Origin of the sequence: Corallococcus sp. 4LFB (genome assembly GCF_046520365.1) — a bacterium.
GTDB classification, from domain to species: Bacteria; Myxococcota; Myxococcia; order Myxococcales; family Myxococcaceae; genus Corallococcus; species Corallococcus caeni.
The window spans coordinates 1-52,116 of sequence record NZ_JBKGHJ010000006.1 but is presented as its reverse complement, the minus strand read 5'-3'; the positions used below and the strand labels follow the sequence as shown (position 1 = coordinate 52,116).

Here is a 52,116-nt window from a genome sequence, read left to right as displayed (position 1 = left end):
CCTGCGGGCCGCGGTCGCACGCTCGGCGCGCTACGCCCGGCGCTCGCCGCCCATCCCGGCGGGCCCGGGCGGGCGCGAGTTCGTCTGGCAGGCCGAGGCCAGCGACGACAAGCTCAAGCTGATGATGCGGCGCCACAGGGACGCGCCGCTGGAGACGGTGCTCGACCCCAACACCTGGGCGAGCACCGAGGCGCTGGCCTTCGCGGTGCCGTCACCCGACGGGACGCGGGTCGCGTTTGGCAAGGCCGTGGGCAGCCTGCATGGCGCCATCATCCACGTGCTCGACGTGGAGACGGGGAGGCTGCTGCCCGACCGGCCGCGGGCACGAGCCACGCGTCGCTGGCGTGGCGGCCCGACGCGTCCGGGTTCTTCTACGCGGCGTGCCCGGACCCCGGCGAGGTGGCTCCGGGCGACGAGGACCACTGGAACGCCATCTACGAGCACCGGCTCGGGTCGGGCGTGCCGGCGCGCAAGGTGTTCGGCGACGACCAGATGAAGGAGTACTGGTGCAGCGTCAAGGTCAGCGAGTGCCGCCGCTTCGCCGTGCTCTACAAGTGGGACTACGTCCACGCCAACGTCGTCTGCCTGCTGCGCCTCGCGGATGACGTGCTCGTGCCGGTGGCGCCCCAGATGCGGTCGCTCAACCAGGTGCAGGTGATTGGCGACTCGCTGCTCATCCAGACCGACCTGGAGGCCCCGCGCGGCCGGCTCTGCGTCGCGTCCCTGGCGGCGCCGACGCAGTGGCGGACGCTCATCCCGGAGGGGGCGGATCCCCTGCAGACGGTGACGGGGGTCGGCGGCCGGCTCTACGCCGTCTACTCGCACGCGGCCTCGCATCGCGTGCGCATCCACGCCCGGGATGGCACGTGGCTGCGGGACCTCGCGCTGCCGGCCCTCGGCTCGGTGAACCGCAACGAAGGGGAGGGCCTCGTCAGCGGCATCAGCGGAGCCTGGGGCGGCGGCGAGGTGTGGGTGAGCTTCACGTCGTACGTGCAGGCCCCTTCCGTCTACCGCTACGACTACGCGACGGATGCCCTGACGCCGTACCACGTCCCGGACGTCGGCATCGACGCGTCCGGATACGTGACAAATCAGGTCTGGTACGAGTCACCCGACGGCACGCGGGTGTCCATGTTCCTCGTGCACCGCAAGGACCTGCCGCGCGACGGCCGGCAGCCCGTGCGCCTGAACGGCTATGGCGGCTTCAACATCTCGCTGGAGCCGCGCTTCTCCGCGCTCAACGCCGCCTGGCTGAAGCTGGGGGGCGTGCTCGCCTTCGCCAACGTGCGGGGCGGTGGGGAGTACGGCCGCGCCTGGCACGAAGCGGCCTGCAAGACGCGGCGCCAGAAGGCGTTCGACGACTACATCGCGGCGGCGCGGTGGCTCGTCTCGGCCGGCTACACGACGCCCGCCCGGCTGGCCTCGCGGGGCAACAGCAACGGCGGGCTGCTCGTCGCCGTCACGGCGCTCCAGGCGCCCGAGTCCTTCGGCGCCGTCTACTGCCGGGCGCCCATCCTCGACATGTTGCGCTTCCCGAGCTTCGGCCACCTGAGCTCGGCGACCGTCGAGTACGGCTCACCCGACGACGCCGTCGAAGGGCCGTACCTCGCGAGCTATTCGCCCTACCACAACGTCCGGGCGGATCGCGGCTATCCCGTGATGGCCTTCGTGTCCGCGTTGAACGACCGGATCGCGCCGCCGCATGACCCGCTCAAGATGGTCGCCCGGTTCCAGGCCGAGGACACGCGCGGCGGACCCTATTTCCTGCTGCCGCTCCGGGACTCCGGGCACGGCGGCGGCACCACGATGTCGGCGCTCGTTGAACAGGACGTGGACGAACTCGGCTTCTACTGCTGGGCGCTCGGCATCACGCCCCCTACGCCCGGCGCATCCCTGGAGACCCCACCATGAATCAGGAAGACCCGAAGACAGACCTCCGGAGCGTCGGTGTCATCGGCGCGGGAACGATGGGCATCGGGGTGGCGCATGATCTGGTGCTGCATGGCCTGTCGGCGGTACGGGTCGACGTCTCGGAGGCCGCGAAGGTGAAGGTGTCGGAGGTGCAGGAACGGCTGCGGTTCACGACCCGGCTCGCGGACGTCGCGGGCTGGGACTTCATCATCTAGAACGTCCCCGAGGTCTTCGCGACCAGGAGCGCCGTGCCCGGAGGGAGCGGAGGGAGCGAGCCCCGGGCTCCCGGAGGCCGTTGCAGGGGGCACGGGAAGGGCGTGGCGGCTGGCAGGGGGAAGGGCCGGATGCACGCGGCGCGCTCCGCCTCCCTCCTGCCATCCCGAGCACCCGTCCCCAGCGTGAGTGACGGAGGCAGAGACCGTCATGGCACAGGGATATTCCATCAACATCGGTTTGAACGCGGTGGATCCGAAGCACTACGCGGGCTGGGATGGCCAGCTGAAGGCGTGCGAAGCGGACGCCGAGGACATGATCAGCATCGCGAAGGCGCAGGAGTTCAGCCGCATCCGCCCCTTCCTCACGAAGGACGCCACGCGCGCCAGCGTGCTCGCGGAGCTGGGCGAGGCGGCGTCGGTCCTCCAGGCCGGAGACCTGTTGTTGTTCACCTACTCGGGGCACGGCGGCCAGCTCCCTGACATGAACGGGGATGAGGACGACGGCCTGGATGAGACGTGGTGTCTGTACGACGGGGAGCTCGTCGACGACGAGATCTACCACGCGATGTCGAAGCTCAAGGCAGGCGTGCGGGTCTTCATGCTCTCCGACAGCTGCCACAGCGGCTCGGTGAGCAGCGTGGCCTATGCGGCCCTGCGCTCCAGCGGCAGCCTGCAGCTGCTGGTGGACTCCATGCGGAGCACGGAGGCCACGGAGCGGCACTTCAAGGAGATGCCGCAGGGCATCGAGCAGCGCACCTATCGCGAGAACAAGGCGATGTACGACGCCATCCTGAAGGGGCTGCCCAAGGAGGACCCGAGGCTGACGCTCAAGGCCACGGTGCTGCTCATCTCCGGCTGCCAGGACAACCAGCTCTCCAGCGACGGCGTCTACAACGGCCTCTTCACGGCCAACCTGCTGCGCGTGTGGAACGGCGGGAAGTTCAAGGGCTCCTACCCGACGTTCCACCGCCGCATCCTGCGCACCATGCCGCCCATCCAGTCCCCCGCGTACTCCATCATCGGAGTGCCGAGCCGCGAGTTCGAGCGGCAGGTTCCGTTCCGCGTGGGCTGAGGCGTCAGTCGACGTACTGCTCGGTGTCGGCGCCGTCGAGGTGCCGCACGCGAACCTTCGAGCGCGGATGGTGGAAGGCGAGCTTCTCCTCTCCCCCTTGGTACGTGTCCCGGGCTGCCTCTCGCGAAAGGATACGGACCCGTCGGGGCTGGAGTTGTCCAATGGCCTGGACCGTTGAAGGACTCCCTGACCAGAGGAGTGGACGGTTTCGCGAGGGAGTCTGCTGGGACGGCCCGTGGCGCGCGAAATGCTTTGCCTTTCGCTGTCTCACAACCCAGGGGGTCTCATGGAGAATGCCGACAAGACCAGTAGGTTCATGGAGTCCACGCGCCTGCCCACCGCCAGCGCGGGTGAGCTGACCGCATGGTGGGACCGCAGTCTGCCAAATAACCTTGCGTACAGCGGGTACCTGCCGTTCAAGGTCAAGATCGCCGGCAATACGATCGAGGATGGGGTGCGGGTGCTGCGGTTCTTCGTGGTCGGCCATCCATCACCCGCCGACAAGCCTTTTGAGCTGAAGCTGCAACTCGAGCACAGCCATGTCTGGCCGGACCTGCCCTCGACGGCTCAGCTGGGGGGCAAGGACCAGTTTGGGTTCCTCTTCCTGACGCCGCTGTGGTTGTCGAACAACGCTGTTCCCGAGAGCCTCGCCGCGGGGGGCGGCAAATGGCCGATTGGTGCTGCCTTGGCTCCTGCGCTCGCCCTTCAGCTGCTTGAGGCGCTGCAGGACGAAGGGGTGCGCCAGCAGGTGCAGCAGTTGATGGCTGAGCACCTCCCGTCGGAGGGCTGAACGCACCATGGACTCCTACCTCACGGTGATCTCCTACCCGGGGAAGATGGAGACCGTCTTCGAGAACATTGCCTTCAACGTACAAAGGCAGGACTCGCAAGAGCGGCAGGGCGCGCAGTACCGCTTCTGCCGGTGCCAGGACCCGGCCCAGCTCTATGAACTCGTCATGAGCGCCGGGCGCTACCTCACACGTCTCGACCTCGTGGGGCATGGCTCTCCCACACGCTTCCGGCTCGGCGACGACAACCTGCTGGAGTTGGGGCGCGAGCCGCACCCGGTGCTCAAGCAGTTGGCGAGGGAGCTGCCCGAGGACGTCGAGGTCCGCATTCTGGGATGCCTGACCGGCATTGGCGAAGAGGGTCTTGCCACGATCCAGGCGGCCTCCGCGGCCTTGGGAGGCAAGACCGTGATTGGAACGACGGCCCGGGTTGAGCCGGAGCACTTCGGTCCCGAGGGGCTGCTGAAGAGCTTCACGGCGACTCACTCCTCGCGCAGGACCGACATCGCGAGACCCTTGCCGGTTCCCTTCGCGGTTCCGGCGATTAGAGCCGCGTCTGGGCGCACCCCGTACCTCACCCAGTTGCTCAATCTGGACGTGCGGGACGTGGAGGCCTTGCTTCACTGGAAGCAGTTCTTCCCCGCGGGCTTCCAGCCATGGGGCCGCGGTCAACCCCTGGCGCAGCCGGACTTCAGCCTCCGCCACGAGGGCATCCAGGTCACGTTCGCGTGCGACTGCCGGCTGGTCCTCATCCAGGACGACCCCGGGAAGTCCCCCCTGCTGATGGGATGGAGCAGCCCGGACCCGGTCCCGCTTCTGCCCGCGATGATGCAGGCGTTGGGGGCCGGTAGCCTTCCAGGGTTCCTGTTCGCCCCCACGGCCGCGCCTGCCCCGGCTCACACGGAGCCCCCCCGGGCGAAGCGCTCGCGGACTCGCTGAGCCCTTCGCTGTCCAGTTCATTGGACAGACGTCATCGCCGTTTGTCGTCCCGGCAGGACAGCGCGAGCGCGCCCGGAGCAGAGGGCCGCTCGTCGCTGGGCTTCACCCCAGGCGCTCCCCAGGTCGGCATGGTTTCCGCAATGGGAAGGCCGGGGTTCACACACAACGTCAGCCATGGAGTGACCAATGGATCGGCTCATGGAAGTCTTTTCAATCATCGCCGTCTTCTCGGGCATCCATGAGCGTGTGCTCGAGGCGATCCGGGCGCTCGAGGCCCGCTTGCCGGACAGGAAGGTGCTGCTGGACCGTCTCACCGTGGGAGGATGGAACTGGGCGCCCGCCGTCATCCTGGCGCTCGTGACTCGCGCCAATCTCCTGGCGCTCCTCTCAGATGGAACGCAGGGATTCTTCGCTTGCTACCTGCATTCTTGGTTCAAAGATGTCCCGGCGGATCCACTCAAGGAGGTCACCGGCTGTTTGCTGATGGGCCTGACGACGACCCTGGGTTCCCGTTTCTGGCATGACCTGGTGAAGGTGCTGGTGGACCTGCGCACCGGGCTCAAGTCACTGCCCGAGGCCGCGCGCAGGCTCGCTGCTCCGGATGTCTCCAGGGCCTTTTCTGTCGCGGCGGAGATGCTGGCACGTCACGAGACACCGGCGACCATGGCTGTTTCCGATGCGCTCCGTGCCGCGGCCGACGCCACGGTTCCGCTCCGCCCCGCCCATGAAGTGGTCACCACCCAGCTCATCTCCAAAAGTCACGGGTGATTTTCACGGATGTCTCAACGCAGCAGGTGATGTCGGGGAGGACATGTCATGGCAATGCGAACCAAGGGGCTCGAGCGGTTTCTGGCGAGGGCTGACTCACTGGAGGGGCTGCACGGACGGGAGGTTCCACACCTGGCGGAGTCAGGGGCCGGCGAGGAGGCCGCCGCGCCGGGCGAGCCGGGGTGCTCGGTCAAACAATTGCCCGAGCGCCTCCTGATGAAAGCGGCGGAGGTGGCCAGCAGGCTCAACCCCGTGAATGAGCCTGTTTTCGGAAGGATCGCCGCGGCGGCCGAGGGCGCCTTGCCCACTCCCATGGCGGCGGCGGTGATCACCTCCAAGTACTGGGGTCCCAGGCCTCGAAAGCTCACAGTGAGCTTCCTGGACAATGCGCCGGTGGACCTGCGGAGGCGTATCGTCACGCACCTGAACGCATGGGCCCGGTTCGGGTGCATTGAGTTCGTCGAGACCTCCGGTGTCGGGCAGATCCGGATCGCGCGCGAGCTGAAGGGATACTGGTCCTACCTGGGAACGGACGTCCTGCTCATCCCGCAACATCTGCCAACCCTGAACCTGCAGGGCTTCACCATGAGCACGGATGAGCGCGAGTTCAGGCGGGTGGTTCGCCACGAGGCGGGTCACACCCTGGGGATGCCTCACGAGCACATGCGCAGGGAGCTGGTGAACCGGATTGATCGCCAGAAGGCCTACGATTACTTCCTGCGCAACCAGGGCTGGAGTCGTGCGGCCGTGGACCAGCAGGTGCTCACGCCCCTGGAGGATGCGTCCATCATGGCCACTCCCGCGGATGAGGACTCCATCATGTGCTACCAGCTTCCGGGGGCCATCACTGTCGACGGCAAGCCCATCCGTGGCGGCGTGGACATCACCGCGTCCGATGCCGAGTTCGTCGCCAGGGTCTATCCCAGGGCCGGAGGGCTCCCCGGCATGGGGCGCGGCTCGACCGAGAGCGACTGGGCTGAGAGCGACGACGTCCGGGATGAAGACCTCCTGATCGACGCTGCCTGAGCCGTGCATGGCCCCGCCGCGAATCAACTCGCGGCGGGGGGTTCCTTCGCATGCAGGGGAGCTCACGGTGACTGCGGGTAACCCAGCCACTTCCGGAAGGAGGAGACCCGGGTGTAGACGGCAGGGAAGCCCGGGCGGGCGCAGCCAACCCCGAAGCTCGTGATGCCCACCTGAAGCACCTTGCCTTCGGCGGTGGTCATCAAGAGCGGCCCGCCACTGTCTCCCAGGCACGTGTTCTTCGTCCTGGGAGCGCCCGCGCAGAGCATCTTGGGCGTGATGGGATAGTCCCGCAGGTAGCGGGTGGCGCACTCCGCCGGCGAGGTTACCTGCACCTGCACTTCTCTCAGGACCGGTGCGCTCGAGCGCTGTTCGCGCGCGCGGCCCCAGCCGAGGGCGGTCAGCACCTGGCCCTCGTCCAGCACCAGGTCCGGCCCGGCGAGCTGCACGGGGGCGAACTCCACCACGGGGGCGGCCAGCCGGAGGAGGGCGACGTCGTTCTGGAGGCTCTGGTCGTCGAAACGCACGTGCGAGGTCACCGCGACGATCCGGAGCGCCCGGCCCCGGGTCGTGGACAGGTCATGCCTGCCAATGATGGCGTAGTGGCCGGTGGAGACCTCACAATGCGCGGCGGTCAGCACCGTGTCCGGTGTGATCAACGAGCCACCGCAATACTGTGTCAGCGTTCCCTGCTGGTTCCGGTAGGTGATGGCGACGCTGAAGGGCCACTTCCCAGGGGCGGCCTCGTTGCCTCCCGCGATGGCCTGGGTGGCGCGCACCCGTTCGGCGCGGGGGCTCACGGCCTTTGATGCCGCGTGTCCGTCCGCGGTGGGTCGCGGCACGCCCCGGGCCTTGAACATCACCCGGGTGCTGTCCTCGAACGACAAGGCCACGGGATGCGCGGCGCGGCGGGCGGGCGGCTCCACGGCGTGGGGTGGATTCACGACCAGGGTCATGCTCCAGAACAGACCGAAGGGCCCAAGCGTCATGAGACGGATGCTCCAGCTCTCGCGGCATGGGAGGAGGGCCGCTCGCACCCACGGGAGTGCGTGAAGCGTGCCGCCCCCTGGCCATGGCTCGCCCCGTGTCGCTCCCTGCCCGTGCCCTGCCTCGCCTGTCCACTCCGGGCGACTGCATGCCAGGGGCCTGTCGAACCGGATGGACGGCGCGGAGCTCCCGAGGTGGAGTCCGCCTCACTGGCCCGGTGTGCAGTTGCACACCCGGATGCCATTGGCGGACACTCGCGGTCCGATGCCAGGGGAACCTGCCGCGCCGTCCCTTTCGGGGCCTGGCGCCATCGAGGTGGGCAGCCAGGTGGATGGCTTCCGCATCGTGCGTTTCCTCGCGGAAGGAGCGATGGGCGAAGTCTTCCTCGCGCAGGACGAGGAGCTGGGTCGGCGGGTGGCGCTGAAGTTCCTCAAGGTGGAGCTGCTCGGGGAGGAGCACGCGGAGCGGCTCATGGACGAGGCGCGCACCACCGCGCGCTTCAGCCACCCCCACATCGTCACGGTGCACGCGGTGGGCCGGCATCACGGACGCCCGTACCTGGCGCTGGAGTACGTGGATGGCGAGTCGCTCCGGGAGCGGCTCGCCCGCGAGGCTCCCGGCCTCCATGAGTCGCTGCGCATCTGCCGCGCCATCGCGGAGGCCATCGCCGAGGCACACCAGCACGGCATCATCCACGCGGACCTCAAGCCGGAGAACATCCTCATCCCCAGGGACGGCCGGGTGCGGGTCGTGGACTTCGGACTGGCGCGCGACGCGGGCGGTGAGCAGGGCGCCGCGTCCGGCACGCCGGCGTACATGGCGCCAGAGCGCTGGCGGGGCGTCCCCCCTTCGCCCGCCATGGACCTCTGGTCCCTGGGCATCATCGCGTGCGAGCTGCTGGAGGGACGGCGCCCGCTCGACGACGTGCAGCTCGCCACCTTCGCCTTCACGCCGAAACCCCTGGCCCTTTCCCCCCGGCTGCGCGGATTGCCAGGGGGAGACGTGCTGGAGCGCTGCCTCGCGCTGGAGCCCGAGGCCCGCCCCACCGCGAGGGAAGTGGCCCAGGCGCTGTCGGAGGCCCTCAGCCCTGAATCACTCCGTCTGGCGGACCGGGCGCCCTTCCGCGGCCTGCGTCCGTTCACCGAGGCCGACGCAGGGGACTACTTCGGCCGGGAGCTGGAGCTCGATGGCTTCGTCGAGCGCCTGCGCCATGAACCCCTGGTGCCATTGATTGGCCCCTCGGGGATTGGCAAGAGCTCCTTCCTCCATGCGGGCGTGTTCGCGCGGTACCGGCAGATGGAGCGCTGGACGGTGCTGCACGCCCGGCCTGGTCCCACGCCGTTGACCCGGCTCGCCGCCCTGCTGGGGACGGGGCGGGAGGGAGAGCCCTCCGTCAGCGCCGTCGCGAAGGCGCTCGCGAACCGCCCCGGCGAGGTCGTGCGTCTGCTGCGGCGGCTCTGCCATGAGACGGGCGGCGGCGTGCTGCTGGCGCTGGATGCGTTCGAGGAGGTCTTCACGCTCGCCTCGCCCGACGAGGCCGCGCGGGTCGCCGCGTGCCTGAGGGCCGCTGCCTCCGTGGAGGAACCCTGGCGCATCGTCCTGGTGCTGCGGGATGACTACCTGGGACAGTACTCGCGGCTGGAGCCGCTGCGGCCCTCGCTGGGCGCCGCGTTCGCGCTCGCCAGGCTGACGCCCGCGGCCCTGAGGGAGGCCATCACGGGCCCCCTGCGGCGCGTGGGCTATTCGGTCGACTCGCCTTCGCTGGTACCGCGGCTGGTGGAAGAGGTGGAGGCCCAGCCCGCCGGGCTGCCCTTGCTCCAGTTCGTCTGCATGGCGCTGTGGGAGCGGCGGGACGTCGACTCGCGCCTGTTGCGCGCTTCCGACTACGAGGCCCTGGGCGGTGCGGGAGGCGCGCTGGCCTCGCATGCGCAGCAGTTCCTGCAACAGCTTCCCGCGGAGGAGGTTCGCGCGGCGCGCATCCTCCTGCTGCGCCTGGTTACCGCGGAGGGCACGCGCCGGCCCCGCCCCCTGGCCGAGCTGCTGGAGGGGCTTACGGACTCCGCGCCGGGCGTGCTGGAGAAGCTCCACGCCAACCGGCTGGTGGTGACGACCCGGGACCCCCAGACGGACGAGGCGCTGGTGGAACTGGCCCACGAATCGCTCGCGACCACCTGGCCCGCGTTGACGCGCTGGGTGGCGGAGACGCGCGAAGAACGGATGCTGGTGCAGCAGCTGGAAGAGGCGTCACGGCTCTGGGACCAGCGGGGCCGGCCGGATGGGGAGACCTGGGCGGACGAGCCCTTGCGGCAGGCCCTGCGCCGGGTGGAGGCCTGGAACATCGCCTTGCCCACGCGCTCGCGGACCTTCCTGGAGGAGGGCCAGCGGCGGGCCCGGGCCCTGGCTCGCCGCCGCCGGTGGTTGTGGAGTGGCTTCATCAGCCTGCTGGTCGGGGTCTCCATCGCCGCGGTGCTCGCGGCGCTGGCCTTCCGGAAGAACCAGCTCGAAGCGGTCCGCCAGCAGGCCACCATCCGCCTGGCCTCGGCGGACATCGGTGAGTTCGACCTCGTCCTGGAGTCCCATGACTTCGATCCAATGGAGCAGCGCTGGACGAAGGCCTCGCGGTCCGACGTGGCGGGCTGGCGTCTGGCGCCCGTCCAGGGAGACACGAAGGCCGAGGAGGCGGTGCCCTACCGGGCGCCGGACCTCCAGCGGCGGCAGCTTCGCCGCGAGCCGGACGGGACCCTGCGCGAGCGCGTGGAGGCTCCCTCCCGGCCGGCGTGGCTGGTGGTGGAGCGTGAGGGCTGCGGCCCGTCCATCCTCCGGTTGGAGCGGCTCCCCGGTCACCGGGAGCGCGTCCCCCTCCAGGAGATTCGCCTCCCCATTCCGACGTGCGAGGCCTCGCGTGTCGGATTGGTTCCCGTCGCGGCGGGGCCCTTCTGGTGCCCGGAGGACGACGACACGCGCGAGCCGGAGCGGCTCATCGATGTGGCGGGCTTCGCCATGGACCAGACCGAGGTCACCAACGGTCAGTTCCGCCTCTTCGAGGAGGGCGTGCTCCGGCGGACGCCGTATGTGCGGGAGCTTCCACCGCAGCATCCCATCTTCTCGCGCTCGCTGGAGCTGGCGAGTCCGGTGACCGGACTGGACGCGTACTCCGCGGAGGCGTTCTGCCGCTACCTGGGAAAGGCCCTGCCGACCGCGGACGAGTGGCGCAAGGGCTTCCGGGGCGGCTTGACGCTCGACGCGGAGGGCCGGCGCGTCAATCCGGCGCCGAAGCGGAAGACCGTCTGGCGGGTGGCCAGGAAGCATCCGCCCGCGAACCTCCTGGGGCAAGACCCGTACCCGGGGGTCGCGCCCGTGGGCTCCTTCCCTGAAGACCAGAGCCCGTATGGCCTGCTCGACATGGCCGGCAACGTCGCGGAGTGGACCGAGACGACGGCCATGCAAGGGGACTTCCAGAACCTGCGAAGCCTCATGGGAGGCAGGTGGGATGCCCCCGTGGATCAAGGACACCACGAGGTCACCTGGACCAACCACCTGCCTCCCCGGCGGTTTGAGTTCGGGATCGGGATGCGCTGCGTGGAGCGTCCCCGTGCTCGCTCATCCCAGGCGCGGCCCGGGGAGCGCTGACGCGTCGCTACCCTGGCTGGCGATGCCGTGGCGGTTCCGCCAGCGAGGTGGCTGCCTCCTGGACGTCGGAAGAAAGCAATAGACCCCGGTAGGTATCCACCAGCCCCGTCTGGCCAAAGTGCCAGGGATGGAGGACGTCGGTGGAGACGGCGATCTTCTGCTGCAGGACCTTCCGGACGGCACTGAACATCCGAAGCCCCGTGTCCTCCGTGCCCGTCAGGCAGCCCAGGAACCGGACCGTGGCGTCGGGAGGGAGCAGCTCGTTGAGCTCGCGGATCACGTCGGACTCGATTTTACCGTCGTCGATGAGCACTTCATCGCCCAGCTTGAAATAGCCCGGGCGGCCGTGTCCCACGAGGTCGAGGACCGACACTTCAGGCCGTTCATCGGGGCCTCGGGGCTTGCTGTTCTTGATGGCCAGGCGCAGTCCGTTTCCATCCTGGCACCTGACGAATTTGTGTTCGTCGGACTGATTGTTCGCCGCGGAAGCGACCTCCTCGAACATGGGGTGGATGAGCCGAGGATAGGAGATGACGGTGAGGTGGATTCCCATGGGCGTTCGCGCTGGAAGCCTAGCCGAACAGGGGCGAGAGCAGGTCCGAGAGGCGATCCCGGAGCTGCTTGTCTTCAATCTGCTCCAGGATGGACTTGAGCTGGTTCTTGTCTCCACCGCCGATGGGCCACTTCCCTCCGCCCTCCACGAAACTACGCAGGTTCACGCCGACGGTCTTGCTTTGGCTTGCCACCCACGCAGGCGACAGCAGGAGGAAGCCGTAAGGTGCTTCCTTCGTGGCGAACTGGACGGTCGAAGGCAGTCCCGACCACGCGAACTTGTAGTCATCCTTGAGGTCGACGCGGAACGGCCCGAGCTGTTCATCCCGCGCGAAGCGGAAGGTCAGGATGTCCTGCTTCTTTTCGAGGTTCGTGGTCCGGCTCTCGAACTTGACCTTGAACGCGTCGTAGAGCACCAAGCCCTTGAACCACCAGGCGCGCAGCTCGTCTGGGTGCTTTTTCGTCGAGATGTCCGCCTGGTAGTAGTCCAGCGTCGAGCGGGTGTCATCCATGATGTGCCTCGTGTCAGACCGCGTGTGGTAATGCGTGAAGGACCAACGCCTTACTCCCGCGTCAGTCCGAAGGTCTTGATCAGGTTGTAGACATGCGAGCGGGTGAGGTCGAGCTGACGGGCCACCTCGCTCACGTTCCAATCGGAGGTCTTCAATTCGCGCCGCAGCAGGTCCCGCTGGAACAGGCGCGTTGCCTCATGGAAGGACAGGGGACCCTCCTGCTGGGCCCGGGCACCGTCTGTCAGATGGCGTGGCTCGACGTTCATGGCGCCTTCCGCGCTCGCGCGGATGAGGGCCGCCTCCAGCCGGTGCCGGAGCTGCCGGACGTTGCCGGGCCACTCCGCTGCCTCGCAGGCCGCGTGGAGGTTGGGGGAGGCCCTGAGCGCCGGCAGCCCATGCTCCTCCGACAGTCGCTCCAGCAGCTGCTCCACCAGGCATCCCAGGTCCTCCCGCCGCCCGGTGAGGCTTGGCATGCGCAGCGTGAAGACATTCAGCCGGTAGAAGAGGTCCTCGCGAAACCGCCGCTCCGCCACCTGTTGTTCCAGCTCCGCGTTGGTGGCGGCGATGACGCGGACGTTCGCCTTCGCCAGCCGGGAACTCGCCAGGGCGTAATATTGCTTGGACTGGAGCAGCTGCAGCAGCTTGCCCTGGGCCGCCAGCGGAATCTCCGCGATCTCATCCAGGAACAGCGTGCCGCCCTCCGCCGCCTCCACCTTGCCCACCGTGCGCCGCGCGCCTGGGAAGGCCCCGGGCAGTGACCCGAAGAGCTCGCTCTCGATGAGCCCCTCGGGAATGGCCGCGCAGTTGATCTCCACGAAGGGGCCGCCGCGCCGCTTGCTGTTGTCGTGGATGGCCTGCGCGAGCTGGGTCTTCCCCGTGCCGGAGGCACCGGTGATGAGGATGGAGACATCCAGCGGCGCCGCCAGTGCCACCTGCTCGAAGACGTGAGCCATGGCGCGGCTGCGGCCCGCGATGGCCTCCAGCCGCAGCTTCTGCCGGAAGGGGAGGGTGGGGTCTTCCGCCTCCCGCCAGCTTCCGGAGCCCGCGCGCTGCACCGCCGTGCCGATGAAGCGCGCCACGGTCTCCGCCGCCTGGACCGCCTCCGGCGAGAAGGGCCCCGCGCCCCGCTGACCCTCGAGGTAGAGGACGCCCGGGCCGCTCCCGCTCAAGGGCACGCAGAGCACCGCCTCCAGCCGCTGCTCCTTGACGCTGCGGGCCCCGGAGAAGCGCGGGTCGAGCAATGCGAAGGGCGTATGCAGCGTCTGCCCCGAGGCGATCGCCGCCGCGACGATGCCACGCGAGGTGACCGCGCGGATGTCCTCCTCTTCGCTCGTCGAGCACCCATGGGCGAGGGACCACCGGCGGCCCCCGGCCGTCGCATCCTCATACAGCTCCAGATAGGCCCGCTCCGCCTGGGTCAGCTCCACCAGCGCCGTCAGCACGTCGCGCATGGGCTCGCTGGGCGACGTGGCCCCCAGGATGCGGAGCAGTTGGAGGTACAGGCCCCGCTCGCGGGTCAGGCGGATTTCCAGCTCGGTCATGCCCGAGACTCTAGAACCCTCTACAAGTGAGACAAATGGCCTCCTCGCGGCGTGCATGCCCTTGAGGAGAGCACGTTGCATGCCAGCCCCCGTCCCGGGCGGGCCGATAGAAACTGTCCACCGGGCTGGTCAGTTCCGGCGCGGGAGATTCAAGCCGATTGGACACCGCGAGGGCATGTCGCTGGGAGAACAGTCCTGGCACGAAGGGTGCTGAGTGATGGTTCGCCGCGCCGCCGTGGTTGGGGCCGCAGCGGGGGGGGCCTCGCCAGCGGCGGCGTTGGCGTTCGCTCCCTGCTCAAACCATCGTGGAGATTGGCAAATGCCTGTCCAGACACCCGTCGTTCGCAGACGTCTCCTCCATACCAGGGCCCTGGCGGCGCTGTGCGCCATGGGATGGCTGCTCACGGGGATGCCCGTGAATGCGGCGGAGCCTGTGCCCGCCGCCGACAGCGACGAAATGAAACTCCTCTGCACGGGTGTTGAGGTCGTTCCCCGCCTGGGCCTCCCGTCGGACCCGCGGTTCGTCATCAACAGGATGGGCGCGGTGAAGCTCGTCAGGGACGCGAAGCCCTTGATGGCGGTCGATCTGGGGGGCAATGACCGCTCGGCTTGGGTGCAGGTCGAGCGGGTCACTCCCAAGGGTGTGCGCCACCCTGTCGCCTGCGGTCCCGTCAACCACGGGTTGCGGTATCTGCTTCCCGATGCGGACGCGGCGACGGAGAAGGACCGTCTGGTGGTGCGCCTGTTCGACCTGGCCCGGGGAAGAGAGGAGCAGGCCCGGCTCCAATCGATTCGCGAGGAACGGGAGAAGGTCTTGCTCACGCCTGAGTTCGTTGAGCGTGAGCAGGCTGCGCTCCGGAACCTGGCGAATGTGGACGCGATCACGGATGCCGTGAAGCGGTTCGTGGTGTCGCCGACTCCCAAGGCCGACGTGGAGGCTTCCGTCGTGGGGGCGCTCACCGAAGCCGCGAGCGTCGTCGAACAGCTCCGGGCTGCCTGCCCGGATGGGAAATCCACCAGTTCGGGGCCCGCGCTGCTCAAGAAGATCTGCGAGGAGGAGCGAACGCTGGAGGTGAAATTGAAAGCCGTCTCCGAGGCGTTCAAACGCTATGACCAGGCGTTGAAGGACGACGCCTTCAAGGACTGGCGCAAGGAGTTCCGTGATGCGCTGCAGGTGGCCGCCAGGGACTTGAAACCTGGAGCGCAGGTCGAAGGGAAGGCATACGAGGAGCATTGCAAGCAGGTCGCGATGTTGAACTGGCTCCACTCCGACAAGGTTTCGCATCTGGTGGCCCAGGTCGAGCTGCCCATGGTGGAGGGTTCGCGAATCGTCGAGGCGTCGTACGGTGAAGGCGACTCCAAGCAGGATCTTCCCTCCGGGAGCAATGAGCCGCTCGCGGTGTTGCTGCACGACGTTGTTTCCGGAGCGGAGCTGGCTGTGGGCACGAGTCAAAGCCTCGCCGAGCCCAAAGGTCCCGCGGAGGCATTGGCGGGGGCGATCACCTTCCTGGCGAATGCCAAGATGCTGGGCGGGATTGCCCGGGCGCCTGCCGCTTCTCTGGGTGCACCCGCGAAATCGTCTCCTCAGCGACTCCTGGGTTTCAGCGCGGAGTGGCCTTCCCTCGTCTGTCCAGGCAAGCCGCAAGGCCCGCCCGCGAATGCTGGGCCGTCGGAAGGGAACGTGGAGGTCACGCTCAAGGTGGACGTGGGCGCGCCATCCCTTGCGCGCACGGGGACGCGCACCCTCATCGTGGAGCCGCTCGACAAAGGCTCGCGGCGTGAAATCTATGTGTGTGATGGCCAGCCCTGCGAGCCGTCGAAGGAGAACGCCAAGGTCCGGAATCGGGTGGTCTTGAATGCAGACCGTGAGGATACCCTCTCACTTCTGGTGGAACTGGCGGGAACGGCGGCCCTGGAGGGACAGGGGGGATTTACCACCCCGCGTTACGTGGCGCTGGGAAGCAGTGCTGGCCCGCAGAGGGTCTACGAGTTGAGAGGTGACTACCGCGCGCAGGATGTAGCCTCCATTTCGGTCATGCTCGGGGTGCGCTTGAGCCAAGACCTTTTGGTCGCACTGGGCCCCAGCCTGCTCGTGGGCACGTCAGGAGGGACGTTCTCGCAGGTCGGAGTTCGCCTGGGGATCAAGCTCACACACGGGGTGTTCTTCACCACGGGCCCCAGCCTGCGGTTCGTCCAGACGGCCACGAAGGAGGCCCCGCTGGGTTCCCGCATCGCCGTGGCGAACGCAGAGGAGCCCAAGGTGCCCGCTCCCCCCGGACTCGAATACCAGCCGAGATTGGGATGGTCAGTGGGGCTCGCGGTGGACACGTCAGCGTTGACGGATGCCGGCAAGTCGTTGCTGAAGACCGTGGGGGTGACGCAATGAAGGCGTTCTGTGGGGTGTGGCTGGCGCTGTGGGTCGTGGTGGCCGCATGCGGCGGGAACGAGACGGTGACAGGCTATGACGCGAACCCTGAAGCCGAGTTCGATCCGGGGCTGTCCCTCCATTTCCCGGACATGCAGCCCAACGGCGCCCTGCCGCTTCAATCCGGAGGGACGTTCAAGGTGCGGCTGGAGGCAGTGATTCCGCACCTGTGCGAGCCCATCTCCGCGACCGTGGAGCTGGTCACCGCGGCTGCTCCGGAAGGCGCGAAGGTCTCTGCCGTGGCGACGCTGAGCCCGCAGAGCCCATGTGACAATGTTGCCGGCGAGGTGGAGCTGGCCTGGCCCGAAGGCGGCGAGGTGCTCGTGCGGGCGACGCTCGCCGGGGCCACCCGGGAGCAACGCGTGAGCTTCGGTCCACGCGGTGTCCTGGAGCTCCGGGTCGATCCGGCTCAAGCGGTGCTGCCTGCCGCGGGCGAGGTGGTCGAAGTGACTGTCCTCGCGACGCTGGACGGCGTGTCCGCTCCAGGCATCCCCATCCGGGTGGAGGCCGTCCCGGCAACACAGGTCCTTCCGGCCGCGGGCGTCTCGGATGCGTACGGCACCTTCCGCGCCAGCATCCTGGTCCCCAAGGACACGCTGGGAATGCGCATCGACGCCATCGCCGGAAGTGTCCGGACTGGGGTTACCCTCCGCGTTGCACCCTGACCCGGACTGCCGTGCCCGCCCTCATGGACGGGCACGGAGGTGTCGGCCCCTGGGAACATGCGCGGGAGTGCAATTGCTCCGAACACTGCTCACGCGCTGCCTCGCGGGGACCAGGAGAAGCAGCGGCCGAGGCCCTGAAGCAGCTCGAATGAGCGCCCGGAAGCAGCAGTTAGTCCTTCGTGCAGACGACGTCGTCGACCTGGAGGTGGTCGCGGTCGGCGACGCTGCGGCTCGGGTAGAAGAGCAGGCGCCAGTCATGCACGTTGCCGGTGAAGCGGAAGAAGACCGGCTGCCACTCATCGCTGTCGACGGCGATGAAGTCCGTCTGCGGGCTCCAGCCGGCGCTCGAATAGAGGCGGTGGCGGATGGTGCCGTGGCCCCGCACCCGGTACGAACAGGAGTAGTTGCCGGTCGGCACGTTGAACTTCTCCAGCGAGAAGCGCTCCGCGACCTGGATGGGGACCACGAACTGCAGCGCCGCCGAGCCGCCGTGCACCGCGCTCGTGTAGCGCATGAGCCGCGAGGGCTTGAGCTCCGTGCCCGGGTCCGTGATGCCGTTGTCCAGGCCGTACCAGAAGTCAGGGACGAAGTTGTTCCCGTAGTAGGGGATGGGGCGGGTGCTCCAGCTCTCGAAGCCACCATTGTGGATGATGTTCGCGGAGTGGTCGGCCGCGACGCAGCGCCTGGTGGCCGGGTCGCAGGCGGGCAGGGCGCCAAGGCAGTCGTAGGTCGTGAAGCAGGCCCCTTCGGCCAGCTCGCACACGCCCGTCGTGGGATTGCAGCTCGTCGCGGGGTTGCTGCACGTCACGCCAGCGCAAGGGTCGCCCTCGACGCAGAGGTGCGTGGCGGTGTCGCAGACAGGCGTCTCCGGAGTCCCCGCGCAGTCCGCATGGCGCACGCAGCGACCCTCCGCGGTCACGCACGTGTGGGTCGCATCGCAGGTCTGCCACGCGTTGCAGTCCGTGGCGTCGTCGCAGCGGCCGGAGAGCGGCTGGCAGGTCGCGGTGGCGTTGTCGCAACGCGCCCAGACCTCGCAGCTGACCTGATCACAAGGCTCCGGGGCCCGGACGCAGCGGACGTCGTCGATGAGCACATGCTCGCCGCTGGTGTTCCGGACGCTGAAGATGAGCTCGAACGTCTCGTAGACGGCGTTGGCGACGTTGAAGGTATACGCCACCCGGGTCCACGTCTGGGGGGTCACGGAGGTGTAAGACGAGTAGCTGGAGTAGGCCGTGCCAAAGAAGGCGTTGCGGACTTCGCCGGTCCCCCGAGCCTGGTAGCTGCAGGAGTAGCGGCCCGCGGGCATCGACTTCGCCACGGTGCTGAAGCGCCGGTGCGTGGAAGAGGTGTTGATCAACCGGACCGCGTTCACGCCCTCGAAGGACTGCGTCGTGACCTTCTGCACCTCATCGATGTTCGACGTGCTGCCGGACCACAGCGCCGGAAGCTCACCGGGCCACTCCTCGAAGCCCCCGTTGTCGATGACGTTCACGTCGGTGGACCCACCTGCGTCCGGCGTCCCGGAGCCCGCATCCGGAGTCTCCGTGCCGGCGTCGGGCGTCTCGGTGCCGGAGTCGGGCGTCCCGGAGTCCGCGTCAGGCTCCTCGGTGCCTGCGTCCGGTACGGGGCCGCCCGAATCCGGCGTCTCGACGCTCGCATCGGGCCGGGACTGCCCGGCATCCGGCGTCTCCGCTGGATTTGAATCACCGCACGCGACCACACACACCAGCAGGGAAGTCAGACACACTCGAAACAACGTCAACGCGAGCCTCCGGTTTCAGGACTGGATCTTTACTACCACACTGTTCCGGAGGCTTTCCCCTCCAGGGCCCTGCCGCCGGGCTCAGCCCCCGGCCCCGGTGTGGCCACCGCGAGGGGATGCGAGTCCTTCCTGGCATGCAGGGAGAATCCCTCCGGAGCGCCCCGACGGCGGGCGTGACCTCGCGCGCCTCGCTTTTCGCGCGGATGATCACTCTCGCCCTGTGGGGCCTGACAGGCTGTGTCGAGCAGCGGGACGCCGAGGTGCTCCCCGATCCCGGCACCTCCACCGCGAGCGCCTGCGAGGGCGTCGCCCCGCGCACGCTGGAGGAGGTCCATGCGGCGCACTTCGCCGCGGAGAGCCCCACGGGCTGCACCGCGGGGTGCCATGAGACCGGCGCGGGGGGCCTGACCTTCCGTGACGCCCACGAGCTGTGGCAGGCCACCGTGCAGCGGCCCTCGCTCGGCGACGCCTCGCTCCTGCTCGTGGAGCCCGGTCATCCGGAGCGCAGCCGCCTGTATCTCAAGCTGCGGCCGGACGCGCAGGGACGCATGCCCCAGGGCGGCCCCTTCCTGGATGCGGCCGCGCTGCAAGACGTGGCCGGGTGGATCTGCGCCGGTGCACCTGAGCCCTCCACCCTGGATGGAGGTCTGCCCGCCCGCCCGGTTCCCACGCTCGACACCCTCACGCCCTCCGCCGTGCAGGAGGGGGTGGGCGAGGTGGTGCTCTCCCTGGGCGGTGGTGGCTTCGTGGACGAAAGCCAGGTGGAGGTGGACGGCCTCGCCGTGCCCACGACCCATGACGGGCCGCAGCGGCTGGAGGTCCGTGTGGCGTCGTCGTTGACGGCGCGGGCCAGCACGCACCTGGTGCGCGTCGTCACCCCGGCGCCCGGAGGGGGCGCCAGCGCCAGCCTCACCTTCACCGTCACCGCGGCGGGCGTGGTGCTCCCCACGGTGTCCGCGCTGTCCCCCTGCGGCACGGTGGCGGGCTCGGGGGCGTTCACGCTCACCGTGCAGGGGATGAACTTCAAGGAGGGCGCGAGCCTCTCCTTCAACGGCACGGCGGTGGCGGCGACCTTCATCAACTCCAGCGAGCTGCGCGCCGCCATTCCCGCCGAGCTGGTGGCCGCCGCGCCCACCGGCAATGCCGCCACCGTCACGGTCGTCCACCCGGCACCGGGCCGGGAGACGTCCGCGCCCGTGACGTTCGGCGTGGCCAGCAAGGTGTCCACGCTGGCGTCGGACGTGCAGCCCATCTTCACGGCGACCTGCGCCACCAGCGGCTGTCACGCGACCGCCTCCACGCCGGTGAACCTCACCGCTGGCAACGCCTACAACGAGCTGGTCGGTGTCCCCACCAGCAGCAAGGGGTGTGGCCAGCGGCTGCGCGTGCAGGCTTGTGGCCCGCTGCGTGGACAGAGCTTCCTCATCGACAAGATCCTCGCGACCAACAGCAGCCCCGCGTGCTCCGGGGGCGCCATGCCCAAGGGAAGCCCCCTGTCGGCCGCGCAGAAGCAGGCCGTCATCGATTGGGTCGCACAGGGCGCACCCCGGTAGGGGGCCGTGCTCGAACTCTTCGGGCTGCCGTGGGGCATCCTCTTCTCCGGGCCCGGCGGCCTGTTCGAGCTGTTCCTCGGAGGCTGGCTCATCACCATCACCAGGGGGTTCCGGACGGTCACGCCCTCCGTCGCGGCGTAGCCGGCTTGCCGCGTGTGGCGATGCGCTTCCGGATCCGGCTCAGCGACTCGGGCTTCACGCGGATGTCGCTGGCCAGCTGGCAGGTCTTCACCCCCATGCTGTCCAGGATGGCCTGGGCCTCCTCGTCGGACAGAGGCGCGATGCGGCGGAAGGAGTCGACGAGCCTGTTCTTCACCCCGGCCCTCTGTCGCATGGCGGGATGCCTCCCCGTGGCACGTCCGCGACACCTCGTCCCGCGGCGGCCTGGGTTCTCCTTGCGAGCGGCCGGCTGTCGGTCCACGCTGGAGGGATGGAAAATCCTGCTGCTGAGTGGAAGCTGCCGTGGGACGGAGGGTGCCGCTGCGGAAGGGTCCGCCTGCGTGTCACGCTGCCGCCGCTGCTCGCCATGGCGTGTCACTGCACCGGCTGTCAGCGCATGAGCTCCAGTGCGTTCAGCCTGTCCCTGGCGGTGCCCACGCCCGGCTTCCAAATCCTCTCCGGAGAGCCGGTGGTGGGCGGGCTGCATGGGGCGTCGAAGCACATGTTCTGCGACTACTGCATGACGTGGATGTTCACGCGGCCCGAGGGCCTGGACAGCTTCGTGAACCTGCGGCCGACCATGCTCGACGACCGGAGCTGGTTCGTGCCGTTCATCGAGACCTACACGGACGAGAAGCTGCCCTGGGCGACGACGCCCGCGGTGCACTCCTACGCGACGCTGCCGGAGTGGTCCGCGTACGACGAGCTCGTCCGCGAGTTCGCCGCGAAGGGCGCGCGCCCCCGGTAACCGGCGCACCGCCATCCTCCCGGTCCGTCTCCATCTTCCGAGCATGCACGCTGGGCCCGGACGTGGAGACGCTGCGTGAAGGTAGCCCTGTTCCAGCTCTTCGCGGTGTCGGCCGTGGTGATTCGTGGACGAACCCCAGGCCTGGTGCGCCGGCGGCAGCGGACGGAGGAAGAGGAGAGCGCCACCAGGCGCCTCATGCGCAAGAAGGTGGAGCAGCCCCTTCCGCCACGGGAGCGCACCGAGCCCGCCGAGCCGCCGCAGCGAGGGGAGCAGGAATGGCCGGAGTTTCGCGTCCGGTCGCGGGACATGAGAAGGCCGCCCGCGGAAGGAAGAGGTCCTTCCCCCGCGGACGGCCCTGGACAGCGGAGGCTCACGAGGCCGCGGCTGGCGGCCCCGAGCACAGCTCCTACTCGGAGACGTACACCCGGCCGATGAACTCGCCCGTGTTACCGGCGGCGTCCGTGGCCGTGATGATGACGTCGTTGTAGCCCGTATCCGCCACACGCACGGAGTGGGTGACGGTGTTCGTCCCCTCGCCCACGCTGGACTGCTCCACCCAGTTGGTGGACACCGTCGAGGGCGACGCATCCGTCACCTCGCTGGTGATGTCCACCCAGACGGAGGGCTGGGCCTCGTCCGGAAGGGGCGAGAGGATCCGGATGGCCGGCGCGGTGCGATCCACGGTGACGAGGCGCGTCTGCGACACCACCCCGCCCTGGGCGTCGATGGCCGTGAGTACGATGGTGTACGTGCCCTCCTCCAGCGTCAGGAAGTGCACCGCGTGCCCGCCCGCCACTTCCGGCTCCACCGGGATGGGCGCCCCATCGTTGACGGTGAAGTACGCGAAGATGATGGGCGCGCCGCTCGGACCCGGCAGGATGTAGCCGCACGCCTTGAGCTGCTCATCGCGCGTGTAGCGGGGCATGTTGCACATGGTCATGTCCGGCGGCGAAGCCGACGGATCCGTCACGTAGATGGTGCTGCCGCAGCTCACCGACTGCCCCCCGAAGTCCGTGGCCGTGTAGGTCACGGGCGTGGCGCCGGGCGCGTAGAGCTGGGTGGGGGGACCGGTCACGGAAGCCACTGCGCACGCATCCGTCGCATGGGCCGCGGCGGGCGTCACCACCGCCCCTTCCGAAGACGGAGCCTCCACGATCAACGGCCCCGGGCAGACGATGGAAGGAGCCTGGGTGTCCACCACCGTCACCTCGCGGTTGGCCGAGGCGCTGAGCCCCACCCCGTCCGTCGCGGTGTAACCGATGTTGTAGACGCCTACCGTGCCGACATCGACCGAGCCGGAGCGGACGAGGCTGGCGGTCAGGTCACCCGCGCAGACGTCCGACGCGGTGGCGCCGGGGTCGGCGTACGCGCCGCCGTTGCACTCGAGGCTCTGCGACGCGGACCCCACCAGGGCCACCGTGGGAGCCAGGGTGTCCTGCACGCTGACGGTGCGCGAGGCGCTCGCGGCGTTGCCGGAGGGATCCGTCACGCCGTAGTGCACGGTGTAGCTGCCCGGGCGCGAGGTGTCGACGGTGCTGGACGCCACGACCGCGCCCGAGAGGTTGCCCACACACGCATCCGCGGCCGTGGCCCCCGCCTCGTGGTACGTGCCGACATTGCACTCCAGGGTGGCGGTGACCGGGTTCGGCGTGACGACCGGAGCCTGGGTGTCACGGACCACGACCGCGCTGGTGCAGGACGCGCCGTTGCCCGAGCTGTCCGTCGCGGTGTGCGTCACGACGTGGGTTCCCAGCGGATAGAAGGCCGGCGAGGGGCTGTTCACCGACGGCGTGCCACAGTTGTCGCTGGCGCTCGCCCTGCCGGTGTCCACGTTCGCGCCACCGCCCACGCACTCCGCCTGCTGGTTCGCGGGGCAACTGAGCACCGGCGCGCTGCTGTCCACCACCCGGACGCTGGCGGTGCAGCTGCTGGACAGCCCCGTCTGGTCCACGCACGTCAGCGTGACGGAGGTGGTCCCCAGGCCGAAGGGGCCCGCGGGCGACTGGGTGCAGCCCACCAGGTCGCCGTCCGGATCCGAGGACCCGTTGTTGACGTTGCCGGAGACGCCGCAGGTGGCGCCCGCGTCCAGCACCAGGTCGCGGCACACCGCCGTGGGCGGCCGCTTCGTCTGGGTCCAGTCCTTGAGGGCGAGGTTCGACAGCGCCACCTCCCCGCTGTTCTTCACGAACGAGGACTGCACCTGGTCCCGTCCCACGCCGCCGCTGCCCACGTAGGTGAAGCTGGCGTGGCCCGTGCTGTCCGTCGCGGCCTGGCCGGTGCGGCCGGCGTTCGGGCCGGCGTTGATGAGGAAGGACACCATCCGGTTGACCAGGGGACGGCCCAGGTCATCCTGCAGGGTGGCCGTCACCGTGTGGGACTGGCCCACGTCGCTCGTCGCCAGCGTAGGCCCGAGCACGATGCCCTCGCCGACGATGGCGACCGCCGAGCGCAGCGACAAGGCGGCGAAGAAGATGTTGTCGTCGTTCGAGGCGTTGAAGGTGTTGATGGCGATCTGCGTGGCACCGTGGCTCACGAAGGGCAGCACGTTGTACAGCTCGTCGTCGATGCGGGGACCCGGGCCCGTGACGAAGGGCGAGGGGTTGTCGTTGGTGTCATCCAGGCCGCCCACCGTCAGGAGCGCGCCGTTGGCGGAAGCCCCGTCATCCTGCCCGCCCGCCACGGACGTCAACCGCTGGCTGTTGACGTCCACCGTGCTGCGCTGCTGCTCGTTCAAAGAGCCAATCTGGCTGCCGTACGAGATGCCCAGCGACAGGTCCAGGGCCAGCTTCGGGTCGTTCTTGTTGAGGGGCTCCGAGAGGGAGATGTTGAACGTGTCACCCGTGGTGTTCTGGGCCCCGAAGAGCAGGATGGCCGTGTTGACGGTGGTTTCGCTCGGGTTGTCGAAGATGACGGTGAGGACCTCACCTTCGACTCGCGACGTGGCGGCCTCGGAGATGGTGAAGGACACGCGGCCCGCGGGAGCGGCGTCGAGCTTCCCCTTCACCAGGGACGTCACGTCCGCCCAGTGGTTCCACGAGCTGATGCTGTTGGCGATGCTGGTGCTCCAGGCCACGGCCTGGGAGTCGATGCGAACGTCCGTGTTGCCGAGCCTGTACCCCGAGAAGCCCGTGCTCGCCGCCGCCAGGTAGGCGCGGCGCACGGTGGCGCCCGCAGAGGGCTTGTCTGCCTGCACGACGCCGCTGGGCCCGTTGGTCCCCAGCCCGTCGATGGAGAGGGTGATGAAGCCCGACTCGGTGACCTTCAGCACGTTCAAGGCGGAAGCGGAGACCCGCTCCTGCCGGAGCTGGCGGGCCTCCGGCTTGAATCCCGGAGGCCTCGTGCCAGGCAGGGCCTCCTCATGAGGTGCGGCCTCCACCGGGGAGGCGCCTCCCGTGGTGGCCTGGGCGCTTTCTTCCGCCGTGGGCGCTCCACAGGCCGTCACCCACAGGCCGAGCGCCACGGTTCCTATCCATCGGCTGAGACTGCTTTGCATGGTGTTTCTCCTGAACGTCGGTGAACGTCACTTGAGCCGCGTGAAGCGAAGGCAAGGCAATGGCCCGCCAGCACGGGCGCCTGGATGCGCGCCCGTGGATGACGAAGCCTCGGTCTGGGAGGACGGGCCGGAGAGGCCGCGTCAGGGGGGAACGGGGTTCAGCCCGGCGTACGGAGGCTTCGCGCCGCCTGCGGCGCAGCAGGGCCGCCAGGGACACCACCAACCACCCGGTGGCCTCCGCCGCGCTCCCCGTGCGGCAGCCGCATCCGGATGCGTCCTCCGTCGCCTGGGACACGACGCGCACCGGGAAGGAACAGCTCGCGCTGTTGCCCGACGCATCGCTGGCGGTGAGCTCGACGGAGGTCTGGCCCACGGGAAGCGTGCTTCCGGAAGGAGGGCTGTAGCTCAGCGTTACCGTGGAGACGGCATCCGTCGCCTGCGCGGCGCCGTACTCGACGGCGCCCCCCTTGTCGCCGGAAGCGACGACCTCCTGTGCGGGCGGGCACGTCACCTGGGGCGGGGTGGTGTCACGCACCTTCACCACGAAGGAGCAGGTCTCGGTGTTTCCCGCGGCATCCGTGGCGGTGACTACGACGGCCGAGTCCCCCAGCGGAAACACGGCGCCGCTGGCGAGGCTGTAGCCAAGCTGGGGGGGCGTGCCGCTGTCATCGCCGCCTTGCGCGGGAGCATAGGAGACCCGGGCCCCGCTCGCGGCGGTGGCCTCCGCCGTCACGTCGCTGGCGCAGACCACCGTGGGAGGAGCGCAATCGCCGAAGCTGGCGGCGGGGACCGTGAACAGCTCATCGCCCTGCGTCCCGTTGGTGGCGCGGAAGTAGACGGAGCTCCCCACCAGGCTCAAGACCCGTGCGTCCGAGCCCGTGGCCCCGGGCGCCAGGTCCGCCACCAGCCGGGTGCCGGCCTCGGTCCCGTCGCTGCTCCAGGGCTCGGCGCCGTGCGTCCCGTCGTCCGCCACGAAGAGCAGTACCGGCCCCACCCGGGTCAGCGTGGAGCTCCCGGAGCTGTCGGCGCCGGCGCGCAGGTCCTTCACGAGCGTGGTGCCGGTGGCCGTGCCGTCGCTCCGCCACAGCTCGCGGCCGTGGGCGCCATCATTCGCCACGAAGTAGAGCCAGTCCCCATGGCCGTCAGCTGCGCGGGGAGCGCGTCGCTTCCCCCGTGCGGACGTCTCGGACGAGCGTGGTCCCCTCCGGGGTGCCGTCGCTCTTCCACAGCTCCTGACCATGCATGGGGTCGCTCATGCTGAAGAAGAGCGTGCTGCCCACCGCCTTGAGTTGCTCCGGGGATGAGTGGGAGACGGCGGAGGGAGGCTCGATGCGGCGGCTGCCATCGGCGAGGCCATCACTCCGCCAGAGACCTGACCCGTGGGTGCCGTCATCCGCGACGAGGTAGAGCCCCCCGGCAAGGGCCGTCAGCTCCGAGGGGAAGGAGGACTCGGGGCCCGGGCGGAAGTCCTTGACGAGCGAGGTCCCTGCCGCCGTGCCGTCGCTCTTCCACAACTCATAGCCTGACACCCCGTCCTCGGCGGCGAAGAAGAGGGTGTTGCCCACGGACGTCAGCGACGTCGGCTGTGCGCCGTTGCTCCCAGGAAAGACATCCTTGACGAGCGTCGTGCCCGCGGCGGAGCCGTCGCTCTTCCACAGCTCGAAGCCCGACACGCCGTCGTCCGCCACGAAGTAAAGACTGTCACCCAGGGCCAGGAGGCTGGTGGGCAGGCTGGAGCCCCCGCCCGGGACGATGTCCTTGACGAGCGTGGTGCCCGCCGCCGTGCCATCGCTCTTCCACAGCTCAAGCCCGTTCGTGCCGTTGTCCGCGATGAAGAAGAGCGTGCGGCCCACCCCCGTGAGTTGGGAGGGCGAGGAGCCATTGGCGCCAGGAAGGATGTCCTTGACGAGCGTGGTCCCGGTGGAGGTGCCGTCACTCCGCCAGAGTTCGACGCCACTGACACCGTCGTCGGCGACGAAGAACACGGCATCGCCGACGGTCACGCCCGCCTCCGGGGTGCTCCCCATCGCTCCGGGGGCGATGTCCTTGAGCAACGAGGGCGGACGACACTCGGGAGCGGGAGTACCCGCAGCAGAGGGAGCACCGACCGACAGCAGTCCCAGCAACAGCGGTACACACCTGCTCTGCCCCAGCAGCGTCCGGTTTGACATTCCATCCCCCCATGACAGCCAGTCCTGGCCACCGGTTCGAGTCAACGGGTGGGGGACGGCGAAGAAGAGGGGCCCCGGCAGCATCCAACCCAACAAATGGGGCCCGTATTACTAGCGTATCGTTCTTTAAAAATACACGATCAGTCAACTCCTGTCAGGGCTCTCACGCGATTTTTCCCGTCTGGCAATGCTGGGTCTGGGTACACCCAGATCGGCAATCGTTGTCACCGGCTACCTGGGTCGTGATTGACGGATGAGCGCCAGGGATTGGCCAGGCCGCGCGGCAAGCACTGCTCAGACTGGGGGTGCGTGGAGGCGTCCCACCCATCCCCAGGCAGTTACCTGCGTGCGGGGAGTGCGGCCGACACGCGGGTGCGACCGAAGGGCCGGCGGCTCACGGAGAACGGGCAACAGCGCGCGGTGGAGCTCTGGGATTCGGCGGCTGAAGGCAACGCCGTCGTGGTCCAGGCCCTGCTGGGCCAGGAGGGCCTGGAAGCCAGCGTGCGCACCGTGCAACGCGCGGTGGAGAGGAGCCGGCGCCAGGTGCACGCAGCGCAGGTGTGCACGGTGCGCTTCGAGACGAAGCCAGGGCGGCAGATGACATCAACCCGCCGGCCCCAAGGCGTAGTCATCCCGGCTGCTCAGCCGAGGCGACAACTTTCCTGACACAGGGGGCTTCCGAGACGTGAAGGACCTCAAGTTTGGCATGGGCCTCAAGCAGGTGCGCGTGAAGACACCGGACCGCAGAGACCGACTGCTGCTCATTTCCGCCCTGGCACAGGTGCTGCTGACGCTGCTGGGCGCCGCGGGCGAGGCGCTCGGCCATGACAAGCACCTGAAGGTAAATACCGTGAAGAAGCGGACTCACTCGCTCTTCACTCAAGGCGCCTACTCCTTCATGGCCATGCCACGCATGCGCGATGAACGTCTACTCCCGCTGGTGGAGCGGTTTGGTCAGTTGGTACGCGAGCACGCCGTGTTCCGCGAAGCCTTCGGGCTTATCTGATTCAGATGAGGGGATGCCTCAGCCTCGGAATGCCACGGCGTTTGAACGGCCTACTGCTTCGTGCCCGTGAAGACGTTGTGGGTGGGCGTGTAATACTCCCGGTAGGGACCGGGCTGGCCCCCGACGGGATAGCAGCCCTGATATAGCACCGTGGTCCAGTCCAGGGTCAGGTGCTGCCCGGCGTCCCAGCTCCCCGTGCCCGTCTCGCCCGTGACTTCGTCCCCGATGAAGTAGTGGCGGCTGCAGTACTTGTCGTGGACCGAGGTGGGCCCCGTGATGGGCTGGAAGCGCAGCGAGTCATCCGCCAGGACGTCCACGACGACCCACTCCGTGAACTGGGGGATGCCATGGATGCGGATCTGGGTGTCGCTGACCGCCTCGACCGTGAGGGTGAGCGAGGACGTGCCCGGGGTGGTGGTGGTCCCCGACGTGGTCTCGTAGGCGTCCTCTCCCACGTAGGTGCCTGCGAGCAGCGCCGTGGCCGGAGCCCGCTTCACGGTCAGGGTGAAGACCGTGGACTTCGACGCGTCCGCCACGGACGCCGCCTGGACGGTCACCTCCATCTCCTGACGGGCGAACGGGGCCGTGTAGACGACGGACTCACCCGTGGTCGCGGAGAGCGACCCCTCCCCGGACAGGATGCTCCAGCGCACCTCTGAAGAATAGGTGCCGGTCCCGCTCACGGATGCCGTCAGCACGAGGGTGCCCTCCGATGCCACCAAGGACTCACCCGACACGGCCACGTCGGTGACCGTGGCCCCGGTCTGCGGACCGTCTCCACACGCCGTCATTGAAAAGACCGCCAGCAGCAACACGAGACGCAAGGACCGCATACTGACCTCCGGGATGGGTTCAGATGCGCCGGAACCTAACACAGTGAATCCGAGCGGCCGGCAGGACGTTCCAATCCGCAACCTTCACGCCAATCCGGTCATGCCGCGCCTCCGTTCCGCGCGACCTGCCATGCAGTGCCAGCGACGCCGGCCGTGCGTGAGAGGGATTGCAGCCGGGTCTGGGCACTCAGAGCTGTCGCCCAAGGCCGTCCCGCGGCTTGTTTGAATAGCGCAAGCGGTGGGTGGTGGCCTGTCTCCGGGCGCGATCCGCGGGGTACGGCGCGCGCTTCAAGCACTCGGGCGATGACGCATCACGCGCGCTCGACGTCCTGGCCGCCAGGGACGGGTGTGTCGAACACCTGGGGGCGCGAGCGGGCGGGTGGCGCTGCTCGGCCGTGCTCGTGTCCACCGTGAACCTGTCTCGAGTTCCCCGCCGCCCGCGGCCGGCCTCCACGCGCCTGAGGGCACTTCACGGCGCGAACGACAACCTCTTCGCGCCGGAGCGAGCCAGACGGGAAATCGAAGCGTGCTTCGGCAGCGGCGCGCTCGCGAGCGCGTGGAGCATCTTCGATGGCGAGGGCCATCACTTCCACCGCCCGCGCTCCTGGGCCCAGGTCCATGCGGCCACCGTGTCTCTGCTGGATCCGTTCTGAGCCCGGATCGCGCTTCCTGTCTCATGGAGTCATGCGCCCGGTGTATTGTTCGTGCATATGCACTGGCACTTGCACCTGAAGCGCGCGGCCCTGCTGGCTGTGCTCTTCGCGGCGTCCGGGCTCACCGGAGTCGACGCGCACGCACAACAATGTGGCCCCGAAGCACCGCCCCCCGCCGTCCCGCTCAATGACCAGATGAGCGGCACGCGGGTCTTGCGCCGCCTCGTCCTCGGTCTCACGGGGACGACGCCCACCGTCGAGCAGTACGAGGCGATGGCGGCCGCGACCACGCCCGAGGCGCGGGAATCCATCCTGCGCTCCACGCTCGAGGCCGCGCTCGGCTCGCCGAAGTTCTACGAGCGGATGGTGAACTTCGGCCACGAGTGGCTCGCGGTGGGCGCATACACCACCGGCGCGGCGGGTGACGCCTACCAGGGCGACATGTCCGGCCACCTCTTCAAGTGCGACGCCAACACCGCGCACGCGGGCGCGTACTACGCCGTGCACGAGTTCGGCGATTCGAAGGACCCGGCCAGGCAGTGCCAGGACCAGGACGCCGACGGCAACCCCGCCGTGCCCGAGGTGCACCAGGTGGAGCCCTGGTGGGCGCCGGGCACCACCGTCACCGTGCTCGGCAAGGCCGGCTCCGACGTCACCCAGGTCACCGACAGCAAGGGCCAGCCGGTCGACTGCGGCCTCGCGAACGGCGGCTACTACGACCCCATGCTGCCCCCCGCGTGCGGCTGCGGCCCGAACCTGGTGTGGTGCAGCCCGCTCTACGGCCTCCAGGGCAAGAGCAACCACGACTTCGGCATGCAGCGCCGGCACCCCTACGAGGAGCCCGCGCGCCTCTTCGCGCACCTCGCGTGGCACGACCGGCCGCTCTCGGACCTCATCCTCGGGAACTACTCGGTCGGCACCAACTGGCTGCGCGCGCTGTACGTGCGCTTCGGCCGGCAGATGGGCACCAGCGCGCTGGACCAGAACACCACGTGGTGGCGTCCCGACGCGGACAACGCGCCGCGCGACCCGCTGCACCCCACGCCGAATGATCCGCAGGCGTGGCGCGAGTTCGTGGTCGAGGACCTGGAGCCCTTCCACCTCGCGCTCACCCCGAACCGGGCGCGCTCCGGCAGCATCGACCGCACCTACCGCTTCGACCCGCGCACCACGACCGACGCGCCCCAGGGCCTCCCCACCGCGGGCGTGCTCACCATGATCGGCTCGCTGTCGTCCTTCCCGCGCGAGCGCGTCCGGGCCGCGCGCTTCCTCGAGATGTTCGCCTGCCAGAGCTTCTCGCCACCGCCCGCGGACGTGCACTTCCCGCCCCTGGAGGTGGACCCCGGCACCGGCGGCACGTGCCTGCACTGCCACCGGACGCTCGACCCCGCGGCCATCTCCTTCAAGCGCTGGGACTTCAACCCGGCCCAGAGCTTCTACGTCCCGTGGCCCTTCATGCCGGGCGTGGGCCGCTACCGCGTCACCCAGGAGTGGCTGTCCGGGCAGTACCCGTACACCGGCACCTCGCCGGGCTACCGCTGGAAGAACGCGTTCGTCCCCAACACCCTCCTCACGCCCGTCACCCCCGAGCAGGTGAAGGCCAACCCCGAGGCGGTGCTGCTCGACACGATGCCCGACACGTACACGCTGCTCGGCGAGCACGGCGACGGCACCATGGGCCCGCTCGGCTTCGGGAAGCTCGTCGTGCGCTCCGGCGAGTTCGACCGCTGCGTCGCGCGCAAGATGTATTCGATGTTCATCGGCCGCGACCTGAACCCGGCCACGGAGAAGGGCTTCATCGACAAGCTCGCGCGGGAGTTCGTCGCGGGTGACCGGAAGCTGAGACCCTTCATCCGCTACCTCTTCGAACAGCCCGAGCTGCGGAGGGGCCTGTGATGAACACCTTGCGTTCGACCCTGATGGGCGCCGCGGTCGCGCTCCTCGCCGTGAGCTGCGTCGGGAAGATCTGGGACGCTCCCGGTGACTTGCCGGAGGACCCGGGCGGCGACAGCTGCGCGGCCGTGAGCAAGAACGACGAGATCCGTCTCGCGCTCGCGCCCGCGTGCCAGGGCTGCCACCTCACCGGCAACAAGCCCTTCTTCGCCTCGCTCACCGCCTTCGAGAGCGGGCTCGTCTACAACGAGAAGTACGTGAAGCGCGGCGACCCCGGGAACAGCATGCTCATCCAGCTGCTGAACGGCGTGGCCCCCGGCAGCTATCCCCAGATGCCGCCCGGGCAGCCGTACAACGAGCTCATCAGCAGCGGCCGCGTCACGCTGACCATCGCGCAGGTGGAGGACTGGATCCGGAACCTGCCGGCCACGCCCGCGCAACTGGAGGCCCCCGTGGCGGAGGAGTTCAGCGTCCGCCGGCTCACCGCCGAGGAGATGATCATCAGCCTGATGGATCAGCTCGGGCTCACCCTCGAGGACTTCGTCAGCACCACCGACCCCAACTGGCGCAACAAGCCGTACGTGGCGAACGGCGGCAAGTTCTTCATCTGGCCCGGGGACTGGGCCCCCGGCATCTCGGGCGAGTACGTCTCCGACTCGCGCAGCGTCGAGCGCTTCGAGGCGCTCGGCGGCGGCAATTCGCTCCTGTACCGCAAGCGGGACGTGAGCTTCGGTCCGTCCGCCGCGCAGACGCTGGTGCAGATGTCCCAGGCGTGGTGCGCGCGCGCCGTGGACAAGAAGAGCAACCCGGCGGTGCTGCGCTACGTGACGCTCGCCGACACCTCCAAGAGCAACCCGGACGCGGTGCGGAAGAACCTGCGCTCGCTCTCCCTGCGCATGCTCGGCCAGCCGCCCTCGGACGCGGAGGCCCAGGCGCTGTACGAGCAGGTCTACCTGCCGCTGGAGGCGCAGAACACGCGCCTCGCCTGGATTGGCGTCTGCGCGGCGCTCATCCGTCACCCGATGTGGATCACCTACTGAGCGAGGACACCATGCCGAACACCTCTCGTCGCACCCTGCTCAAGTGGGCCCTCGGCGCGGGACAGCTCGCGCTCCTCGAGCGTGCGGGGCTCCTCGGTTCGAGCACCGCGCACGCCGCGGACGTCGACGTCCCCTCGCGCCTCGTGGTGCTCTACATCCCCGGCGGCTACCGGCCGGCGTACTACTTCACCCCGATGGAGGACGCGGACATCCCGCTCTGCGTCCCCACGCCCTCCAACTACAGCGGCGAGCCCGTCTTCTTCCAGGCGAGCCAGCTGGTGAGCCTCGCGCCTCCGAACGGCTCCTACAAGCCGCTGCGGACGTGGCAGTCGTGGAACCCCGCCGACCCGGCCGCGCGCGGCAGCTACAGCCCGCTCATGTACGGCTACACGCACTTCGCGCTGGCGGATCAGCTCAGCGTGCTGCACGGCATCGACCAGGGCACCAACGACCACTCGAGCGCGTTCATCTCCTCGATGTGCGGTGTCGCGGGCGCGGACTACCGGGCGCCCGCCGTGCACTCGGTCATCGCGAACCACCTGTACGAGAAGTACCGCGAGAGCCGGCCGCTGCCCTTCGTCGTCGTCACCGGAGAGCGCGGCATGCCGGTGGGCATGGGGCTGCCCTCCCACGCCTCGCCCCTGCGCGTGCCGTCCATCGAGGCGCTCAAGCCGATGCTCTCGGCGAAGCCCTCGGACAACCCGTGGTGGACGGGGCTCGACGCGCGCACCGAGGCGCCCGAGCTGGACGCGCGCGGGCAGCCCACCGGGGGCACCCTGAAGACGACGGCCATCGAGCGCTTCTCGCTGACGCGCGCCCAGCAGCTCCTGGGCCGCTCGACGGCGAAGGTGGACAACTACCTGGAGGGGCTGCACGGCTCGCTGTCGTCGGTGTCGCGCGTGCTCGCGACGGACGTCGTGTCCGTGCTGGAGAAGACCCAGGGCATCGAGCTGATGACCTCGAACCGCCCCGCGTACCTGTCGAGCTACCTCTCCAACCAGTCGTTCACGTACAGCTTCGGCCTCGCGAACTTCCACCTCACGGGGCTCGACCCGCGCATGGACCTGGCGCTGCGCCTGCTCAAGGCGGACCTCTGCACCTCGGTGCACGTCTCGCTGCAGCAGGACTTCGACACGCACAACGGCCTGGGCCATGGCTACAGCTGCGCGCACGGCCGCGGGATGATGGACAACGTCGCGCGCTTCCTCGGCGAGCTCAAGGCCGCGCCCGCGCCCGGCAAGCCTGGCAAGACGCTGCTCGACGACACGCTCGTGCTGGTGATGAGCGAGTTCGGCCGGAGCTGGGCCTCGCGGAGCAGCGACGGCAGCTACTACCTGCCGGACGATCATCACCCCTACACGTCCATCTGCTTCGCGGGCGGGAACGTGGCGGGGAACCGGCAGGTGGGCTCGTACACCCCGCGCGGGCTCGGCGTCCCGGTGGACATCATCGAGGAGAACGGCCAGGCCTCGAAGCGCGTGCCCCGCTCCGCGGACGCGGTGACGACCGCGCTGCGCATCCTGGGCATGGAGACGCACGAGTTCTTCATCCCCGGCGGCTACGGCGAGGTCATGGGGCTCCGCAAGGCGTAGTCCCGACCGGGCGAGTGGATGGCCCAGGGGGCAGGGAAGGCACCCTGGGCGTTACTTCCCGGTCAATCCTTTGGCCCTGGGGTACCCCTCCCTCTAGCGCGCTGTCACATGGGGGCGCATCAGGGTGCGACGTAGCGCGGCGGCTTGTTCATCCGCTGCATGGGCTGACTGGGGACCAGCGACGCGATGAACATGACGACGCCGGCCAGGGTGTTGTTCAAGGCCGTGCCTCCGGTCGCGCGGAAGAACGCCAGGGTCGAGTAGAAGAGCCAGACGGAGAGCACGGCGTTGAGCCAGCGCGCCTGGGGAATCCTGAGCGCGATGGCGGCGAAGAGCGCGCACAGCGCGCCCACGATCCACGTGTTCGTGCGCGACGCGGAGGTGTGAGGCCAGACGAAGGCTGAGATGAAGAGCCAGACGCCGACGACGATGTTGATGATCCGCGCGATGCTCCCCCCGTTGTGTTCCGCGGCCCTTCCTCCCGCGCGCTGCTTGCGTCCCGTCGTTGTCATCGCCACGGCCTTCCTCGCAATCGTTGATGTCCGCCCCTCGGACCTCCCTCATCCTGGGGACGTCTCTGCGCGCCGGACGCGCCAGCCAGACGCGCCGCACTCCGCGCCGGCCGGGGAGGGCCTGAAGCTCGCGGGGCCCGGCTGGCGGGCTGGTTGCTCGTGCAGGGGCGAACACGGCGAAGCCCGGCGGTGTTCACGAGCCAGCAAGGGAAGGCCCCTGCCCTGGAGGCGGATTCCGCCGGGGAGCCGCCCCCACCTACGTCTGGCGCCCTCGAACAGGAGGCAGATGATGGATCCGGCCGATAACGACGCTCCTTCCCGCCGGCAGATCGTCGGGGGAATGGTCACTGGCATTGCCGCCGCATTCGCCGCGCCCGCGCTGGCGCAGGACGGAGGGACGGCACCGGACGGGGGCGCGGCGAAGGGCACGGGGGCCCCCGCCGAACCCGCTCACCCTGTATCCCCAGCCTCCGTTCCCGTCCCAGTCGCAGCAATGGCCGGGCCTGGCCAGCAAGATGCGGCCCCGGCCGGACCACGGTGAGAAGAGCTACAAGGGCTCCGGCCGCCTCATGGGCCGCAAGGCGTTGATCACGGGCGGAGACTCCGGCATCGGTCGCGCCGCCGCCATCGCCTACGCGCGAGAGGGCGCCGACGTCGCCATCAACTACCTGCCCGCGGAGGAGCCGGACGCGAAGGAGGTGGTGGCGCTCATCCAGGCCGCGGGCCGTAAGGCCGTGGCGCTGCCCGGCGACCTCCGGAACGAGGCCTTCTGCACCAAGCTCGTCGCCGACGCCGTGAAGCAACTCGGAGGGCTGGACATCCTCGTCAACAACGCCGCCCGGCAGCACGCCCTGGACTCCATCCTCGACCTCACGACCGAGCTGTTCGACTGGACCGTCAAGACGAACCTCTACGCGATGTTCTGGATCACGAAGGCGGCGGTTCCGCACCTCAAGCCGGGCGCGGCCATCATCAACACCACCTCCGTCGTCGCGTATCAGCCGCCGGAGATCCTGCTCGACTATGCGATGACCAAGGGCGGCATCAAGGTCTTCACCGAGGCCCTGGCCAAGCAGCTGGCGAAGAAGGGCATCCGCGTGAACGGGGTGGCGCCGGGCCCCTTCTGGACGCCCCTCCAGGTGTCGGGGGGACAGACGCAGGAGAACCTCGTCACCTTCGGCAAGGACACGCCCCTGGGGCGTCCCGGCCAGCCCGCGGAACTCGCCAGCATCTACGTGGAGCTCGCGAGCCCCGGTGCGAGCTACTCCACGGGCCAGATTTTCGGAGCCACCGGCGGCCGCGGCGGACCCTGAGCCACGAGCGCGCATGGCACTGCCCACCATCATCCAGCCGCAGGGATGCGAGCGATTGGGGAGTGCCTGGGATTGCCCCCTGTGTCAGGAAAGTTTTCGCCTCGGCTGACGTGCCGAGCTGAAGACGCCGTGGGTCCGAGAGGGCATGTCAGACCGGTGAGGTGCAATCTCCCCGGCGGGGGCGAGCGGCTTCGCCACGACATGAACTCTTGGAGGCTTGGGACTTGGAAACCCCTGGACGCAGCTTCGGAAGCGCCGTGGTCATCGGCGGCAGCATGGCGGGGCTCCTGAGCGCGCGGGTGCTCGCGGACCACTTCGACAAGGTGACGCTGGTGGAGCGGGATGTCCGGGGGGAGGGGCCCGCCGCGCGCAAAGGTGTTCCGCAAGGGCCGCACATCCACGTGCTGTTGGACGCGGGCCGGCGCATCCTCGACAAGTCCTTCCCGGACCTGTTCGAGCAACTCCAGGTCCAGGGCGCCGAGCTCATCGACTCGAGTGGAGACCTCGCCTGGCACCACTTCGGGGTGTGGAAGCTGCGCCGCACCAGCGGCATCCCCGGGCTGCTGTGCACCCGGCCCCTGCTCGAGTGGAACGTCCTGCGTCGGGTGAAGGCGCGGCCCAACGTAGCGGTGCGCGAGGGCTGCTCCATCGAAGGGCTCATCCGCGACGAGAAGGGCACGGGGCGCATCACGGGCGTCCGGGTCAAGACACCCCAGGGCGAGGAGTCGTGGGAGGCGGACCTCGTCGTGGATGCCAGTGGCCGGGGCTCGCGGATGCCTCAGTGGCTGGAAGCCATCGGCTATGCGCGCCCGGAGGAAGAGCAGGTCATCGTGGACCTTTCCTACACGACGTGCCTGCACGAGCCGCCGCCCCACTTCCAGAAGGAATGGAAGGCGCTCTTCCTCTATCCCAGTCCTCCCAAGGCCTGGCGCGCGGGTTTCATCTCACACGTCGAGGGAGGCCGGTGGCTCGTCACCCTCAATGGCTACTTCGGGGAGCACGCGCCCACCGAGTACGCGGGGTTCCTCGAGTACGCGCGCTCACTGACGCGTCCGGACCTGTACAACTACATGAAAGAGGCCACGCCGATAGGGCCCATCTCCCAGCACAAGGTGAAGGACTGCCGGTGGCGGCACTACGAGAAGCTGCCCCGCTTTCCCGAGGGGCTGGTCATCCTGGGAGACGCCGCGTGTGCCTTCAACCCCCTCTACGGGCAAGGCATGTCGGTGGCGGGGCTTGGCGCGGAACTGCTGGACACCTGCCTTCGCGAGCAGGCCGAACGAGGCGAGCTCTCGGGCCTGGCGCAGCGCTTCCGCGAGCGGCTGCCTGAAGTCATCCGGCTCCCGTGGCTGTTGGGCACGGGCATGGACCTGCTGTATCCGCAGGCCGTCGGGAAGCGGCCCTTCGGGCTGGGCTTGCTGCACTGGTACATCCTGCGGCTGATGGAGCGCACGTCGACCGACGCACACGTCCATCGCCAGTTCTACCGGATCCTGCACCTGCACGCGGGGCTGGAGGCGGTTCTCCAGCTCTCCGTGGCCTTGCCCGTGTTGGGCCATGGCGTCATGTCGCTCCTCCGCCCTCTCGAGCGGCTGGCGAATACTGAGACACGGCCTCCCCCTCTCACGCCCCCGCGTCCAAGCCCTGTCCCGGTCCAGAAGTCCACGGGGTAGCCGCCGCGGCCCGGGCCCTTGATGCGTCAGGAGGTCGCGGGGGCCCTGGCGACCGTTGGGGGGCGCTGTGAAAGTCGACAGGCGTCAGCCACAGGCCTCGCACAGCTGATTGAGCAGGGGGACGACGCTCCTGGGCTCATGGGGGGCCAGCGCCCAGAGGGAGGGCTGGCACATCTTGCCGTCGCAGATGTGGGCGGCGATGCCTCGGCACTTGCGACAGGCGACGGCGCGACTGGCGGGGCGGTCGCAAATGGCGCACCGCTTGACCCGCGAGGGCGCGTGGAGGGGACGCGGGGGCCGCTTCGAATCCTCCAGCTCCTCCTCGAAAGCCTTCATGCCTTCGCGCACGGCGTCCACCAGGTCATACATCCGCAGGGCGCCTCCGAAGATGGCGGTGTCGAAGAGGATGACGGGCGAGAAGCCCTCCTGGAGGAGCAGGTAGTTGATGAGCAGCATGGTGTTGAGGCGGCCGTTGGCATCCGCGTAGAAGTGGCCCACGTGGAGCGCTCGGATGACGCGCACGATGGCGCGCAGCTTCAGCTCCTGCTTCGCCTCCTTGGCGCTCTGCTGCGCGGCCTGGTCCCGCTCCAGGTAGTAGCGCGCGAAGAGAGCGTTGACCTTGCCCTTCGCCTCCCGGGGTTCGTAGGCGGTGCCCCAGAGCAGTTGGCTGCCCCGGCTGCGTGTGAGCAGGCTGGTGGCCCAGTCTCGCTCTACCCAGTGCTCCAGCACGTCGCGGGGCGCGCCCAGGTCCTTCATGATGGTCTTGAAGGTCCCGATGTCGCCATCGTTGCTCAGCTCCAGCAGGCTCTCCCAGTCCACCTCGTGGCCTTGCACGTCGATGGGGAAGTTCGTGTAGTGGCTGAGCTCGTGCGGCACGGGGACGAAGCGCTGGCGGGCGCGGTCGGACACCACGTCGTTGAGCTTGAGCACTCCCTTGGTCACGGCGGCGTGCATCGCGTGGTAGCGGTCGAAGTCCACCCGGTCACCGGGCGCGGCCGGCTCCCTGAGCCAGGCGGTGAAGGCCTTGGTCATGGCGTTGTAGAAGCCCGGGGACTGTTGCCGGTCGAAGATCATCGCCTGGTGTTTATTGCCGCTGCCGTGGTGGCGGCCCTCGATGAAGAGCTTCCACCAGCGGTCGCGCGGCAGCTTGAAGACCGCGGAGGAGCCTTCGGCGGAGGCGTTGGGCTCCAGCTTGTCCAGGGCGCAGCGGACCTTGCTCGCAGCGATGACGACGTCGGAGGCGGGCAGCTTCGCGGCGACCGCCTTCTCCAGGAACATCGCGGAAATGACCCTCAGGTCGCTCGTCTTGCGCTGGGCGACGAGCGTGTCCACCCACGTGCTGAAGCCGTCGAGGTCCGTGGTGTCATGGGTCACGTCAGCATCGGGGTCTGGAATCAGCATGCGCAGCCTCGAGGAGGGATGTCGCGGAGCCTGGAAGGTGTAGCCGGGTTGTGGGAATCCCTCCACGGCCCATAGCGTCGGGCCCGGTCGCCCAACTCCGCGCGGTCCTGTTTCCAGGAGAACCGATGTCCCGGCGAGTCACCGTTCAGCTGATTGACGAGCAATATGAGCCTGTCGTCAACCAGGCGGTCCGCTTCGTGGAGACAGGGCTGACGCTGCGCACGAACGACCAGGGCGAGGCGGTCTTCGAGTACGCCACCCCGACGGCCACGCTGGAATACCGCTTGCGCTCGGGCGCCGTCGCGACGCACCGGTTGCAGGATCCGCTCTCCCGGGAGACGACGGTGGTGCTTGGCGTTGAGGCGCTCGCGTACGCGACCCTGTTCCTCGACGCGGACCGCGACGGCACGTTGACCTCGGCGGGTCTCGACCGCTGGGACTGGGGGCCGGGGGAAGGGAAGAAGGGCGCCATTGTCCTGTGCAACCTGGACGCGGACAACGGCGACCCACGGGTCGCGGACAACGCGGATGACGTTATCAACGACGGGGACGATGAGCAGGAGATCGCCCCCCTGGAGGTCCGCAGGCAGACCCGCTACCGCGAGGGGGTGACGTGCACTCTGTCCCTGCAGAAGCCGGGCGACAAGAACCGCTTGCGCATCTTCAACGGACGCACCCGGGGGGCCCGGGCTCTCATCGGTCCGAGCGCCGGCGCGTCGTGCGTGCTCGACCTCCAGAATGCCGTGCTCCGACTGGGGATGGAGGCCGTGCGCTTCGACGAGTCGTTGAAGGAAGAGGACATCGTCTTGCTGCTGACGACGACCTCCCCCGAGGGCACCGTGGTGCAGCGCGCGCGTGTGCGGGTGGCGCCCTGGATGATGCAGCATCACCTGGAGGCCCCCGAAGCCGTCTATGTCATCCAGCTCTCCGGCCAGAACAACACCTCCTTCCGCTCGGACCTGAAGGTCATCGTGGAGGGGGTAGGGCTGCCGCTGGTGGAGATCCCTACCGTCCTCGGGGATCGCTGGGGGCAGGACAGCCTGGAGATCGGTTCCTCCAACCTTCCCCGGCGCGGAATGCACGCGATGCTCGGCGCGACGCGCAGGAGTGGGATGATCCAGTATTTCAAGACGCGGGGTCGTGGGGTCGGGATGGGCTACTTCGACTTCCACCACCGGCAGGTCAGCCATTCCGCGTCCGACAGTGACATGAACAAGCTGGGCAACCTGGAGGTGACGCCTCCAGTGAGGGACGCCCGGGGGCGAGTCTACCCTTGGGGACGCATCTATTACGGCACGGACGTGCGCAACGAGCGCCGCCAGCTCGACCCGAACATCCGCGCGTTCCTCGCGGCCCAGCGGGTGCAAGCCCCCATCGTCATCGACACCAGTTGGCTGGACGTGGGGCACGCGGATGAAATCCTCTCGTTCGTGCCCGCAGAGGATGGGGGCTGGCTCTTGTGTCTGCCCAGCCCTGAGCTGGCGCTGGACATGCTCCAAGGCGTGATGGAGGTCGCGCCGCAATCGGTGATGCTGGAGGGGCGGAGCATCCAGGGCGTGGAGGGGGAGGGCTTCGATGAGCCCGTCAACACCACCGTCAAGGCGTTCTTCGAGGGGGCGGGAGGCGGAGGGGCTCCGACGCGGAGTCCGCACGGGATGTCTTCATTCTCGGGCCCGCCGCCGCGCATGACCGGGGTGTCCTCCATGCGTCCCATGGGTGGAATGCCCTTTCCGGGCCAGACAGGGGCCCCACCAGGATTCATGATGGGCGAGGGGGCGATGCGCGGCTTCTCAGGAGGCATCTCCGAAGCGCCGACGTTCAAGGAGACGCTGCGCTTCAACGAGACCGCTGCCAAGGGCATCCATGGACTGGTGGAGCAATTGAAGAGCGAAATCGGTCTGACCGAGGAGCGGATCCTCTATCTGCCCATGCTCTACCGGCAGGGGCGGATGAAGGGGGCGACGACCGTGTTCGCGAACATGGTGAACATGCTCGTGCTGGGGCAGACCTGCGTCATGGCGAAGCCGTTTGGCCCCATGCTGGATGGCGCTCAGCGCCTGCAAAGGCCCTACGCGAAGCTTCTGGGGAAGTACAAAATCGAAGCGACGGACGTGCCGATGACCGGCACGTTCGACCTGTTCGAGGTCTACGTCCGGACCCTGTTCCGCCGAAACGGGCTTTTCGCGCGCTTCATCGACGACTGGAGCGCGTACCACAACAAGGGCGGTGAGGTGCACTGCGCCACCAACACCCGGCGAGCCCTGACGCTCAAGCGCTGGTGGGAGTACGTGCCGGGCGACACGCATTGACGGCCTCCGCGCTCAATCACCAGAGGGGCCCGAAAACACCGAGGCCGGAAACCGCTGGGTCTCAGCGGCTTCCGGCCTCGGTCCTTCAGTGTCCCCGACGGGATTCGAACCCGTGTTACCGGCTTGAAAGGCCAGCGTCCTGGGCCTCTAGACGACGGGGACGTCGTCACTGCTTGAGTCGCGGGGGGCTCGAACCCCCGACCCTCGGCTTAAAAGGCCGGTGCTCTACCAGCTGAGCTAGCGACTCGCTATTCTTTTTTTGGCACCGACCGCGGAGCCGCCAACGCCTCCGCGAGGCGCTTCCTACCAGCAGCGCCCGGGGAGTTCCACTGGCGATCGCAGGCGCTGCTTCCTGACACGCTCCGTCCTGGCCCAGGGGTGAACATCCGCCCGGCCAGCGCCCCTCCGCCCGTCAGCGTCCGGCGCTATACACAGGACATGTCCCAGGACGTTCCCGAGCCGCCCGACACCGAGGACGAAGAGGCAGGGGAGCAGGCCCCGTTCCGCCGCTACCTCACCCGGGTGGGCGCCGAGCGCATGCACCGCGAGCTGCTCCAGCTCCTCAACGAGGCCCGCCCCAAGGTCACCGCCGAGGTGTCCGCCGCCGCCGCCCAGGGCGACCGTTCAGAAAACGCCGAATACATCTACGGCAAGAAGCGCCTGCGGGAGATCGACCGGCGCATCCGCTTCCTCTCGAAGCGCCTGGACACGGCCACCATCGTCGACCCCGCGGAACAGGAGGACCGCTCGAAAGTCTACTTTGGCGCCACCGTGACCCTGGAGGACGAGGGCGGAATCCGCAGCACGTACCAGATTGTCGGCTCGGACGAGATCGACGCCTCCGGAGGCCGCATCAGCGTCGAGTCCCCCATGGGCCGCGCACTGCTGCGCAAGACCCCGGGCGACACCGTGGAGGTGCGGCGCCCCCGGGGTGAGATTGAGCTCACCCTGGTGGACATCCGCTACGACTAGGACACCCCATGCCCCGGACACCCGAGCTCAGCTCCCATGCTCGCCGCACCTATTCGCGCCTGAACAGCGCGGACCTGGCCGCGTCCGCGGGGGAGTCCCTGTCCCTGGACGACCTGGGCCTGGAGCCCGGTGGCGACCGCGTGGGCCTGGCGTTCGGCACCTACAGCCAGGAGGGCCTGGAGCACGCCCTCCGGGCCTACGGCTTCGCGCAGCGCCTGGAGGAGCGCGTGGGCCCCGTCGAGCTGCGCCTGTCCTGCCAGGACCCGTTCCAGCCGCGCATCACCGTCCTGAGCCGCCGCTACCACGCGGCCGTCGTGGACCTGTCCCTGCGCCAGTCCACGGGCGCGGAGGTCGGCTTCACCCGCTCGGCCGCGGAGGCGCCGCTGCTCTACGTGGACAGCCTCCTCTTGCAGCACCCGGGGCGGCCCTTCGACTGGAGCCGGCCGCCGCTGCCCGGACAGCTCCACCCCGGCCTGTCCCTGTCGCGCGACCTCCTGGAGCTGCTGCACCTCATGGCCCGCCGCATTGGCGCGGAAGGCGTGGCGCTGATGCCCGCGACCTTCTCCGCCGCGTGCGTCTACGAGCCGCGCTTCACCTTCGTGGACGGCGCCGCGCAGGGGCACTTCAGCGCCCTTCGCCGCGCGGGCCGCGGCTGGCCCCGCTGGCTGCTGGCGTGGGCGGTGGAGCTGGGCTGCATGCGGGATGAACAGGGACAGCCGGCCCTCTTCTCGCCCGCGCCGATGATCAGCCCCCTGTCCCGGCGGGTGGCCCGGCGGCTCGACACGCGCGGTTGGCAGCGGGCGTGGCGCTTCCACGCGAAGCAGGTGCTGTCGCTGGAGGAGGAGGCACTGCAGGCGCGCTTCCCCTGGGCCCGCATGCCCCCCGGCCCCCCCGCCCGAGAGGGTGGTGGAGGTGCTCGGGTATGATCCGCTGGCGCCCGCGTCGCCGCGCCAGGACGCCTGTGAGCCGGCGCCCGCTCCGCCGCGGACCGCCGCGACGTCCTGAGCGCCCGCTGTAGCGCCCTGTTCCGTCGGGAGGGGGCCGTGCTCTTTCGGACGGACGCTCGCCCTTGCCGACGGGAATGCGGCTGGTGCCCCCTCGTTCGGTGTCTATATTGAGAGGCGTCGGTCATCCACGGTCGTCGCTCGCCGTCAGCAATCGCACCCGAACCAGGTCAGGTCGCGAAGCCCACGATGCGAAAGAACTTCATCCTCGACACGAACGTCCTCCTCCATGATCCCCGCAGCATCTACGGGTTCAAGGACAACAACGTCATCATCCCCATCTACGTCATCGAGGAGATCGATCAGTTCAAGCGCGATCTCTCCGAGCTGGGGCGCAACGCGCGACTGGTGGCGCGCTACCTGGACTCCTTCCGCGCGGAGGGCTCCCTGAAGGAGGGCGTGCCGCTTCCGCACGGCGGGATGCTCCGCGTGGCCTTCACCGACCGTTCGCTGCCGTCCTCCATGGCGGACAGCAACCTGGTGGACAACCGCATCCTCGCGGTGGCCCTGGACCTGATGGAGACGGAGCCGGACACCCAGGCCGTCTTCATCACCAAGGACACCAACCTGCGCATCCGCGCCGACGCCCTGGGCCTGTCCGCCCAGGACTTCGACACCGAGCGCGTCGAAATCACCGACCTGTACACGGGCTTCACGGAGCTGCTCGTCCCCACGGAGATGGTGGATCAGCTCTACAAGCCCGGCGGCGAGGTGGAGGTGCCGGCCCAGGACCGGCTCTCTCCCAACCAGCTGGTGCTGCTCAAGGACGAGCTCAACCCGTCCCACACCGCCATGGCCCGCTTCAGCGGCGCCAAGGCGCGGCTCGTGCCGCTCGCGCGCCAGAGCAAGGAAGGCACCTGGGGCATCCGGCCGCGCAACATGGAGCAGGCCTTCTGCCTGGACCTGCTGCTCAACGACGACATCAAGCTCGTCACCATCGTGGGCAAGGCGGGCACGGGCAAGACGCTGCTCGCCATCGCCGCGGGCCTGCAGAAGGTGACGGAGGAGGGGCTGTACCACAAGCTGCTGGTCAGCCGTCCCATCTTCCCCCTGGGCCGGGACATCGGCTACCTGCCGGGCAGTGTCGAGGAGAAGCTCAACCCCTGGATGCAGCCCATCTTCGACAACGTCGAGTTCCTCATGAACCTGAGCCGCGCGGACAAGAAGGCCGGGCGCGGCCACCATGAGCTCATCGACCTGGGGCTGATGGAGATTGAACCGCTCACGTACATCCGCGGGCGCAGCATCCCCAACCAGTTCATCATCGTGGACGAGGCGCAGAACCTCACCCCGCACGAGGTGAAGACCATCCTCACCCGCGTGGGCGACAACACGAAGATCATCCTCACCGGCGACCCGTTCCAGATCGACAACCCGTACGTGGACTCGACGAACAACGGGCTCGTGCACGTGGTCAACCGCTTCAAGAACGAGAAGATCGCCGGCCACATCACCATGGCCAAGGGCGAGCGCAGCATGCTGGCCGAGCTGGCGGCCAACCTGCTGTGAAGCGCTTGAGCCTCGCGCCTGCTAGAGACGTGTCATGACCCAGGACGGCACCGACAAGCCCGGCACCCCCGGCGAGGAGAAGAAGCCCCTCGTCGAGTACCCCTCCGTCTACGAGTACAAGGTGATGGGCAAGGCGACGGTCGAGGAGACGCCCGGCTTCGAGGAGCACGTGCGCTCGCTCTTCCGGCGGAAGATGGGGATGGAGGTGTCCCCGGACTCCATCCACGTGCAGCACAGCCGCAAGGGGAAGTTCGTGTCCCTGAGCGTGTCCGTGCTGCTGCTGTCCGAGGAGCAGCGCCGGGGCATCTACGAGGCGCTGCACCAGGATCCGCGCGTCGTCTACTACCTGTGAGGCAGGCGGTGCGCGGGTGGATGCCGCAGGGGGGCCCGGGCCCCGCCAGCGGCTGGAAGTCCGGCCAGGGTGCGTATATGAGGGTGGAATGAGTCCCGCCGAGCACTTCCCGCTGTACCACCCGCCGGGGGCGCAGCGCGCGTTCGGAACAGACGACGCCACGCGCCGCTTCGCCAAGGTGGCCCAGCTCGAACCGGGCTCGCGCGTGCTGGTGCTCGGCTGTGGTCCGGAGGGCGGCGCCGCCGTGCTGCTGGCCCAGGAGCTGAAGTGCTCCGTGGTGGCCGTGGACACGGAGGAGGCCCTGGTGTCCCCCGTGCGCGAGCGCGTGCGCTCCCAGGGCCTTTCGGATCGCATCGAGGTGCGCCGCGTGGCGCCGGACGCGCTGGGCATGCTGGACGGCCCCTTCCACGGCATCCTCGTGCCGGGGCGCGTGCAGTACCCGCTGGACGAGGCGCTGCGCGTGTTCCGCCCGCTGCTGGGCAAGCGCGGCCGCGTGGGCTTCACCTTCCCGGCGCGCGTGGGCCGCTTCACGCCCAAGCCCGTGCTGGACTTCTGGGAGAAGCGCCTGGGCGCGCCGCTGCTGCTGCCGCGCGAGCTGCTCCAGGCGCTGGAGACCGGCGGCTTCGAGCCGGAGTCCGTGGAGTCGCTGCACGACACGGAATTGGACGCGCTCTACAAGGACATGGAAGCGCACCTGCCGGAAGGCACCTCGCCGGAGAGCGCCGCCTTCCGCGAGGAGCTGGCCCTGCACCGCGAGCACAACCAGCGGCCGGGCGTCAGCTACGCGTTCGCCGTGGGACGGCGCAAGGAGCCGGGTGAGAAGCCCCCGGCGTCGCGCGACCGCGGCTGAAAGCAGCAGGGGACTTGAAGCGTGGGGGAGGGCCCGGAGGCTTGCCGGGCCCTTCAACCGCCGGGACTACTGCACGCCGTTGAAGTCGAGCAGCTCGATGGACTCGGGCGCCACGGACAGCGTGACCTGCTCGCGGTAGCCGGCCGCGTCGCCGCCGACCTGGAAGGGCATGGGGCGCGCGAAGCGGATGGTGACCTCGCGGGCGTGGAAGTCGTGCAGGCCTTCCGGAGCCCAGCGGCCGTTCCACAGGCGGGGCAGGTTCGCCAGCACCTGCGTGGGCGACACCTGGCCCAGGCGCAGCTGCAGGAAGCCCCGGCGGTCATTCGCGTGGGGGAACATGCGGAAGCCGTAGCCGTAGAAGGGCATGGTGCCCGCGGCGGCCATCATCAGCTTGCCCCGGAAGAGCACCGCGCCCGGCGCCAGCGGCCCGCCCACGGCCTGGCCATCCGCGCCCAGGCGGTAGGCCTCCGAGGGGCCATTGACGACTTCGCACTCCACCAGCACGGAGCTGGTGAGGTAGTGCGGCACCGTCTTGAAGGCCACCGCGGAGAAGTAGCCGCCACCGCCGGACATGACCCGCTTGAACATGCCCTTGCCCAGCGACTCCTTCACGGAGATGTAGTCGTTGAGCACCTTGCCATCCACGCCCAGGCCCGCGAAGGGCGCGCGCTGGCCGTCCACCTGCACCAGGTCCATGGTGCGCACGCCGGGCACTTCCGCCGCGCGGGCGCGCACCACGTCGTTGAGGATGCCGTCGCCCCGGGTGCTGGACGCGTTGACGAACGCCGCGATGCCGTTGCCCGTGCCCAGCTTGAGGATGCCGAAGCGCGGCGCGGCCTGCCCGGCGAACTTCCCGCGCGGGCCCACCTGCTGCAGCACCTCATTGACGAAGCCCATGAACGTGCCGTCGCCGCCGCCCGTGAAGACGGTGGGGTAGCCCCGCTCCAGCACCGTCTGCGCGATGCGGCGCGCGTCCAGCGGCGAGCGCGACAGGAACAGGTCCTCTTCCGGCACCACGTGCGACAGCAGCTTGACCACCCGGGCATCCACCTTGCGGGCGTTCGCGTTCAGCAGCACCGCGACCTTCGGTTCGGCGGACGGAAGCGCCGCGGGCGAGCGGCGGAAGTCCGTGGAACGGAGGGGCTGAACCAGCATGGACGACTCCAGAGGGGCGGGGAGCGGTATGACAGCGCTGACGCGGTCTGGACTGTGCACTTTTCTCGCCAACCCCTGACGCGAGGCGTTAGCCGGGCGCCCTGATGTGATTTCGAGGGGTTGAACGGTCCGCTGGTGTCCAATATGCCCGCCCGGTTGCTACCGCGGGGTGACGGCGGTGTAGAGCGCGTTACGCACCCGTGGCGCGCGGATGGCGTTCCGGTGACGCGGCGCCTCATGGAGCCTGGGGGAGGCCCGCGGGCCTGCGCACTGCGCTACGCAGCGGCCGTCATCACCTTTGCGCTGGGTGCCCGGGCCTACGGGGAAACCCGCCCTCGCGTTTGACACGCCGGGGGGGGTGGTTACGTTGGGCATACATCGGGGTTTTGCAGAAAAACGCAGTTATTTCCAGAGGATGGGTACCGTGGGCAAGATTATCGGAATCGACCTGGGCACCACGAACAGCGTGGTGGCGATCATGGAGGGTCGCGAGCCCAAGGTCATCGTCAACGAAGAGGGAGCCCCCACCACGCCTTCGGTGGTCGCGTTCACGAAGGATGGGGAGCGCCTGGTCGGCCAGGTGGCGAAGCGCCAGGCCATCACCAACCCGGAGCAGACCGTCTACTCGGTGAAGCGCTTCATGGGCCGCCGTTTCGAGGAGACGACCGAGGAGGCGAAGCTCGTCCCCTACAAGGTGGCCCGGGGCCCCAACGGCGACGCTCGCGTGGACATCGCGGGCAAGCAGTACAGCGCGCCGGAGATCAGCGCGCAGGTGCTGCTGAAGCTCAAGCGCGCCGCGGAGAACTACCTGGGTGAGAAGGTGACGGAGGCGGTCATCACCGTCCCCGCGTACTTCAACGACGCCCAGCGCCAGGCCACGAAGGACGCCGGTGAAATTGCCGGCCTCAACGTGCGCCGCATCGTGAACGAGCCCACCGCCGCCGCGCTCGCGTACGGCATGGACAAGAAGAAGGATGAGAAGATCGCCGTCTACGACTTCGGCGGCGGCACCTTCGACGTGTCCATCCTGGAGGTGGGCGAGAGCGTCGTGGACGTGCTCGCGACCAACGGCGACACGCACCTGGGCGGTGACAACATCGACCTGGAGATCATGAACTGGCTGATCAGCGAGTTCAAGAAGGACACCGGGCTCGACGTCAGCAAGGACAAGATGGTCATCCAGCGCCTGAAGGAGGCGGCGGAGAAGGCCAAGATCGAGCTGTCCAGCGCGATGCAGACGGACATCAACCTGCCGTTCCTCACGGCGGACGCGTCCGGTCCGAAGCACCTGAACGTGAAGCTCACGCGCGCCAAGTTCGAGCAGATGATTGGCCCGCTGGTGGAGCGTTCGCTGGAGCCGTGCCGCAAGTGCCTCAAGGACGCGGGCCTGGAGCCCAAGGACCTCAACGAGGTCGTGCTCGTGGGCGGCACCACGCGCATCCCCATGGTGCAGGAGGCGGTGAAGCGGCTGTTCGGCAAGGAGCCGAACCGCACGGTGAACCCGGACGAGGTGGTCGCGGTGGGCGCCGCGGTGCAGGCGGGCGTGCTCTCCGGCGAGGTGAAGGACATCCTCCTGCTGGACGTGACGCCGCTGTCGCTGGGCGTGGAGACGCTGGGCGGCGTGATGACGAAGCTCATCGAGCGCAACACGACCATCCCCACGCGCAAGTCGGAGACCTTCTCCACGGCGGCGGACGGCCAGACGCAGGTGGAGATCCACGTGCTGCAGGGTGAGCGCGAGATGGCGGGCGACAACCGCAGCCTCGGCCGCTTCCACCTGACGGGCATGCCCCCGGCGCCGCGCGGCGTGCCGCAGATCGAGGTGACGTTCGACATCGACGCGAACGGCATCCTCAACGTCAGCGCGAAGGACAAGGCGACGGGCAAGGAGCAGAAGGTCACCATCAGCCACTCGTCCGGTCTGTCGAAGGACGAGGTGACCAAGATGGTCGACGACGCGCGCAGCAACGAGTCCGCGGACAAGGCGCGCCGCGAGCTGGTCGAGGTGAAGAACCAGGCGGAGAGCCAGGCCTACGCCGCGGAGAAGATGGTCAAGGAGAACAAGGACAAGCTCACCCCCGACGTGGCGAAGGCCATCGAGGACGGTGTCGCGGAGCTGAACAGCGTCCGCGAGGGGCAGGACAAGGACGCCATCAAGGCGGCCCTCGAGAAGCTCCAGCAGGCCAGCTACAAGGCGGCGGAGGAGATGTACCGCGCCACCGGCGGTGCGCCGGGCGCCACGCCTCCTCCGGGCGCCGAGCCCTCCGCGGCTCCGGGCTCCAGCGCCCAGCCGTCCGCGAAGGACGACGTGGTGGACGCCGAGTTCCGCCAGTCGTAAGGCCGTGAGCCGCCCGCCGCCTGGCGGGGGCTGAAGTCCGAGGGCCGGTGCTCCGACGAGGGGCGCCGGCCTTCGTCTTTTCGGACGGGTGTGCCGGACGCGGGATGAGGGCCGGGAGCAACCCCGCGATTTCACGCGGTCGCCCGTGGCGAGGGCACTGCAAGGGGCGGGCGGGTTCCTCGCTGTCCTCCACGAAGGTGTCCGCCCCATGTCCCGCATCGACTCGCTGCTCTCCGCCGTCCTCCCGGACGTCGCCGCCCCCGAAGTCACGCCCCTTCCCCCGGCCCCGCGCGCGGAGGCGCCTTCACGGACGGCGGCCGCTCCGGCCAACTCCGTGGAGGTGTTTCGGGGCGCCGGCGCGCCGGCCGCGAGTCCCGCGAGGGCAGCGCAGGTGGCGCCCCGGACGCGGGAGGGCAACGGCTTCGACTTCGGCGTGGGAGGCGCGTTCCCGCCGAAGCCCACGGGCTCCCTTCAGGAGCAGGTGAAGCAGGGGGCGCGGCTCTTGGAGCAGACCCAGGCCGCGGCCTTCAGCGTGGCGCTGGACAAGGGCCCCGCGATGGATGCCTACGCGCGCGCGCAGCTGGGGCACCTGGACCCGAGCCCGCCCATCGCGGGCGCGCCCACGGCGCTGACGGACTACACCAGCACCCTCCCCGGCGTGTCCGCGAAGGACGCCTTCGAGGCCTTCGTCAGCAACCCGGAGCTGCTCTTCGGCGCGGCGGGCATCGCGCTGCGGCCGGCGGCGAGCGCGCTGACGGACGGTGCCCGGCTGTTCCTGGAGGAGCAGGGGCCGCCGCCGGTGTGGGCCCCCATCACGGTGAAGCTCAACGAGACGGAGCGCGTCGTCCACATCACCACCCTGGACGGACACCCGCTGCGGGGCACCAACCAGTTCGTCTTCGACGACGACGGCAGCGGAGGCACGCGCATCCGACAGTACTCCGCCTTCCAGGGCAGCTCCCCGGCGACGTCGGTGGGCATGGCGCTGATGGATCCTATTGAACGGCAGCACGACATCTGGCGCAGCGTGCACGGACAACTGCATGAGATGCTCAAGCCGCGTTGACATACTGGGCCCACGGGGGAGGTGACGCATGACGACGCTCCAGACGACACCGCCGGGACATGACGTGGTCCTCTACGACAGCCACTGCCGCGTGTGCAGCGGCGCCGCGCGGGAGATGCGCAAGCTGGTGGGCGGGCAGGGCACGAAGCTGCTCTCGTTCCGCGACGAGGGCGTCCTGGACGCCTTCCCGGGGGTGAGCTTCGAGCGCTGCGAGAAGGCCATGCAGCTCATCCAGGCGGATGGCCGGGTCCTGGAGGGCGCGGAGGCCATCGTCCGCGCGCTGGGCCGGCGGCCGTTGGGGCGGCTGCTCTATGTGTACTACGTCCCGGGCTTAAGGCAGCTGGCGGACGCGGTGTATGGCGTGGTGGCCCGCTACCGCTTCCGCATCGCGGGTCGCGACTGCCCCGACGGCGCCTGCGCGGTGCACTTCAAATAGGGGGAGGGGCGCGGGTAGCATGCGTCCTTCCCCGCATCCTCCTGGCCCTCCGTGACCTCGCCTCCTCCCAACCTGCAGGCCGCCCAGTCCTTTCGCCGCTTCTTCGGGGAGCTGCGGGAGACGTACCTGGAGCGCGAGACGCTGTTCACGCAGATTGAATTGGCGCTGCTCTGCCGCGAGCACGTGCTGGTGGTGGGGCCGCCCGGGACGGCGAAGAGCGCGGTCGCCAGCGCCGTCCTGGGGCGCATCACCGACGAGGTGTCCGGGCTGCCGTCGCTGTTCTCCAAGCAGATCGCGGAGACGACGCTGCAGACGGACCTCATCGGCCCGGTGGACTTCAAGGTGCTCACGGAGACGGGCCGCACCGAGTACCTCACCGACGAGGGCATGCTGGGGGCGGTGCACGCGTTCCTGGACGAGGTCTTCGACGGCCGGGACATGCTGCTGCGCTCCATCCTCAACGTGATGTACGAGCGGGAGCTGAAGCACGGCCGCAAGGTGACGGCTGGCCGCACCGAGTGCGTGGTGATGACGAGCAACCGGTACCTCACGGAGGTGCTCGCGCGCTCACCGGAGCTGCTCCTGGCGTTCGCGGACCGGTTGAGCTTCATCAGCTTCGTGCCCAAGGCCTTCGCCCGGCGGGAGAGCCGGGCCGCCATGCTGCACCGCTTCGTGCACGGGACGCGGCCGGACCTGCGCGCCACGCTGACGCTCCAGCAGTTGGATCTGCTCCAGGACGCGGTGGCCCAGGTGAAGGTGCCCGGCCACGTGCTGGAGGGCGTGGAGATGCTGACGGACGCGCTGGAGCGCGCGCTCGTGGCGCAGGTGTCGAAGCTGCCGGACTACGTGCCCACGAAGTACTTCTCCCAGCGCTCGGTGGTGAAGGCGCTCTGGACGCTGAAGGCGGCGGTGGTGCGCGATCAGATCTACCGCCGTCCGGACCGGCCGCTCGAGGCGACGGTGGAGGACCTGGACGCGCTGCGCTGGTTCTTCCTGCTGGGCGGCCCGCCCGCGGCGGAGGCGGACGCGCTGCTCAAGGCGGCGGTGGACCCGCGTGAGCGGGCGCAGCTGGAGATCGTCCGGCTGGAGCAGCGCACCTTCGACGAGGTGCTGGGCAAGGTGCGCCAGGAGCTGGGCGGCGGCGTGGAGCGCGAGGCGACGACGCTCGCGGCCGCGGATGACGTGAACGCCGCGGAGGGCTTGAGCCGCAACTGGCAGGCGGGCGTGGTGTCCAGCACCGCGCGCGGCGTGCTGGGGAAGCTGGTGCCCGGACCGCGCCACGGCCAGAACCGGGC

At 69.0% G+C, this 52,116-nt stretch carries 45 protein-coding genes, 2 tRNA genes and 1 pseudogene; 33 read left to right on the top strand and 15 right to left on the bottom strand.

Annotated features, from left to right (window positions below):
• Positions 1 to 121: 121 nt before the first annotated feature.
• The 9 genes and pseudogenes from ACLEQD_RS01605 (at position 122) to ACLEQD_RS01565 (ending at position 6,719) form a co-directional block, all read left to right on the top strand.
• On the top strand, positions 122 to 496 hold the full coding sequence (locus tag ACLEQD_RS01605) for a hypothetical protein (protein WP_410381200.1): 375 nt from the start codon (positions 122 to 124) through the stop codon (positions 494 to 496).
• Positions 385 to 990 (top strand): annotated as a pseudogene (locus ACLEQD_RS01600) (S9 family peptidase); the annotation flags it as partial. The gene ACLEQD_RS01605 and the pseudogene ACLEQD_RS01600, both read left to right, overlap by 112 nt.
• A gap of 141 nt (positions 991 to 1,131) precedes the next feature.
• Positions 1,132 to 1,911 carry a prolyl oligopeptidase family serine peptidase gene (locus ACLEQD_RS01595; protein ID WP_410381198.1) on the top strand — a complete coding sequence of 260 codons (780 nt, stop codon included), beginning with the start codon at positions 1,132 to 1,134 and terminating at the stop codon, positions 1,909 to 1,911.
• Complete coding sequence (locus tag ACLEQD_RS01590) at positions 1,908 to 2,126, top strand: 3-hydroxyacyl-CoA dehydrogenase NAD-binding domain-containing protein (RefSeq protein ID WP_410381196.1); 219 nt, start codon at positions 1,908 to 1,910, stop codon at positions 2,124 to 2,126. Before ACLEQD_RS01595 ends, ACLEQD_RS01590 begins: the two co-directional genes overlap by 4 nt.
• 208 nt (positions 2,127 to 2,334) lie before the next feature.
• A complete protein-coding gene (locus ACLEQD_RS01585; RefSeq protein WP_410381195.1) occupies positions 2,335 to 3,198 on the top strand; it encodes a caspase family protein in 864 nt (287 codons plus the stop codon).
• 286 nt (positions 3,199 to 3,484) lie between these two features.
• A complete protein-coding gene (locus ACLEQD_RS01580) occupies positions 3,485 to 3,988 on the top strand; it encodes a hypothetical protein (protein WP_410381193.1) in 504 nt (167 codons plus the stop codon).
• A gap of 7 nt (positions 3,989 to 3,995) precedes the next feature.
• Complete coding sequence (locus ACLEQD_RS01575) at positions 3,996 to 4,925, top strand: hypothetical protein (RefSeq protein ID WP_410381191.1); 930 nt, start codon at positions 3,996 to 3,998, stop codon at positions 4,923 to 4,925.
• Between the two features lie 186 nt (positions 4,926 to 5,111).
• Positions 5,112 to 5,693 (top strand): hypothetical protein, encoded by a 582-nt coding sequence (locus ACLEQD_RS01570; protein WP_410381189.1) that lies wholly within the window; start codon positions 5,112 to 5,114, stop codon positions 5,691 to 5,693.
• A 48-nt stretch (positions 5,694 to 5,741) separates the two neighbouring features.
• Positions 5,742 to 6,719 (top strand): M12 family metallopeptidase, encoded by a 978-nt coding sequence (locus tag ACLEQD_RS01565; RefSeq protein WP_410381187.1) that lies wholly within the window; start codon positions 5,742 to 5,744, stop codon positions 6,717 to 6,719.
• Between the two features lie 62 nt (positions 6,720 to 6,781).
• Here the strand turns inward: ACLEQD_RS01565 and ACLEQD_RS01560 are convergent, their stop codons facing one another.
• Complete coding sequence (locus ACLEQD_RS01560) at positions 6,782 to 7,705, bottom strand: serine protease (RefSeq protein ID WP_410381185.1); 924 nt, start codon at positions 7,703 to 7,705, stop codon at positions 6,782 to 6,784.
• Positions 7,706 to 7,967: 262 nt separating this feature from the next.
• On the opposite strand from ACLEQD_RS01560, the gene ACLEQD_RS01555 reads away from it, so the two are divergent.
• Positions 7,968 to 11,333, top strand: coding sequence for a protein kinase domain-containing protein (locus ACLEQD_RS01555; RefSeq protein WP_410381184.1), 3,366 nt, complete (start codon positions 7,968 to 7,970; stop codon positions 11,331 to 11,333).
• A 7-nt stretch (positions 11,334 to 11,340) separates the two neighbouring features.
• On the opposite strand, the gene ACLEQD_RS01550 is transcribed toward ACLEQD_RS01555, so the two are convergent.
• From ACLEQD_RS01550 to ACLEQD_RS01540, 3 genes are read right to left on the bottom strand one after another with little or no spacing between them, the layout of a single operon-like run.
• Positions 11,341 to 11,886 (bottom strand): DUF4347 domain-containing protein, encoded by a 546-nt coding sequence (locus ACLEQD_RS01550; protein ID WP_410381182.1) that lies wholly within the window; start codon positions 11,884 to 11,886, stop codon positions 11,341 to 11,343.
• A gap of 19 nt (positions 11,887 to 11,905) precedes the next feature.
• Positions 11,906 to 12,397, bottom strand: a complete 492-nt coding sequence (locus tag ACLEQD_RS01545; protein ID WP_410381180.1) for a hypothetical protein — start codon at positions 12,395 to 12,397, stop codon at positions 11,906 to 11,908.
• A gap of 50 nt (positions 12,398 to 12,447) precedes the next feature.
• Positions 12,448 to 13,938, bottom strand: a complete 1,491-nt coding sequence (locus ACLEQD_RS01540; RefSeq protein ID WP_410381178.1) for a sigma 54-interacting transcriptional regulator — start codon at positions 13,936 to 13,938, stop codon at positions 12,448 to 12,450.
• A gap of 388 nt (positions 13,939 to 14,326) precedes the next feature.
• Between ACLEQD_RS01540 and ACLEQD_RS01535 the strand changes: the two genes are divergently transcribed.
• Entirely contained in the window at positions 14,327 to 16,324 is a 1,998-nt protein-coding gene (locus ACLEQD_RS01535) for a hypothetical protein (RefSeq protein WP_410381176.1), read from the top strand.
• Positions 16,325 to 16,338: 14 nt separating this feature from the next.
• A complete protein-coding gene (locus ACLEQD_RS01530; RefSeq protein WP_410381174.1) occupies positions 16,339 to 17,028 on the top strand; it encodes a hypothetical protein in 690 nt (229 codons plus the stop codon).
• Positions 17,029 to 17,197: 169 nt separating this feature from the next.
• Here the strand turns inward: ACLEQD_RS01530 and ACLEQD_RS01525 are convergent, their stop codons facing one another.
• Positions 17,198 to 18,790: an invertase recombinase-like protein gene (locus ACLEQD_RS01525; protein ID WP_410381172.1), complete on the bottom strand. Its 1,593-nt coding sequence runs from the start codon at positions 18,788 to 18,790 to the stop codon at positions 17,198 to 17,200.
• 260 nt (positions 18,791 to 19,050) lie between these two features.
• Here ACLEQD_RS01525 and ACLEQD_RS01520 point away from each other — a divergent pair, with 260 nt between their 5' ends.
• Both ACLEQD_RS01520 and ACLEQD_RS01515 read left to right on the top strand, forming a co-directional pair.
• A complete protein-coding gene (locus ACLEQD_RS01520; protein WP_410381171.1) occupies positions 19,051 to 20,343 on the top strand; it encodes an IPT/TIG domain-containing protein in 1,293 nt (430 codons plus the stop codon).
• Positions 20,344 to 20,349: 6 nt separating this feature from the next.
• On the top strand, positions 20,350 to 20,484 hold the full coding sequence (locus ACLEQD_RS01515) for a hypothetical protein (RefSeq protein WP_410381169.1): 135 nt from the start codon (positions 20,350 to 20,352) through the stop codon (positions 20,482 to 20,484).
• On the opposite strand, the gene ACLEQD_RS01510 is transcribed toward ACLEQD_RS01515, so the two are convergent.
• Entirely contained in the window at positions 20,462 to 20,677 is a 216-nt protein-coding gene (locus tag ACLEQD_RS01510; RefSeq protein WP_410381167.1) for a hypothetical protein, read from the bottom strand. The two genes, ACLEQD_RS01515 and ACLEQD_RS01510, sit on opposite strands and share 23 nt — an antisense overlap.
• Before the next feature lie 6 nt (positions 20,678 to 20,683).
• Here ACLEQD_RS01510 and ACLEQD_RS01505 point away from each other — a divergent pair, with 6 nt between their 5' ends.
• Positions 20,684 to 21,250 (top strand): GFA family protein, encoded by a 567-nt coding sequence (locus ACLEQD_RS01505; protein ID WP_410381165.1) that lies wholly within the window; start codon positions 20,684 to 20,686, stop codon positions 21,248 to 21,250.
• Between the two features lie 406 nt (positions 21,251 to 21,656).
• Here the strand turns inward: ACLEQD_RS01505 and ACLEQD_RS01500 are convergent, their stop codons facing one another.
• Genes ACLEQD_RS01500 through ACLEQD_RS01490 form a run of 3 tightly spaced genes read right to left on the bottom strand, consistent with a single transcriptional unit; the run spans position 21,657 to position 26,746 of the window.
• Positions 21,657 to 24,710, bottom strand: a complete 3,054-nt coding sequence (locus ACLEQD_RS01500; RefSeq protein WP_410381163.1) for an immunoglobulin-like domain-containing protein — start codon at positions 24,708 to 24,710, stop codon at positions 21,657 to 21,659.
• The gene (locus ACLEQD_RS01495; protein WP_410381161.1) at positions 24,607 to 25,983 is read right to left on the bottom strand and encodes an ELWxxDGT repeat protein; all 1,377 of its coding nucleotides are present in this window, start codon (positions 25,981 to 25,983) and stop codon (positions 24,607 to 24,609) included. Before ACLEQD_RS01495 ends, ACLEQD_RS01500 begins: the two co-directional genes overlap by 104 nt.
• Positions 25,886 to 26,746, bottom strand: a complete 861-nt coding sequence (locus ACLEQD_RS01490) for an ELWxxDGT repeat protein (RefSeq protein WP_410381159.1) — start codon at positions 26,744 to 26,746, stop codon at positions 25,886 to 25,888. Before ACLEQD_RS01490 ends, ACLEQD_RS01495 begins: the two co-directional genes overlap by 98 nt.
• Positions 26,747 to 27,286: 540 nt before the next feature.
• Here ACLEQD_RS01490 and ACLEQD_RS01485 point away from each other — a divergent pair.
• Together ACLEQD_RS01485 and ACLEQD_RS01480 are read left to right on the top strand one after the other, a co-directional pair.
• Positions 27,287 to 27,580 carry a hypothetical protein gene (locus ACLEQD_RS01485; protein WP_410381157.1) on the top strand — a complete coding sequence of 98 codons (294 nt, stop codon included), beginning with the start codon at positions 27,287 to 27,289 and terminating at the stop codon, positions 27,578 to 27,580.
• A gap of 19 nt (positions 27,581 to 27,599) precedes the next feature.
• The gene (locus ACLEQD_RS01480) at positions 27,600 to 27,920 is read left to right on the top strand and encodes a hypothetical protein (RefSeq protein ID WP_410381155.1); all 321 of its coding nucleotides are present in this window, start codon (positions 27,600 to 27,602) and stop codon (positions 27,918 to 27,920) included.
• Positions 27,921 to 27,970: 50 nt separating this feature from the next.
• Here the strand turns inward: ACLEQD_RS01480 and ACLEQD_RS01475 are convergent, their stop codons facing one another.
• The gene (locus tag ACLEQD_RS01475; RefSeq protein WP_410381153.1) at positions 27,971 to 28,753 is read right to left on the bottom strand and encodes a hypothetical protein; all 783 of its coding nucleotides are present in this window, start codon (positions 28,751 to 28,753) and stop codon (positions 27,971 to 27,973) included.
• A gap of 242 nt (positions 28,754 to 28,995) precedes the next feature.
• Here ACLEQD_RS01475 and ACLEQD_RS01470 point away from each other — a divergent pair, with 242 nt between their 5' ends.
• From ACLEQD_RS01470 to ACLEQD_RS01455, 4 genes are read left to right on the top strand one after another with little or no spacing between them, the layout of a single operon-like run.
• Positions 28,996 to 29,406, top strand: coding sequence for a hypothetical protein (locus ACLEQD_RS01470; protein ID WP_410381150.1), 411 nt, complete (start codon positions 28,996 to 28,998; stop codon positions 29,404 to 29,406).
• A gap of 57 nt (positions 29,407 to 29,463) precedes the next feature.
• A complete protein-coding gene (locus ACLEQD_RS01465; RefSeq protein ID WP_410381148.1) occupies positions 29,464 to 31,302 on the top strand; it encodes a hypothetical protein in 1,839 nt (612 codons plus the stop codon).
• Complete coding sequence (locus ACLEQD_RS01460) at positions 31,302 to 32,339, top strand: hypothetical protein (protein WP_410381146.1); 1,038 nt, start codon at positions 31,302 to 31,304, stop codon at positions 32,337 to 32,339. The genes ACLEQD_RS01465 and ACLEQD_RS01460 overlap by 1 nt, the downstream gene beginning before the upstream one ends.
• Positions 32,340 to 32,350: 11 nt before the next feature.
• A complete protein-coding gene (locus ACLEQD_RS01455; protein WP_410381144.1) occupies positions 32,351 to 33,931 on the top strand; it encodes a DUF1501 domain-containing protein in 1,581 nt (526 codons plus the stop codon).
• 119 nt (positions 33,932 to 34,050) lie between these two features.
• Here ACLEQD_RS01455 and ACLEQD_RS01450 read toward each other — a convergent pair whose 3' ends face one another.
• Complete coding sequence (locus tag ACLEQD_RS01450; RefSeq protein WP_410381142.1) at positions 34,051 to 34,443, bottom strand: hypothetical protein; 393 nt, start codon at positions 34,441 to 34,443, stop codon at positions 34,051 to 34,053.
• A gap of 515 nt (positions 34,444 to 34,958) precedes the next feature.
• Here ACLEQD_RS01450 and ACLEQD_RS01445 point away from each other — a divergent pair.
• Both ACLEQD_RS01445 and ACLEQD_RS01440 read left to right on the top strand, forming a co-directional pair.
• On the top strand, positions 34,959 to 35,756 hold the full coding sequence (locus ACLEQD_RS01445; RefSeq protein ID WP_410381140.1) for an SDR family oxidoreductase: 798 nt from the start codon (positions 34,959 to 34,961) through the stop codon (positions 35,754 to 35,756).
• A 224-nt stretch (positions 35,757 to 35,980) separates the two neighbouring features.
• Positions 35,981 to 37,429 carry an FAD-dependent oxidoreductase gene (locus ACLEQD_RS01440; RefSeq protein ID WP_410381138.1) on the top strand — a complete coding sequence of 483 codons (1,449 nt, stop codon included), beginning with the start codon at positions 35,981 to 35,983 and terminating at the stop codon, positions 37,427 to 37,429.
• A gap of 84 nt (positions 37,430 to 37,513) precedes the next feature.
• Here the strand turns inward: ACLEQD_RS01440 and ACLEQD_RS01435 are convergent, their stop codons facing one another.
• Entirely contained in the window at positions 37,514 to 38,803 is a 1,290-nt protein-coding gene (locus ACLEQD_RS01435; protein ID WP_410381136.1) for a hypothetical protein, read from the bottom strand.
• Between the two features lie 152 nt (positions 38,804 to 38,955).
• Here ACLEQD_RS01435 and ACLEQD_RS01430 point away from each other — a divergent pair, with 152 nt between their 5' ends.
• A complete protein-coding gene (locus ACLEQD_RS01430) occupies positions 38,956 to 41,139 on the top strand; it encodes a protein-arginine deiminase family protein (RefSeq protein ID WP_410381134.1) in 2,184 nt (727 codons plus the stop codon).
• 89 nt (positions 41,140 to 41,228) lie between these two features.
• On the opposite strand, the gene ACLEQD_RS01425 is transcribed toward ACLEQD_RS01430, so the two are convergent.
• A tRNA-Glu gene (locus ACLEQD_RS01425) sits at positions 41,229 to 41,301 on the bottom strand.
• Between the two features lie 12 nt (positions 41,302 to 41,313).
• Positions 41,314 to 41,386: transfer RNA gene (locus ACLEQD_RS01420), tRNA-Lys, on the bottom strand.
• Positions 41,387 to 41,577: 191 nt separating this feature from the next.
• Here ACLEQD_RS01420 and greB point away from each other — a divergent pair.
• From greB to ACLEQD_RS01395, 5 genes are all read left to right on the top strand, one after another.
• Positions 41,578 to 42,111 carry a transcription elongation factor GreB gene (gene greB, locus ACLEQD_RS01415; RefSeq protein WP_410381132.1) on the top strand — a complete coding sequence of 178 codons (534 nt, stop codon included), beginning with the start codon at positions 41,578 to 41,580 and terminating at the stop codon, positions 42,109 to 42,111.
• 8 nt (positions 42,112 to 42,119) lie between these two features.
• Positions 42,120 to 43,037, top strand: a complete 918-nt coding sequence (locus tag ACLEQD_RS01410) for a deacetylase (RefSeq protein WP_410381130.1) — start codon at positions 42,120 to 42,122, stop codon at positions 43,035 to 43,037.
• 267 nt (positions 43,038 to 43,304) lie between these two features.
• A complete protein-coding gene (locus tag ACLEQD_RS01405; RefSeq protein ID WP_410381128.1) occupies positions 43,305 to 44,624 on the top strand; it encodes a PhoH family protein in 1,320 nt (439 codons plus the stop codon).
• 34 nt (positions 44,625 to 44,658) lie between these two features.
• Entirely contained in the window at positions 44,659 to 44,976 is a 318-nt protein-coding gene (locus ACLEQD_RS01400) for a YbeD family protein (protein WP_410381126.1), read from the top strand.
• Positions 44,977 to 45,064: 88 nt separating this feature from the next.
• Entirely contained in the window at positions 45,065 to 45,826 is a 762-nt protein-coding gene (locus ACLEQD_RS01395; protein WP_410381124.1) for an SAM-dependent methyltransferase, read from the top strand.
• Between the two features lie 66 nt (positions 45,827 to 45,892).
• Here the strand turns inward: ACLEQD_RS01395 and ACLEQD_RS01390 are convergent, their stop codons facing one another.
• On the bottom strand, positions 45,893 to 46,981 hold the full coding sequence (locus tag ACLEQD_RS01390) for a diacylglycerol/lipid kinase family protein (protein WP_410381122.1): 1,089 nt from the start codon (positions 46,979 to 46,981) through the stop codon (positions 45,893 to 45,895).
• Positions 46,982 to 47,405: 424 nt separating this feature from the next.
• Between ACLEQD_RS01390 and dnaK the strand changes: the two genes are divergently transcribed.
• The 4 genes from dnaK to ACLEQD_RS01370 form a co-directional block, all read left to right on the top strand.
• Positions 47,406 to 49,319, top strand: a complete 1,914-nt coding sequence (dnaK, locus tag ACLEQD_RS01385; RefSeq protein WP_410381120.1) for a molecular chaperone DnaK — start codon at positions 47,406 to 47,408, stop codon at positions 49,317 to 49,319.
• Between the two features lie 208 nt (positions 49,320 to 49,527).
• A complete protein-coding gene (locus tag ACLEQD_RS01380; RefSeq protein WP_410381118.1) occupies positions 49,528 to 50,385 on the top strand; it encodes a hypothetical protein in 858 nt (285 codons plus the stop codon).
• Between the two features lie 28 nt (positions 50,386 to 50,413).
• Entirely contained in the window at positions 50,414 to 50,821 is a 408-nt protein-coding gene (locus ACLEQD_RS01375) for a thiol-disulfide oxidoreductase DCC family protein (RefSeq protein WP_171422097.1), read from the top strand.
• Positions 50,822 to 50,872: 51 nt separating this feature from the next.
• Positions 50,873 to 52,116, top strand: a 1,244-nt coding sequence (locus ACLEQD_RS01370; RefSeq protein WP_410381116.1) for an AAA family ATPase, incomplete at its 3' end; no start/stop codon positions are given.

Coding starts and splice junctions, on each gene's coding strand:
- ACLEQD_RS01605 (WP_410381200.1), top strand. CDS start 122: ATGATGCGGCGCCACAGGGACGCGCCGCTGGAGACGGTGCTCGACCCC.
- ACLEQD_RS01595 (WP_410381198.1), top strand. CDS start 1,132: ATGTTCCTCGTGCACCGCAAGGACCTGCCGCGCGACGGCCGGCAGCCC.
- ACLEQD_RS01590 (WP_410381196.1), top strand. CDS start 1,908: ATGAATCAGGAAGACCCGAAGACAGACCTCCGGAGCGTCGGTGTCATC.
- ACLEQD_RS01585 (WP_410381195.1), top strand. CDS start 2,335: ATGGCACAGGGATATTCCATCAACATCGGTTTGAACGCGGTGGATCCG.
- ACLEQD_RS01580 (WP_410381193.1), top strand. CDS start 3,485: ATGGAGAATGCCGACAAGACCAGTAGGTTCATGGAGTCCACGCGCCTG.
- ACLEQD_RS01575 (WP_410381191.1), top strand. CDS start 3,996: ATGGACTCCTACCTCACGGTGATCTCCTACCCGGGGAAGATGGAGACC.
- ACLEQD_RS01570 (WP_410381189.1), top strand. CDS start 5,112: ATGGATCGGCTCATGGAAGTCTTTTCAATCATCGCCGTCTTCTCGGGC.
- ACLEQD_RS01565 (WP_410381187.1), top strand. CDS start 5,742: ATGGCAATGCGAACCAAGGGGCTCGAGCGGTTTCTGGCGAGGGCTGAC.
- ACLEQD_RS01560 (WP_410381185.1), bottom strand. CDS start 7,705: ATGACGCTTGGGCCCTTCGGTCTGTTCTGGAGCATGACCCTGGTCGTG.
- ACLEQD_RS01555 (WP_410381184.1), top strand. CDS start 7,968: ATGCCAGGGGAACCTGCCGCGCCGTCCCTTTCGGGGCCTGGCGCCATC.
- ACLEQD_RS01550 (WP_410381182.1), bottom strand. CDS start 11,886: ATGGGAATCCACCTCACCGTCATCTCCTATCCTCGGCTCATCCACCCC.
- ACLEQD_RS01545 (WP_410381180.1), bottom strand. CDS start 12,397: ATGGATGACACCCGCTCGACGCTGGACTACTACCAGGCGGACATCTCG.
- ACLEQD_RS01540 (WP_410381178.1), bottom strand. CDS start 13,938: ATGACCGAGCTGGAAATCCGCCTGACCCGCGAGCGGGGCCTGTACCTC.
- ACLEQD_RS01535 (WP_410381176.1), top strand. CDS start 14,327: ATGGGATGGCTGCTCACGGGGATGCCCGTGAATGCGGCGGAGCCTGTG.
- ACLEQD_RS01510 (WP_410381167.1), bottom strand. CDS start 20,677: ATGCGACAGAGGGCCGGGGTGAAGAACAGGCTCGTCGACTCCTTCCGC.
- ACLEQD_RS01505 (WP_410381165.1), top strand. CDS start 20,684: ATGCCTCCCCGTGGCACGTCCGCGACACCTCGTCCCGCGGCGGCCTGG.
- ACLEQD_RS01495 (WP_410381161.1), bottom strand. CDS start 25,983: ATGGTCAGGAGCTGTGGAAGAGCGACGGCACCCCGGAGGGGACCACGC.
- ACLEQD_RS01475 (WP_410381153.1), bottom strand. CDS start 28,753: ATGCGGTCCTTGCGTCTCGTGTTGCTGCTGGCGGTCTTTTCAATGACG.
- ACLEQD_RS01465 (WP_410381148.1), top strand. CDS start 29,464: ATGCACTGGCACTTGCACCTGAAGCGCGCGGCCCTGCTGGCTGTGCTC.
- ACLEQD_RS01460 (WP_410381146.1), top strand. CDS start 31,302: ATGAACACCTTGCGTTCGACCCTGATGGGCGCCGCGGTCGCGCTCCTC.
- ACLEQD_RS01455 (WP_410381144.1), top strand. CDS start 32,351: ATGCCGAACACCTCTCGTCGCACCCTGCTCAAGTGGGCCCTCGGCGCG.
- ACLEQD_RS01450 (WP_410381142.1), bottom strand. CDS start 34,443: ATGACAACGACGGGACGCAAGCAGCGCGCGGGAGGAAGGGCCGCGGAA.
- ACLEQD_RS01445 (WP_410381140.1), top strand. CDS start 34,959: ATGCGGCCCCGGCCGGACCACGGTGAGAAGAGCTACAAGGGCTCCGGC.
- ACLEQD_RS01430 (WP_410381134.1), top strand. CDS start 38,956: ATGTCCCGGCGAGTCACCGTTCAGCTGATTGACGAGCAATATGAGCCT.
- greB (WP_410381132.1), top strand. CDS start 41,578: ATGTCCCAGGACGTTCCCGAGCCGCCCGACACCGAGGACGAAGAGGCA.
- ACLEQD_RS01410 (WP_410381130.1), top strand. CDS start 42,120: ATGCCCCGGACACCCGAGCTCAGCTCCCATGCTCGCCGCACCTATTCG.
- ACLEQD_RS01405 (WP_410381128.1), top strand. CDS start 43,305: ATGCGAAAGAACTTCATCCTCGACACGAACGTCCTCCTCCATGATCCC.
- ACLEQD_RS01400 (WP_410381126.1), top strand. CDS start 44,659: ATGACCCAGGACGGCACCGACAAGCCCGGCACCCCCGGCGAGGAGAAG.
- ACLEQD_RS01395 (WP_410381124.1), top strand. CDS start 45,065: ATGAGTCCCGCCGAGCACTTCCCGCTGTACCACCCGCCGGGGGCGCAG.
- ACLEQD_RS01390 (WP_410381122.1), bottom strand. CDS start 46,981: ATGCTGGTTCAGCCCCTCCGTTCCACGGACTTCCGCCGCTCGCCCGCG.
- ACLEQD_RS01380 (WP_410381118.1), top strand. CDS start 49,528: ATGTCCCGCATCGACTCGCTGCTCTCCGCCGTCCTCCCGGACGTCGCC.
- ACLEQD_RS01375 (WP_171422097.1), top strand. CDS start 50,414: ATGACGACGCTCCAGACGACACCGCCGGGACATGACGTGGTCCTCTAC.